Origin of the sequence: Mesorhizobium sp. M0954, assembly GCF_040319155.1 — a bacterium.
Classification (GTDB): domain Bacteria; phylum Pseudomonadota; class Alphaproteobacteria; order Rhizobiales; family Rhizobiaceae; genus Mesorhizobium.
Genome location: NZ_JAMYNR010000037.1, coordinates 1 through 54602, shown reverse-complemented (window position 1 = coordinate 54602; position 54602 = coordinate 1). Strand labels below are relative to the sequence as shown.

The window sequence follows — 54602 nt, the reverse complement described above, 5'->3', positions numbered from 1 at the left end:
ATCGATCCGCGCGGCATGCCGAAAACGCGCGATATCGTCGATCCCTACGAGCACATCGACCGCATCAAGGTGAAGACGCGGGATTTCCGATAAAGCTGCAGCGTTATCATGTGGTAGTCTCGCCCGCATGACGACGCTTTATGTCAATTGGCGCGCAAGACGGTGAGTCCTACAAAGCCGAACAAAACGCATCCGCCGAAATGGATCGAGCCCCAGCTCACGCGCCTCGTCGACGAAGCGCCCGACGGCCCGAACTGGCTTCACGAAATCAAGTACGACGGCTACCGCATGCACGCGCGGATCGACGGCAGCGACATCCGCTTGCTTACCCGCACCGGCCTCGATTGGTCGCATCGCTATCGAGCGACGATAGCGGCCCTGCGCGCGCTCCCGGTGAAAGACGCATATGTCGACGGGGAGCTGTGCGCCGTTCGGGCCGACGGTGTCACCTCCTTCAGCCGTCTGCAGGCCGCTATGGACGAGGGCCGCACGGGCGATCTTGCCTTCTTTGCTTTCGAGGTAGGGCGCGATGTCGGGTCCTGGCTCCATCGTCAGCATGGTGAATGCCTCGCCGACCTCAGGCATTTCACGCCAGATGCCGGCGATGCAGAAGATCGGCTCCTCCTTCTTTGTGAAGAGCCACTTGTCCTTGCGCTTCTTCTTGGGGTCTTCCGGATCGGTGAACTCGTAGAAGCCGTCCGCCACGATCAGGCACCGGTTCGACAAGAACTCTCGGCCCTCTGAACGGAAATTATAAACGGGCCGCTTGTTCGGTCCGGGCCAGCTCCAGCGCCGTTGCACCATATCGCCTTCGCTGAGCACGCCCTCGATCGTCCTGATGATCGGCGCCATGTCCGTGATCTTGATGTCTTCGCGCGCCTCGATGTTCGGCGCGCCTTCGCCGAAACGGATCTTGATCTTGAGGTCGGCGAAATCCTCCACGATCGAAGCGACATCCACCATCAATCGATAGTCATTGCACATCGGCCCTCCGTTCGATCGCCATCGCAGCGCGACCGTGTTCTTGTTATGTTCGAACGACGATGAGTGCAAAGGTTTGGTCCCGCACAGGCTTGGTGAGAAAATCCACCGCGCCGGCCTTCATCGCTTGGACAGTCATCGGAATGTCGCCATGCCCGGTCAGGAATATCAATGGCTTGGGATTGCCGTTTTGGGCCAGATGACGCTGCAGATCGAGACCGCTCGCTCCTGGCATGCGCACGTCGACGATGAGGCAACCTGGACTGTCCAACACATCGGAGTCAAGCAATTCGCGGGTCGAGGCAAAGGAGACTGGCTGGAAACCGCCGACAGGATCAATTCCGACAGGGCCTCCCGAACAGACGTATCGTCATCGACAATAATGACGAGCACCGGGTCCGCTTCACCCTTCCGCTGCTGCGCCGGCGCCGATCTCCATAAGAGCGGCTGGTCAACTCTCATGTCCGTCCTCCGCGTCATGGTTGCGCAAAGTCTCGCCGATGGCCGCAAGTAGGGCGTGGGCATCGAAGGGCTTCCGGAAGAACCCGCTCATCCCCTTCGCTCGGTCCTGATCGACTATCTCGTGACGACCTGTGATCAGGAAGACCGGCAGCTCCGGGCGTGCCCTGTTCACCAGGTCACGAAGTTCAAAGCCATCCATGCCAGGCATTCCGATGTCGGTGATCAGCACATCGAGCCCCGTTAGCCCGCAGATCAACAGTTGTTGCGCCGACGAGAAGCTGCGGGCCACATAGCCAGCGGATTCGAGGAGCTCCTCCATTGACTCGAGAAGTCTTGGATCGTCGTCGACCACCGCCACAATAGGTTTATGCTTACTCACGCTCACTCCCTGCCGCCCGGCGCGAGTGGGTTATCGGTATTTCCAGTCGCTCGGCGATACGCACGAGATCGGCAAGGGACGCTGCCATATCTTCTGCATGACGTTTCTTCTGTGGATTTGCAAAGTGACCTCGCTGATCCCAAGCTCGGCGGCGGCCTGCTTGTTGAGCAGGCCACTCACCACAAGCGGCAGCGCCTCACGCTCGCGTGGCGTGAGTTCCTGATGGCGCTGCTTCAACACGCCAAGTTCAGCGCGCTCCGATCTGATTTCTCGGTCGCGGGCGATCGCCACGCGAATTGCGGCCATGAGATCAGAATCGCTGAAAGGCTTGGTCAGGAAATCTACCGCGCCATCCTTGATAGCCCGGACGGATGACGGGATGTCGCCATGCCCTGTTATGAAGACGATCGGTAGATGATCCCTTCCCGCGATCTGCTTCTGCAAATCGAGCCCGCTGATATCCGGCAACTCGACATCGAGGATTAAGCAGGCTGGAAGGTCTGGCTTGTCCGCGCTGACATAGTGCCCAGCCGATCCAAAGGCGAGGGCACGCAGTCCGTGTGAAGCGAGCAACTCGCTCAGAGCCTCCCGAACGCGCTCGTCATCATCTACCACGAGGACAATATGATCAGTCACGGCGCAGACCTCCCTTCAGGGGATTGTTGGCGCTTCGTGCAGCAACTTGCTCAGCAATTGACTCTGGACTGATGGACTCACCTCAGTAACCTAGTCCCACCATTCCCGACTGCACCCTACGGAAATCCATGCATTGTGCGGCCGGCGGCGTCGGCGATCCTGCGCCGGTGAGGTGGCGGATGAGGTCGGATTTGCTTAGCACGCCTGCAGCCGCTCCATTGTCGTCACACACGACGACGAGGCCAATACCGGGCTTCGAAAGCGAAAGAGCAGCGACTTGCACCGCTGCATTGGGCGTCGAGCACCATCAGGCGAGCCTTCGTCATCGAGTTGAGTTGTTCGATTTGCATCAAAATCCTCCGAGAGATCGCCTGCTGTCGAGCTCATTTTTCGGATGTCGTCAGGTTGGTGTCGTTCGTATCGACAACGAACACGGCAAGCATGCGCGCGCGTTCCGTCTTGCTGGCATTCTCCTCGAAGGTGTGATGATCACCCGGAAACTCAGAAAAGTTTTCGCCGGCCCGATAAGTCTTTATCGGACCGTGATTGACCTGAGTGTTGATTGCTCCTTCGAGGACCGTGGCATAGATGAATGCCGACTTTGCGTGAGTGTGCGCCTGGGAACTGCCGCCGGGCTCATATTCGACAAGCACGCCCTTGATGCTCTTGCCTGGAACGTTGGGTAGCGGCTGGTCGTAGACCAGCGTGGCCCTGGGGCCGTGCGAATCGTCGGCCAGAGCGCCGGTTGCGGAGATGGCTGCGACAGCAGCGATGAGGAGTGTAGTCCTGATCATTGTCTTGGCTCCTAGTTGTGATGGGGGATCGCCGGCCGATGGGAGGGGCGGCCGGGGATCAGGCTCTCGCCGAGGGGACGCGGCGCGAGCAAATGGGGTTGATGATCGCGCTTCTCGCGCAGTACAAGTTTGCCGTTACTTCTGCGGCCTCGCATGACCGTGGTTCTGTCAGCCTTTGCTATATAGCGGCCATCAGTCAGTGTCTCGATGTAGTTCGTAGCCTGACAACCTTCGAACCGCGGGCCGGCGACGTATTTCTCGTCGTTGTAGACATAGAATCCAGAGGAACCATTGCCGTCAGCTTGTTCTCTTACATGGTAAGGCATTTCATCATTTCCTGCATTTATTTCTGCCGGTCTCATAGCTGGACCCGAAGGAGGTTGAGCTTCAGGATTGTCTCGTCCTGCTTGACCTTGAGGCGCGCGGGCCACACATCATCCGTGGAGCGAGGCGTGGCTGAACCAGTCTTCGAAGCGCGTTGTGCCGATGCGCGGATGGTCGCTTGGCACGAGCGAGCGGTCGTCCAGCAGCGTGCCAAAATATCGCGCATGGGGATCCGCGGTAACTTTGCGCGGATCGTTCGTAGCCTTCAAAAATCGCGCGACAAGCTCGCTCATGCGGACCGGCTCCGGACCCGCGATCTCGATCGCGCCGTTGACCGGCGGCGAGAGCGCAACCTCGGTCATGATGTCCGCGACGTTGTTAGACGCGATTGGCTGAAAATAGGCACTCGGGACTGTGGTGATGTCGCCGACCGTTCCTGACTGCGCGATGCCGCCAAGAAACTCGAAAAACTGCGTCGAGTGGACGATGGTGTAGGGGATGCCGGAGCTCCGAATGAGCTTTTCCTGGGCAATCTTGGCGCGCATATAGCCGCTATCGGGCAGACGCTCGGCCCCCACGATCGAAAGTGCGACGTGGTGCGTCACGCCCGCCAGCTTTTCTGCTGCGAGCAAGTTCCGGCCGGAAGTCTCGAAGAACTCCAGAACTGCCTTATCCTCGAAGGAGGGCGAATTTGCCAGGTCGATGACGGTCTGCGCTCCGGCGAGCACTTTCGCGAGGCCTTCGCCGGTAATGGTGTTGACGCCGCCGTTCGGTGACGCGGCGAAGACTTCATGGCCCTTGTTACGCAGCCTCTCGACTGTTTTCGAGCCGATCAGCCCGGTGCCACCAATAACCACGATCTTCATGACGACTTCCTCGTTCGCGTTCGGCGTTGATTGCCTGACCGAGCGGACAACCGCTGGCGCATCAGCTCCCGTCGTTCGGACAATGCATCGGGGCGCAGGCCCAGACTATCGAACGGAAGCATCTGTCATGTCATGCGAAGGTCTAGGATAGATGCATCCGTAGATTGGGGACTCTAGTCAGCAAGGAGACAGTGTCTCATCTGCTAGCCAACCGACATGCGGCGAGGGAGCGATCAGAAGGCCACATTCATCAGCAGCGTGAGGTCGGCGGAGGGCGACTTTCGGCCAAATAGCAAAATCGAACTCTTCGACCGAGATGCGCAGCGCAAAGCTGCGGCTCGCGTCGTGGAAAACGTAGTCGGTCTACGGTCAGACTTTCCCGTTCGCCACTGCTCTTTAGCAGCAGCGAGACAATACATCATGTCCATGGAAAAATCGCAGAGATCCGCGAGTGTGGGGAAGCGGTAACGCTCTATTAATCGAACCCTCGCGCATTTTGCAGCGCGACAGCGTCCGTGCCTCCTTCGTCAACCCGCGACTCCTTGGCGCTCGAGCAGTTGTTCAAACTCGTGTGTTCGTCGTGGTTCGATCTTGACTCAACAAGCGGCCGTCACTCCCAGAAAGCCGGCCTGCGGCAGCCGAGTCACGATTGGGAGGACCGCGCGCAGCCGTTGCAGGATGCCGCGCACGCAACGGCCGCACTTGGGACTGCAGCCGAGACAGCCATAGACCTGACTAATCGAGCGCGTCCGCCCCGCCTCGACGGCGGAGCGGACATCCTGATCGCTCAACACATTGCATGAACAGATGATCATGGCGCGGTGGCTCTCGACGGAGATTGGCTAGGTTGGTCGTCACCCGGCAAGCGGTCAGTAGTCCCAAACCGTCGGTACGCAACGAAAGGCGTCGCCGTCGACCGCCACATGGCAGACCGACGGGAACGGCAGGTGAGTGGCCACCAGCGGCTCGCGGTTCGCCGCGAGTTCCCGCATTAGACTAACGCGGACGCGGGCCGCCTCCTCGGGGTCGTGTTCGAAGCCGTTGTGCCAGTCGGGATGGTCGAATCCGACCTGGAACACGAGGTCCCCGGCGAACGTCAGCCGGTCGCCGCCTGACGCCAGACGGACCACGCTGTGCCCGGGGGTGTGGCCGCCTGTGCGACGGACGACCACCCCCGGCGCCACCTCGTGTTCGTCTTCGAACGGGCGCAGCTGACTGCGGTACTCATTGACGAATCGCTTGGCTGCCCGCCGAAGCGCGTCTGGAAACCCTTGCGGCATGGACACGCGGGAGAAATCGGGCGATTCCCAGAACTTGATCTCAGAGGCTGCAACGTGAATCCGCAGGTGCGGATTCAGCCGCTCCTTCACGCCGTCGATGAGCAGCCCGCCAATGTGGTCCATGTGCATGTGGGTCAGCACCACGTCAGTCAATGATGCCAGATCGATGCCAGCGGCCGTCAGTCGATGGATCAACTGCCCAGCCCGCGGCAAGTGCAACTCCGGGTCCGCCCCCAGCCCAGCGTCGACGAGTATGGTTTGGTCGCCGCTGCGCACCACAGCCACGTTCAGCGGCCACTCGAGCGTCTCCGGCGAGAGGAATTCGTCCTCCAGCCAGGCTGTCCGGACGGCCGGGTCGACGTTGTATGCGATGGTCGGGGCTGGAATTGGTAGGATCCCATCGCTGACCACGAGCACGTCAATCTCGCCGATCTTAAGTGCGTAGCGCGATGGAACCAGCTCGTCGGGCCCCGGTCGAGCGGAAATGTCGTCCACGTTCATGTTTGTGCTCATGTTTGTCTCCTGTTGATCGCCTTTGCCACGGCCATATCGGCCGCCTCCGCCGCTGGCCCCGTGGATCGGCGGACGGCCACACGGCGTCTGCACACGAGATTGCGCCGCCGCGGCCTGCGCGACCATCAAACGGAAGTATCGGTCAGGCAATGCGAAGGTCCATGACCGACCGTTGCAAGGGCGGATGATCTCCCGCAAACGTCGAAGAGACCGCTTCGAGCAGGGAATAGCCGCTGTGAGCAACTTGTAGCAATTGCCGGACGGCTCGTATCGTAAAGCGTGATCATCGGCGGATCCTGCTGCCGGTCTCGCAGCCGCATAAGCGCTCTCGCGGCGGCCGTCCGGCCGCAGGCGGGCTGACTGCTTTAGTGACTGCTTAACGAGAAATCAGACTGGCCGCCGGCAAAGGTTGGATAGCGCTGGCGCTGGCAGTGTTCGCGACATGGCGCCCCGCTGCGCGTCCTGCTCGGCGGCTTGACGATCCTGCAGGGACAGGCGCGGGCCTTCAGGCCCCCTCGGAGCAGCTATCGGGCCCTGCCCTACCTGGCGGCCATCGCGCTAGCGAATGCGTCACCTGTTTTGGCCCAAGAGGAACGGTGCGGCGTCGTTCACAAGCAGACACGTGAACCACTCGATGCGCAGCGGTTCTGGCCGCTGGCCGAGCATGGCGGCAAAGCTTTCCTGGATCTGCGAACTTGTCTGGTCGCCCGCTTGGAAGTCTTCGACGAGCCAGTAACGCTGAGTGATGCCATGGAGCGCTGCGCGACGCTCGGCCAAGGAGGCCCTATCGGTGAAATGGGATGGCAGCTCCCGAGCATGGCCGAGCTTACCAGCCTGGACTCGGACTTGTGGGCAAACGGCGGGTTCGAGCAATACAAGATTCCGCCTCTGAGCAGAACTGAGACGGCGTTTTGGACTAACACCAAGTGGCTCGGCGCAGAGAATTCCTGGGCGACCGTCACATTCAGTGCGCCGACTACTCTCGTGCGTCCTTTGGCTGAAACCGACAAGGCAGGCGTATGGTGTGTTCAAGGGGTACACGCAACCGGTCTGAAATGAGGCGTTAATCTGAGATCCCCTTTGGGAATCAGTGCGAGGTGGCAATGGATATCCCCCCGAACTGCTCGCTGCGCAAAGTGCCTTAATCCCGATGGTTATGGGCATTCCCGGAGTCCGGGGTGTGGATGTCAGCCTGAGAGAACAGGACGGAGTGATAGCCGACGAGGTCGTCCTTCGCGTCCTGGTCTCGGATCTGCAGAATGTCCCACCCGGAATCCCCACCGATATATCGGGAATCCCAATCACGATCGTTCAGCGCGATCCGCAGATCGAAGCAGATCTGGCGCGCTATCCAGTTGTCGTCGGCGGCATTTCTGTCGGCAGACTTACCTCACTTCTTGTTTCCTCCAGCGGAACGATGGGCGGGATAGCGCGGGAAAACAACACCGGACAACTACGCGGCATTAAGCAACGAGCATGTGCTGGGATCGGCTGTAGGGACGGCTGTCTACCAGCCGGAATTTTCAAACCTGCCGCCGTCTTCCGCTGATCTGCTCGGTACCCTTGCACGCTCATCGTTCCCGACCGAGCCAAGCTTTCTGCCGCCGTTCAAGCCGATCGGCTTCACGGATGCGGCCTGCTTCTCGATCGGGCGGGCGGCAGCAGCAGAGGTCGTGCAGATCGGTCCGATCACGGGGTCAGCGGTTCCCCAGCTGAATGACCGGGTGCGGAAACGTGGCAAGACGACATTGTTGACACATGGGGTCATCACGGCGATCGGAGCCTATGAGAACCGCGGGTCAATCCTGAGCAATCAGTTCGAAGTCACAGTCGACTCCAACCTGTCCACCGAATGGAGCAACAGCGGGGATTCCGGCTCGCTCGTGGTCAGAAAACTCAGCGGCGAGGTAGTCGGGCTCCATTGTGGCGGGACGGGAGGCACGTATGGTTATGCGAGCGACATAGAAACGACCGCTGCGGAACTGGGTATCTCACTCTTCTGGCCCATCCCGCAGGTGTCGTCGATATCGCCTTTCCAATGCAATTCACAGGGTGGCGATCAGGTGGACATCGACGGCATTGGCTTTCAGCTCGCCTCAGCCGTGTCGTTTGGTGGCGTGGCCGCCCTGTCGTTCGAGGTCCAGAGTGACCAGCGGATCGTCGCTATTGTGCCGCCTGGAAACGGCGTCGCGACGGCAATCGTGAACGCTCCCGGCGGCAGTTCGGACCCGTTGATCAGCGCGTCCATCGCATATTTTTGACCGGAAATTCATTCGCGGGCGCGCGATGAAGCGACCAAGCGATGGGCGTTTCTGAATTTGCGACGGAAGCTCGTCGAGAGCATAGATTTTTAGGCAATACTTAATGAAACGCGCCAACCGACGAGCCTAAACCTTTGTCTTACTGGTATTGCTTTCGCCCCCAAATCACTAACAAATATTTTCTTGGCGATGGATTGACGATTTGGATTGCTCAAACGCCGGATTCTGTAATACGCTTCCCATGGGGAATGTGGAGGGGCCTTTGTTCTTCGTATTGCGGAGAGGCCCATCATGCACCCGAATCTCACTTTCGGCCCGCTGCTCACGCCGCAAGGCAGGAATCTGGCCTCCAGATCAACAAACCCCACGATGCCTTACACCGGCCAGGATTTTGCCGTCCAGTCGACGGACTGGAACGCTAGCATCCTCGTCGCCGGGCCGTACAGCGAGGCCGGCAAGATCACCGGCGATCGCAACGGCAACGTCACGGTTTGGCAAGGAGAGGAGCAGGTCGACGGGCTTGTGCCAGCGTTGACCCTGGCGCACATCGTCAACATTCCGCCGAACGAGATAGCTCCCGGCACATACACGTTTCACGTCTTCATCAACGCACGGTGGGTGGCGGGAAGTTCAGTGGAGTCGAACTCTTTCAACACCTACACCTTCGACGGCGGCATCGGCCTCGGTTTCTGAACTTCGCGTGGAAGCGGTCGCGACAGGCGTGACCATCGTGCAGAGAGGGACAAGTCGCCGTGGCTTCGCTGGTTCAACTGATTATCGATTTCCTCAAGGAAAGCCTCGAGGGGGACCCGGCGGGAGGCGATCCTGCACCGCCCGGCAAGCTCGGCGACATTGCCGATATCAAGGACAAGCTCACTGCGATCCAGCTCGATCCGAACCACAACGGCATAGCGGACTGGCTTGATACGATCGACGGCGTGCTCAACGACGTAGGGCTCAGGGACACCATCATCGTCCGCGCGCTGCAGATTCGCGCGCCCCGGCTGGCCGAGGCACTGACGTTGGCGGGCCTGATCGAGATCGAGTTTCGCGATCTCGACCCACGCGCCTTCGCGTTTCGCCTCGCCTGGAACCGGCTTGACGCGTTCTTGCGCTCGCCCGGCGATACGAGCCTGGCGGTTCTGCTCTCGCGCATACAGGACCTCGATGACCTGAAAGTCGCCCAGGTACTCACCGGGTTGCTGCTGTTTTCGCCGCGCGAGCTCCTGAAGCTGGAATATGCGCAGCAAGGATATGCTGCGCTGCCCGACCCTCATCCCGCCGGGGCAGTCGATCTGATCCAACTCGTCCAGGATCTCATCAATTCGCCGCTCAAGCTTGGTATGCCGATCACGCCGCCGTTGGACGTGGCCTCGTTCAAGGCCAAGGCGGCCGAAGGCGCGGCGCTCCTAACGGATTACCTGGCAGTAGTCGGGCCGGACGTTCTGGGCGCAAACAGGCTGGACGGCCTCGGCGTCGAGCTCAAATTGAGCAATGCAACGGCCTTCGTGGCAGGTTCGCTCGACCTCGGCAGCGGCGTCCGGCTGGTTGCATCGACGACCGATGCCGGAGCGCAGACCTACCGCCTCGTCATGAAGAACGGATCCTTCGATCCCGCTCTCGCCTCAAGCGGCGTGTTCGAGGCCGGCTTGCGGTTCGATCCACAAGGCGGGGCGGCGATCATTGGACCACCCGGCGACACAAGGCTGGAGGTGGGTCCGGCGCGGCTGCTTCTTCGCTTGCAACCAAATGTGCTGGCAGGCTCGCCGCTCTTCGGCCTGCGGGGGATCGTCGAGCGTGTATCCTTCGTTTTTTCGACGAAGCCTTTGGGTCTGCTTTCCAGCATCGTCTCGCTCCCTGCCGAGGTGCGGTTTCAAACGGAGATCTCGATCGGCTACCTGCAGGGCGTCGGCCTGCAGACGATGGGTGGACAAGCGGGCCTGCCGCCATTGGCCACCGAGTTCACCGTTCCTGTCAATCTCAGCGTAGGCGGAGGCGCCGCCGGCCTGACGATCGAGCGTGTTCTGGTCCGCATCGAGGCAAAGCTTGCCGGCGAAAGCCTGCGTTCGCGCATTGTCCTGCACTTCGGCGCGAATGGCGCATTCGGGCCGGTGCGCATCGTGGCCGACGGGATGGGCGCCTGGTTCGGGCACTGGGACGATGGTTTCCTCGGCATTGAGGGCCCTACCGCGCTCGGCGTTTCGCTGGAGGCCGGCCCGGTGGCCGGGGGCGGCTTCCTCGCCAAGCTCGGCAACGACGAATATGCCGGCGGGCTCGAACTGAAGGTGATCGGCATCGGCGTCGACGCCTTCGCGCTTTTCGGACAGGCGGACGGCGCACCGGCCTTCGTGGGCATCCTCGGAATAAGGCTGCCGCTGCCGGGCGTGCAGATCGGCTTCGGCTTCGCCATCACCGGCGTTGGCGGGCTAGTCGGCATCAACCGGCGTGCTGATACCGACGTGCTGCGCGAACAGCTTGCCTCGGGAACAAGCGGTCAGATCCTGTTCTGCGACAATCCGACCAACAACGCCCTGACTGTCATCGGCCAGCTTCCGCGCCTTTTCCCGGCGGCGCGCGGCGTGTTCCTGGTGGGGCCGACCTTCCAGATCTCATGGCTCGAACTGCTTCGTCTCGATGCTGGAATCTTCATCGAGCTTCCGGGGCCGCGGCAGATTTTCATCGCCGGCTCGGCACGGCTGGTCATCGGCTCGGAAGAGTTCGCCCTCGTCTACCTGCGCATGGACTTCGTCGGCGGCATCGATCTCACCAAGAGCCTGATCTATTTCGACGCAGTGCTCGTCAATTCGCACGTGATGCAAGTGTTCAAGATCACCGGCGGCATCGCATTGCGCATCGCCTATGGCGACAATGGTTATTTCCTGTTCAGCGTCGGCGGCTTCCACCCATCTTTCAATCCGGGTGGGCTCGAACTGCCGCGCCTCGCCCGCGCTGGCACATGTGCCTCGGTGGGCATCGCCTGGTTCAAGCTTGAGAACTATTTCGCGCTGACGTCGAATACGTTCCAGATCGGCGCCGCCGTCGAAGCCGGCATCGAGCTAGGTCCCATCTCCGCGCATGGCTGGCTCCGCTTCGACGCCATGGTCCAGTTCGAGCCGTTCTATTTCGTCGCCACGATCGATGCCGGTTTCGATATCGAGATATTCGGCGAATCGCTTTGCGGCGTGCGCTTGCAGGGCAAACTGAGCGGCCCCGGACCGCTGGTCATCGAGGCAAGAGCCTCGGTGAAAGTGCTGTTCGTGAGAGTTTCCGAGAGCGTCACCATCCAGCTAGGAAGCAGTGGCGGCAGCCAGGTTCCCGCCATCACCAATATTGTCGCGCTGCTGGCGCCCGAGTTCGCTAAGCCCGACAACACGCGCAGCGAGGGCGAGGACCGCAGCGTCGTGCTGCGCCAGGGCGCCCCGACGCTCGTCAACAATATTCCGGTGGTTGGCGCGGTCGGCGCGATCATCTGGGAACAGAGGCGCGTACCCTTCGGTCTTGATCTCCAACGCTTTGAAGGTGCGCCCCTGGCGCCCGGGCAGAATGGCAACCACCACCTTACGCTTGCGACGCCCGACGCATCGGCCGGCATCGAGCAGGACTGGTTCGGGGCCGGCACGTACCTGACACTTGCCGAATCCGAGGTGCTGAACAATGCACGCTTCACGCAGGCGCAGTCCGGCATCCGCATCTCGCTTCTGGAACCGAGCTTCGGCGCCAGCGAGGACTGCACCGTGATGCTCAAGCTTGTGAAGCTGCCGAAACGTTTCCTCTTCCCGTTGCTCATCGAGGCAGCCGGCTACATGCTGGCTTCCCTTGCCAGCATGCAGCGGGAGCGATCCGGCATCGCCACTGTCCAGCCAGGCGCGCCACGCATCACTGCCTCGCAGGAGATTTGGAACGCGCATGATTCTGCCGGCAGCGTGCTGCAGAAAAATCTAAGCTCGACGCAGGCATTCCTGCTGACGCGGAGCGGCAAAGGCGTTGCCCAGCCGGCGACCGCCCAGACCGTCAACGTCGTGGGAGTGATCTAGCCATGGCGACGATGAAATTCCTTGCCTGGCAGCGCTCGAAAATCCTGTCCGAAGCACAGGAGGCGGGCGGCCGCCTCGGGAGATCGCTGACCCTGACGCTGGACGATCTTGGCGATAGCCAGCCAGCGTTGCAAGGCCAAGTGCCCGTCCTGTTTCCGGCGGCAAGCGATGTCGGCGGCCTGAGGTCTGCTGTAGCGATCAGGCATCTGGCGCCGAAGCCATCTACGCCCGACGCCGAGACGACCAAGTTCGTCCATGTCGATTTCCATGAAGCCGACCTGCCGTGGCGCTACACGCCGAACCCGTCGGCCGCGGGATCGATCGGCCTCAAGCCTTGGATGGTGCTGCTAGTCGGCACGACTGACGAGCTCGGCGCGGAGGGCGGATTCGTCACCCGCCTCGAAAACAAGGTGCTGGAGGATCACGATCTGGCGAAATCCCATCTCTGGGCACACGTTCAGACCGAAGGCGCCGTCACTTTCTCGCGGCTTCTCTCGCCGCGCCGGCTGGTACCGTTGCGCGACCACGTCGCCGTCATCGTTCCGACGTTCACCGCCACCGGCGCTGCGATGTGGCAGGGCGCCCAGCGCAATTTCGAGGCGTTGCCGGCCTTTTTCAGCTGGCGCTTTCAGGCGGCGGAAGAAGGGGATTTCGAGACGCTCGCAACCGCGCTGCAGCTGCGGCCATCAGGCGGCCTGGGGATAGCCGACCTTCGCTATCGTCGGCCTGTCACCAATGTCGACGCAAAACTGACGCTGGGCGGCGCCATCACCTCGCTCAAGAACCATCCGAGCGAACCCGTCCAAGTCAAGGCAGCTCGCGACGATCTTGACCGCCTGAACGACGAGCTGGCGGACGTGGAACCGCCCGAGATCGTACCGCCCCCGCCGCTACGCGACATCATGCAACTGCCGAACTATGGCGGCCTATGGAAAGAGGACACATCAACGACTCAATGGACAAAGTCGATGAACGACGATCCGCGTCACCGCGGCGTTGCCGGGCTCGGGCTGTGGATGGGCGTCGTCGAGCAGGAATCGCTGATGGACGCGGCCGTCAAGCAAGCGGGCGCATTGCAGGATGCCGCGCAGCGCGTCGGCCATCTCGCATTCGGCCTGGATGCCGCCAGGAGATTGTGGAGACGCCGGCTGCCGGACGTGGCGGAACTGGAGCTCAGGCTTTTCGGCCCCGCGATGGGCCGGATGTTGACCGACGGTCAAGGAACCCTGCTCGGCTACGTCACGTCCAAAACCAGGACGCTCGACAGTGCGATATTCTCGAGCGCGGCGCAGCGCCTGTTGCGCAACGGCACGGCGCGCTCGCGCTTTTCCAACGGCCGCATCGACCGCGCCGCCTTCCTGGCAGCAGCTAACGAGGCGCCGGAGAGGGCCGAGAAAGCTCCGCCCGGGTTGCCCCACGTCGATGCGGTCGCCAGGGCGCTAGGCGAGCAGCCCTTAGAGGACGCGCTCGGGCTGCCTCCATTCGACGAGCGGCTTGAAGAGATATTGCAGAAGTTCGCCGGCCAGCCTGTCGACGACGAGCGGATCCGCGATTTCGTGGCAGTGGTAAACGACGCCTTCGGTCTTCAGTGCGGCGAGTTAATCGAACACTTCTTCAGCCAATTCCAGCCATTCCTTGATCGATCGGGACGGCCAACACGGTTCTTCGATCGCGAGACGATGCTGGCGGCGATCGAGTCTTGCCTTGCCGGCAATTTGCGCGGGGAGTCGCAGGAAGGCGGACTGGGAGCCGCCTTGCCGCGGCCCGAAGAGCCGGACGGGCGGCGCCCCGCAAAGCTCGGCGACCTAGCCGCGATCGTTGGCGGCGCGATCGACCCGACACAGGCAATGCCGCCCGCCTGGGTGCGCGTAAAAGCCACAATCACCGGATTAGATCTCGCCACGCTGGCGCCGCCCGAAGCGCCGATCGGGCTCGACTATCCGACCTGGACGCTGGTGAACCGACACGAGCGCGAATGGCTGCTGCCGGGCGCCGGGGCCATTCCGCCCAATTCGATAGTTTCGCTGCAGACGAACCCGACCTTCGTCGATGCCTTCATGGTCGGCATCAACACGCAATTCCTGAGCGAAATGCGCTGGCGCAATCTCCCTGCACCCCGCGTCAGCACGCCACTACGGATGTTCTGGGGCTACATCAACCACGAGACCGCCAAGCGCGAGGCCGACATACGGCCGGTCGTCGACTGGCCATCCAAGCCGTTCGGCGAACCCGGCGCAGACGATGTCGGCGACCTTTCGCACCAGGCGATCAAACCCGGTGACACCACCGGCAAGCAGGACCTCGTCATCGCATTTCGTACCGCGCTGTTCCGCCGCTATCCGTCGACACTGGTCTATCTCGTTCGCCCGCTGCCGGGCGATGATCCCGACACGCTGCTCCAGGCTCCGCCCAACTTCGCCGATGCGCCTGCGGACCGCAATCAGCGCCGCTACTTTGGTCCGATCTTCTTCGGCCAGATGGAGCCGGACCTCGTCTTCTTCGCCTTCGACGTGGACCCACAGACGCTCGACCAGTTCTGGCTGGTGCTCGACGAGCCGCCGTCGGAACTGCGCTTCCGCAACGACCAGGGATTGGCGTGGCCGAACAGTGCCAAATTCGCCGAACGAACCATCGACAAGCCCACGCGCGTTGCGATCAGCGGAGCCGAACTCGAACGACAGGCGCAAAACGGATGATGACCTTTGAGCACCGGGATCGGCGCCTCGGCGTAGTCGGGCACGCGATCGACGCACTCGACCAGCAAATCGCAGACCTGCAGTTGGACATCGCAGCAGAAGCCGACCTGGCGCATGGTCTGGTGCTCCAGGGCCGCGTGGCAGGAGCTCAGGCGCTGCACGCGGATCTCGATGGCGAGCGGACCCAACTCACGCAGGATCGTTTCGACGTGAGCGACGAACACGGCGCGGCGCTTGCCAGGGATTTTTTGTGGGAGACAACGGCCGGTCTGCTGCCCCTGGTCGAGGCCGATCCGGCGATTGTCGCGACTGGGCAGCCGCCCTTGCTGACAGGCGACGTGGCGGCGGCGATCGAGGCGCTGCCGCGTGGCGGTCCGGCGCCACGGCCCGGCTTCCTCGACGAGATCGCCACCGCCGGGGCCGATGCGAACTCCGTCGACCAGCTTGTTGGCTTCGCCCTCGGTCACTGGCTGCGCCAGCCCGAGCCCCGCGGGTCGCCCTTCCGGGACATCGGCGTCATGCTGCCCTTGCGCCTGGAGACGCTTTTCGAGGAGCGGCAGGGCGGCTGGACAGTCTTGCTGCGCGTCGTTCCAGACGAGGCCTCGATCCGCCGCGACCAGACCAGCGTGACGCCGATAGAGGCTGAATTCTTAGCCGAGTTCTGGGGGCGGTCGAAGGTGATGGGGGCTGCTCCGGGCACCGACCCGGTCGAATGGCTGCTGCACCCCGAGGGCGTCGTCGCGTGGGAGCAATTGTCAAGTCGCCTCACGCCGCCGCGGGCGGCGTGGCTAGTGACGACCTTCCCTGCCGCGCTTCAGGACGGCGCCTTTGTCGCCGCCATCCCGCAAGATCGGATAGGGCGGCCGCTACCAGAGCGGATCGGCGGGCTGCCGCGCGAACTCGTCGTGACGGTGGTCGACAACAACCAGCAGGCGTTGGACATTGGGGTGTTGCAGCCAAATCTGCCCGTTGATGAATTCAAGGTTCCCGCCGGCGACGACGCGTTCGATAGCTGGCTCATTTCCTGGCCGCGAGCCCAGGCCGTCGGCATGGGTGGCGAATTCACGCTGCCGCCGGGCGTGACGCCGGAGACGATCGCCGCCCTCTATGTCTATGGGATCGGCGATGAGGCGCCAGCCGAGCATTTCCGCGCCCATGTCGATGCCGGACAGATGGCGTTGGTCCGCCTCGGCGCGCCAACGAACACTATCCAGGGCACGCCCGCCGCCGATCTTGCGCTCGACAGCGAGTCCTGGCGGGTCATCGCAGGCAGGCGCCTCGCCGGCGAAACCGGCGCAGGCGTGCGGGAGCTTGCCGAGGCGCTTTGCGGGGACAGCGGCGCCTTGCCCTATCTGGCCGGATCATCTCATGATGTGGAGGACAGCACACTGCTGCTGAGGACGCTGTGGCCGGTGCTTTGGGGGCACTATTTCCGCGATGTCTGGAACGGCGGCAACGAGGCGCTTGTCCTCTGGCGCTGGGCGCTCGAGGTGTTGCACGTAGAAGGCCCATTGCTGCCGCTCCGCATCGGCGCGCAACCATACGGCGTCTTGCCGGTAACCTCGCTGCGCAACTGGCAAGCCTCCGACGGGGGCGACTTCGAACGCATCGAAGAGAAGATCATCAAGGGGCTGTCGACGCTGGTACCCGCCTGGGCGGATGCTGCGACGCGCCGCGGCACCATCGTCGGAGCCGACACCACAGGCCTGCTCGGACATCTTGCCCGGCCGGGCGTTAGCGCCCGCTATTCGTACCGGTCGTTCGTCGCCGCCGAGCAGCTCGCCCACGCTTACCCACCCGTGCCGCACGCCGATTTCATGCAAATGGCGGAGAAATTCTGGGAGCCCGCCAGCGAGGTGCTGCAGCACCGGGCGTCGCGCCCCTATCTCGCGGCAGGGCACCTTGCACAGCTTCGGCTGCCGCTACTTGGCTCAAGGCGGCTTTTGCCGCCGCAGCTCACGCTGACGGACATGGTGAAGGACCTCTACCAGATCGAAGCCGACCAGTTCGCCTCCGTATTCTACGGTCGAACGTTGGGGGGAATCGTTCCGCAGAGCCTGCTGGTGCGTCTGGTGATCCAGTCGGTTCTCTTGGCTAAGGCCTGGTATATGCAGTCGGTCCACCACATAAACGGCCCGTTGCAAAATCCGCTGATCTGGGACGATCCTGAAGTACTCACACCGATCGAGGTCCTTCAGACCAGCTTCTCCGATTCCGAGCAGGCGGGATTGGGCGAGGATTTGATCCGCAAGCTCATGCAGCTTCATCGGGAAGACGTCTTCCGCCTCGTCTCCGAGCTCGATCAGCACTTGGTGAAGGACCGCGATCCGCTCAATCCGGAATCCGGAGAGCCCGTCAACCAACTCAAACTCCCGCCCGAGCGACATGCGGAGCTGGAGCGCATACTGCGGGCCACGCTGGATTCGGCCGGGCATCGAATCGATTCCTTTGCGACCGCGATCGCGTGGCGGCGGCTGCGGCAGCATGCTACCGGCGGCCGCGACCGCCACCGTCTCGGCGCCTATGGCTGGGTCGATGGCCCCTTCCTCGGCAAGCCGGGTCCCACACGGGCGGGCCGCCTGCACGCGCCTTCGCACGCGCAAGCGCTGACCAGCATCATCCTGCGCGACAAGTACCTGTCGTCGAATGACGAGCTGACCGCCGACGGCCGCAACATATGGAAGATGGACCTCTCCTCCATCAGCGTTCGTCTCGCCGTCGAGATGGCCGACGAGGTGCGGATGGGTTTCCACATCTTTGAAGTGGTCGGCCGCCGCGTCGAGGGGGTTGTCGGCCGGCCCGACCGCGTCAGGACCCTGCGCCAAGCCAAGCCGCTGCGTCCCGAAAAGCCCGACACCCGCGATAGTTGCCACGGGATCGATGCTCTTGATGGGCTGCTCGCCGGAGCGATCGCCGGCGTTCTCAGCGACGATGCTGCCGAATACGGGAGGCAACTGGAGCAGCTGCGAAATCTCAAGTCCGCACTGGAAGCCTACAGCGATCTGCTGGTTGCCGAAGGCGTTCATCAGGTCGTGACTGGCCATGCCGACCTCGCCGCGGATGCAATGGACGCAGCGGCGGGTTTCGGCCGCCCGCCAGCGTTTGAGTTCGTGCATACGCCGCCCTCTGGCTATCGTCTCGGCACCAGCGTGTTGGCAGTCTTTCCCCATCGCATACCGGATGCCGGCGGTTCGCCACTCGAGCTTGCGGACGCCTCGCTCGCCGGCTTGCTCGGCAGCCGTTTCGGCGACCCCGCCCAGTGGTCGTGGACGGCGACCCGGGAAGAAAACGGGGTCGAGCAAACGGAAACGGTCGCGCTTGCCGACCTCGGCCTCACCCCACTCGAAACGGTCTTCATATCCGAAGATTTCATGGCCGAGATCGTGCGTAGCAAGGCACATCAGCCCGACGCCAGGATTACCGCCCCACCGGCGCACAGGCTGATCCGGCAGCTTGGCGGAACGCTGGGCGCCAGTCCGGCATCCATCTCGGACGTCGCGCTGCAGCAGGAGGTTCCCAACGATGTCCTGCAGCCATTCGAACAGACGATGCGCACGGAGCTGGCAGATCGATACGAGGCGCTTTGCAATGCGCTTGCTGCATTCATCGCGGAGACCGAGGCGGCTGGCCTCACCGATGTCCAGCGCATCGCGTGGCTTCGCCGGGCGCTCGCATGGGGTATTGTCGGGCCTGCCGGCAGCACGCCCCGCAACATTGTGGCTGCAATACTCTTCGGGGATCTAGTTCCAACGCCCGACGTTCTGGCCGGGCTGGTCACCAGCGCCAAAGACGCTCTCAACGGCAGGCTTTCCCACGCGCCCGACATCGCCGATCCTGAAACGCGCAAGCTCTCACCGGTCAAGCTCGCTCGTGCGATCGGAGACGTCGTGGCGCCCGGCGGCAGGCTGGCGGTGACCGCGAAATGGTCGACCCAGGCACTGCGCGACGCTGCCGCGCTCGATGTGGGTGCCGTCGATGCCAGGCTTGAAGACGAATGGCTTGCGGTGACGGCCGCCGTGCGGCCATCGCTTGCGCGCCTGGAGGCGATCCAGCTTGAGGCGCGCGTTCTTGGTCGCATGCAGCCGCTGGAGGCGTGGTCGAACGCGCCCGACGACCCTTGGCGGAAGCCTGTCGTTGCCGGCAACGCTGCCAAACGCCAGGCGGGCGACGTGACCAAACTTGACCTGAAGCGGTTCGTGGCTGCCTTCGGGTCAAGCGAAGCCTGGCAGGGCTCAAATGTCGCTGTCGCGCTGATCGACCAGTTCACAGAAGCTGTGCCCATGGCTGAACGCAGCACCTACGCCGCTTTTGGTTTCAACGCACCCGCCGCGCGGCCGCCGCAGGCGATCCTGCTCGCGGTGCCGCCTCGATCCGACAGGCGGCTCGATGCGGCCGGGACGCTGGATATCCTGATGGAAACGCGGGAGTTGCTGCGCGCCCGAGCGGCCCGCCCCGAAGATGTGGTCGGGCACCCGGTCGCGCCGAGCATGTGGTTCGATGGGGCGAGCCCCCTGCGCGTACGTCTCGACAATGGCACCCAATACTGGCGGTAACCCGACATGGTTCTTCGCATCGACAGGTATCATCGGCTTGAATCCCGGCCCGGAGACCGCGATCTGCAGAACGGATTTGCGGCCCGCGTCCACGACCCACTGTGGCTGCTCGCCCGCCAATGGCAGATGGGCGAACACCAGGGCGAAAATGCTTCGTCACCGGTGCGGATTGACTGCACGGTGACGAGAACGCCGATCGCCCCGCTGGCTGGCGATCCGGCGTTCGATCCGACCGTCGTGCCGGCGGAGGCCCTTGTCGAATCCGAGCTGGACGATTGGTGGACGATAGGCCGCCGAGTGCGCGTCGGCGAGCGCTTCGCAGCGAACCCAGCCACGGCCGAGGCTAAGGGCGTGCGGTTTCTCGACCCGCCGCCACCTTATGACGCCTTTGCCGGCCGGCTCGATGGTCGCGCGATCTGGCTTGGCCGTGAACGGCTCGGCATAGCTGAAGCGGCTTTTGGCGGCGACGCGCCACCGGCCGACAGTCCCCAGGCTTGGGATTCCTTCCGGCTCAACTATAACACCCAATTCGACACGGCGGAGCGGCCGCTGGCGGTCATCGACCACCATGGCGGTCCGATGGACTGGTACTCGGCCGACGCCGCGACCGAGAGCCCGTTGGCGGAACCGGCGGCGGCCACGGCGATGCGCGCGACAATCCCCATGCCGCTGGAATATCCCGGGGCGCCGCACAGCCGCTTCTGGGAAATCGAGGACGCCAATGTCGATATAGGCGGATACCCGCCCGACACGGCCCATTTTGCGACCATGCTTCTGGTCGATCTGGTTTACTCGCACGGCGACGACTGGTTCCTGTTTCCGGTGGCCGCAAAGGCCGGCCACATCGTCACCATCCGCTCTCTCTCGGTTACCGATTCGTTCGGCAAGACGTATTCGAGCGAAGACCTCGACAACGCCAACATCAAATACCCGGGCCTTCATGCGCCTGGCGATTTCTCGATCTTCAAATGCGATGGGCTCAAAGACGAGTCGCTGGTGCTCTGGCCGGTCGCCGAATCGCCGCTCGAAAGCGCTCCCGTAGAGCGTGTCCAGTTCGGCGTCGACGAGCACAGCAATGTGCTCTGGGCGCTCGAGCGCATCGTCGACACGCGCGAGGTCAACGGGGTTGGCGGTGAACCGGATGATGGGCATCCGCAGTACCCCGCGGCCGTGCCAGTGAGCAACTTGTCGGGAAAGAGGCAATACACCTATGTTCCGGCGGCCGGCGTCGAATCGCGCTGGCATCCCTATATTCTCGACTGGAAAGCCGAGAGCGAGCCGGCCTTCACGCAATGGGGACTGGCCGACTACTCGCTCCAGGTTCCGCGACCAACACCGCACCCGGAGGCGCAGGTGCTTAAGGCCGGAACCGCCGCGGCCCCACAGATACACAGGATTTCCGCAGCGGCCATGGCGCGCGGCGGACTTGAGCTCGAGCGCCGTTGGCAGCTGGCGCGCGACATGACCGGTCGGCCGGTTCTCTGGGTCCAGCGTCAGCGCCGGGTGCTGCGAAATCCGCCGGCGAGAACGATAAGGTTCGACGTGATGGAGGAAAGCGAGCCCGTGCCATGACGCTGGTTGACGAGCGGGCGTAGCTCGAGCGTAGCGCGTGTCGTAGCTGCAGCAAACGCCGACAATGTCCCGGGGGTCCGGCGGTAGATCGAGAGGATGCTTCCCGGGGTCTCGACGGTCACGTGACGCTAACATGTTGGGATGAACGAAATCGACAGCCTGGACGGCTAATGGAGGCGAGCATGGAAATACCCCCCGAAGTGATCGCGGCTAAGAATGAGCTGGAGCGACCACTTTTTGCGGCCGGGCTTATCACGGGCATGGATTTCGGCGTCCGCGACGAGGAGCACCCCGATCCCGAGGACCTGGTGCTGCGTATTTTTGTCGCGGACGCGAATTTCATCGCGCCCGAGATCCTTGCGGCAATCCAGTTCTTTCCGTTTCCGGCAGTGGTGATCCAACGGGTCTTCAAGACGACAGGACTACCCGACAAGTCGCCACACCGGCCGGTCGTGGGCGGCTCGTCTATGGCGTCCTCCAGATTCTTCACGGCCGACGCTACAGTCCATGCCGGCACCTTAGGCGCCATCGTGACAGACACCCTTACTCCCAACATCCGCTATGGGCTGAGCAACTTCCATGTCATGTGCGTCGACAGCAATCGGGCGTCGGGCGATCCAATGGTGCAGCCGGAGCCGGGCCCGCTTGGCATCCTGGCCGGCACGCAGATTGGAACGCTTCGCGACTGGTCCTTCCCTGAAACCTCGGAGGAAGGGTTTGTCGATGCGGCCATCTGCACGCTCACAGAGGCGTCCCAGCTGGAAGTTCTCGAGATCGGCGCGGTATCCGGCACGGTCCCTCCCAAGGTAGCAATGCAAGTTCGCAAGCGTGGCCGGACCACAGGCCTGACATTTGGCTGGATCAGCGGAATTGAAGGGAGCTTCTCACTCGATTTCCCCAATATGCCAGCCGTTACCGCTTCCGATGGAACGCTCACGACCAGGCGGACCTTCATCAATCAGATCCAGATACATGCCGATTTCCCGCAATCGATCGTGTTTGGCGATCACGGCGATTCCGGTTCGGTCGTCGTGGATTTCAACAACCAGGTCGTAGGGCTTTACTGGGGATCAGGCAGCTTTTCGGACGGCGACCCCTTGTCGTTTGGCCTGGTCAATCCCGCAGCCGCCGTCGAGAACGCGTTGGGAATCAAGTTCTAGGCAATCCAGACGCTGATGGCGTGATGCGCGGCCGACTTTGACCTCGTCCGAGTTACCAATGGAGATCCAATATGGCTTCAACCATACGCATCGATGGTTCGCTCCCGGACCCGCGCGACAATTCCACGAGGGGATTGATCTTCTCCAGCGGCTTGGGGGGCTCATACGAATTCGCGGGGGATCCGTCTTGCCGGGCGAATCAGCCGAGGCGGCTCAGCGACATCGGTTTCCTCGCACCGTTCGACAGCGACCTCGAAGGCGCCTTGCCAGGTAGGGGCGCCTTCACGAAGTTCCTGTTGAAGACGGGCCGCGTCCAGCAGCTCATCGCGGCAACATTGCTACCGGACGACGGCACCGTAAAGTTATCGCTTGCAAGGTACAGTGGTGGCGTCCTCATCCAAGTTTCATGCAGCAGTGACGTGAGCGATTTCGCGCCAAGTTTCCATGGCAGCGCTGCGCAGTTCACGATGGTCGGCGGATGAAAGAGCGTGGCGGGGAAAGCGAAACAGGTTGGCAAACGGATGTGGATGGAAACGAACCGCTGAAGTCGGCCTGATGACTTGAAGCGCTCTATTTCGTCGTCGCATCGGCTGGTGCGAGTTCTCCGCTCGGTTGTTCAATCCCTTGTGCCGGCGATGTTCGACCTGCGGCATGATCTCTCGACCAGCCACAGCGTAGGAGCCGAGCTTGTCGGTGATCATCACGCGCGGTGCATGACCCTGCTTTTTCAGCAGTTTGCGCATCAGCCGCTTTGCAGCCTTGGCATTCCTGCGGCTTTGCACCAGAACGTCCAGCACGAAGCCGTTCTGGTCGACGGCCCGCCATAGCCACTGCTTATTGCCGGCAATGGTGACGACCATTTCGTCGAGGTGCCATTTGTCGCCAAGGCGGCCGGCCGATCTTCGCTTGATCTGATTGGCGAAATGGCGACCGAATTTCTCCGCCCATGCCCGCACGGTCTGGTGGGAAACGATGATGCCGCGGACAGCCAGCATGTCCTCGACCATGCGCAGACTGAGCGGAAAGCGGAAATAGGGCCACACAGCATGCGCGATGATCTCGGCAGGAAAGGTGGCGACGGTAGAGCGGATCAGGGAGTGTTTGGGCCATGGAGCGCCCGATCTCACAAAGGTTCGCCTTTTTCCTTAAGTTTAGGATCCCCTTTGGACGATGACCGGGAGCGTTCGCGGCGGTTTTCCAAACGACGGGAGTTGACCCTCCTTTTCGGACCATCCCCGATGGGAGGTCAAGGGAACGTCGTGTCCTTTCGAGACCTTCCGGGGCCGCTATCTCTTCCTAAAAGCGGACGTTGAGCGCAACCGGCCCTCAAGACCCTACCCCTGACCTTCCGGTCTCACGAGAACGTCTGGAGCGAGGGATCAGCCCTAAACTTAAGCTTCACCAGCAGCGCCGGTCAACTCGCACTCGGCCTGCATCAGGAGCCGGACAAGTTCGGCCTGGCGGCGCACGCCGGTCTTTTCGAAGATGTGGCTCAGATGTGCCCTGACCGTCGTGGCCGTGATACCAAGCCGGGCTCCAGCCGCGGCGCGTCCGTCGCCCTTGACAACCTCCAGGGCGACGTCGGCTTCTGCGTTCGTTAGCCCAAACCGGCGGCGCAGATACTCCTTCGTCTCGACGGGCGTCATGTCGCAGGCTGCGGTCATGGACGGACCGATGAATACGGCGGCCACCGCCTCGGGCTGCAACCTCGTACGCAGTTCGCTGCCGTTCATCGGCATTACATGGGCGAGGACGGGCGGAGCCGGCGGTCCGGTGAGGCGGATGGCAAGGCCCGTCTTGCCGAGCATCACCTCGTCCCGGGCCGCAAGGCGGATCGCCCTGCGCAGTTCCCGCGACGCCGCCGGCGCTTTGGCGCTGAGGATGCCGCTCGTACCTTGCACGGCAGTGCCGTCTTGCAGCATACGCTCCGCCGAGCGGTTCGCATGCAGAATACTGCCCTCCCCATTAGTTAGCACCACGCCGATGCGGAGCGCATCGAGGGCATCGGCCATGCGCACGCGCCCGATGGCGTGGGCGTCCAGCACATTGCTGACGGTGACCGCGCGACGGAGATGCGGAAGCAGGAGCGCCACGATCTCGACCTCCCTATCTGTGATGAGGCCATGCCGCTCATGGCGCCCAATCACAAGCTCAGAGAAATGCGAAGGTGTATACACTAGGAATTGATGCATGATGTCCACGATGCCAAGCGGCTTCAGACAACGCTGAACGTAAGGCGATTTCTCCAAATAATCGGGTTGGAGCTGACGCGAGGCGACAAATGGGTCGTCCAGAGAGGGTCCTTTGGCGAGCCATTCGCTCAACCGTGCGTGTATTTCTGGAATATGTTTCTGCCTCTCTTCGAACCCGAGCTGTCCCCAACCCACGCTCTTCTCGATCAAGAGGCGATCATGTCGAAGATCGTTCAGAGAGAGAATGGCGGATTCGCCGGAGATCGCCTGTGTGATCTCCGCCAGCGTCCGCTCCCAGTGCGAAGGATCGAGCGCGCAGTCGTAAATGGACCCGATAAGCTCCGAAAGGGTATGCGGCGACACCGTATGGCTCCGAGCCGGTGCTCCAGAATCCCCGTCGATCATGCCACGCATGACCCACCGCCCAGTTTCTTGAATGTCTGGGAGCGTCCAGCCCTACGATACGCTTTTGTCGCCTGAATTCGATTGGCCGATCCATACACGTGTCGGCGACAACGGTCATCGATGGCGGCGCACGTCCAGTCCTCGGGTGCCGGCGACGCCTCATGGATGCGCTGCACTGCCGCAAGGACCGTCTCTTCTCGTGTCATCAGCGTCCTCCTGCCTGAGTTTCCCAGAACCCCTTCAACACCCTACAACCGAAGCGTGAAAGATATAGGACGAACGTCCGATGCGCCATTGTCCAAGCTGTGCGATGAATTTGTTCGTTACTAGTGGGTTGCTGTGCGCCTCGGCGTTGAACGGGAAATTGTTCCTCAGTGCACCTCGCGTAAGAAATCGGGGGGCATGCCGCAGTCGACATTGATGGCATGAAATTTGGCGTAGGCGTGATCTTGCTGGGCAGATCATCGAAAGGCGCTGTGATTGATCATTCTTTTAAGATGAAATTCGCGACTTCGCAGACGTGCATGGAGACGTATATGCCAAGGGTTCCACAGGTACGCCGCATCATCTAAGCAATAGGGGGTTCACTATGCCGTTTGTCGATAACTTTGTTGCATTGATGAATGAAAGAGGAATCGCCGTCGACTCATCCGTCGTTCCTGATCCTGAGATCATTGAAGGAGCGCTGAACAACGTCCAGCTCTGGTGGGATGAATTGAACGCCGCCGTCCGTGACGGATTTGATGAAGGTAGCGAGGAATTTGCCGTCTGCTTCATACTGGGGGAGCCGGAAATCAACGTTGCTCCAGAACTTCGTGGCATTCTTCAAGCCTTCGACCAGGTCGCCGGTCAGCGCCTGTCACAGCTGCTGCAAACTACGCGAGAGGTCCTTGCGGCGAGCCAAAATATTTGACGTGGGAGGTGAAGATGGCAATTGAAGAGTTCGCCGAATGTTACGCGGAACACGTTGGCACTACTGTGGATGCAGTCATCAACGACCTTCGGCAACTCGGTGCCGACAACATTCGAGCGTTTGTTTCATGGTTTCGGGGTCTCAGCGAAGCTGACCGTGCGCTCGTGGGTATAGTTGCCAGCACGGCTACCGGCGTGCTGCTTAAGATACTCACCAAGGGTGTGGGTGAATTCATCGGTGTCTGTTTGGTCGGACTCCTGGCGGGCGCGTCATGGGCGCTGTTGGTGCGTTCGTGCATCGATTGCGAGGAGAGACTTTAAGAAGATGCCTCATCGAGCTCACTGACCTCTTCCAAGGTGGAACAACTCCGGGTTGGTCATACGAGTTCGTCGCTTCTAAGCTTTGCAAGGGATACGACCGTGCCGCATCCGTCTTTACTGAAACTGGGCCTTATCACCTGTTTGGCGACTGATGATTTTATTGGACCAGATGACCTCGTCGGGGTGCTGGGGACGGATCGTTTCCCGATCGGACAGTTCGAGGCGGGGACCAGCTTCGATGTCGGCATCGAGATGCCCATAGCGCCCGGAGTCACGGAACTCACGATTCTCGAGGCCGACGTCATCGAAGACGACGTGCTCGCGACGATCGACCTGACGCAGGATATGGATGTCGACCGGGTGTTCGGCATACTCACAGGGGATGCCCGCTACGACGTGAATTTCATCGTCATCAGCGAGCCCGATTGACCCCGGCTGGGCTCAACATCTTGAGAGGGAGAACGGGCATATGACGGGAGTCCAGCATAACGCTACGATTAATGTCCTAGTACGGATCATCGCGACAATCTCAGTCTCTGAGACCGACGCCAAACAATGGAAGGGGTTTTGACGATGCCTTTTAATCAACCGACCCTCCAGCTTGGTGACACTGGCCCTGAGGTCACTAGACTTCAAGAGGACCTGACCGCCGTTGGTTGTTTCTCGGATGTCGCGGACGGCTCCTTTGGCCAGTCGACCATGGATGCGGTCGTGCTCTTCCAGTCGACGGTTGGCCTGATCGCAAACGGTGCTCGTCAATGAGGACACCTGGTCGGTTCTCGAAGGCCCGGAGGCCAGTGTGGAGGACTCTATCGACATCTCCGATCTCCCCGGCCTGACTCTCGCGGTGAGCCACGCCTCCGACGAGAATGTCGACGCCTACCTCGTCGACCTGGGGATTGGTTCCAACAATAACGCGTAGACTGAGACGCCGCTCTGTCTCGGGAAGGGAGCTAATATGGCTTGCGAAATTCAGGAAGTCGGTGTCGCCATCGCTTTGGGAAACGCGGTAGCTTCGACGCCAAGTGTTGCCTTCGGGGCCGTAGCTCCGCCACTCGAGCCGGCTTTGGCACTGAAAATGTGGCTCTCCTGGGCGGCTCTGCTCGTGGCGATCGGCTTCCTCGTCAAGTGCTTTGAAGACAACGGCCGGCAGGCGGATGCGGAAGCGTTGAAGCGGGAGCAAGACCGGCTACGTCAGGAGCTTGAGAGCCTGAAGCAGAGAGTGCACTAGAACATCGGGAATCTCGGTGAGGCAGCTATGAGGCGGAAGGGTCCGAGGGGCGCGAGACGCACGCGGGCGAAGAACGGAGGGGTCTTCATGGGTTCGGTGACGATCTCGCTGCGGCGAGGCTGCGGTGAACATGGGAGAGGCGACCAGGTTTAGGGGCTCCGCTGGTCGGACAAACGACAGCAACAGGGGATGACGACGGCTCGATGACAGGTTGATCCAGTCCCTTCGTCTGGGAGTTGCGGCATGGACAAGTCCACCCTCCGCCACCGCGTTTCGGTCGCTATGTGGGACGAGTGGAGGCTGCACGCCTTCGTGCGTGGTGACGACGGCAACGTCGAGCACTTCTGGCCGAGTGATGGGGACCTGATGTTCGGTCCCGAGGATCTGGGGGGTAAATTCGACACCGACCCGATCGCGACGTTCGGGCCGGGCGGTCTCCATCTCGTCGGCCGGGTCGGGTCGCGGCTGGTCGACTGGGTGTGGCCCGCAGCGGGGGAGCCCGCGCTTTTGGGAGCGCCGCAAGAGCTGGTCCTGCCTGGGCTGGCGGTGGCGGATCCTGATGTGCTCGTGTCCGGTGGCGCGCTCCAAGTGTTCGCACCGAGCTTGGACGGCCCGATGCGACGCTGGTTCCTGACCTCGCTGGACGAGGGCTGGCAGGGGCCGCATGTCCTCACCGAGGACATTGCCGATCCTTCGGAGCGACCCTGTGCCGTTCGCCGGCCCGATGGCCTGATCGACGTGTTCTCGGTCGACACCGACAACAACGGCTTGCGACACTGGTTCCAGAGCGGTGGCGGCTGGGCGTCTGAGCACCTGTCGCGCTCCGTCGACGGCCAGAGGCTCGAGGGTCGGCCCACCGCACTATGGAGCGGGGAGCGTCGGCTGGACGTGTTCGCTGTCCGCAACGACGGGGTGCCCATCCACTGGGGGTTCGACGGCCAGACCTGGTTCACCGACGAGGTGCGAGTAGGAAGTCCGGGTGCGAAGCCGGGCGAGCTGACCCTGATCAGCCCGGGGGAGCGCCGGCTAACTTTGATCGCGAGCACGAACGGTGCCGGTGCACCCCAGCTGTCTGGATGGGACCTGCACGACCAGCCGCCCTTCGGATGGCTGGGCCCCCAAGATCTGGAGGGGGGCAGTACGCCGACTACAGTCTGGCTCGCCCTGACCTCGCCGGACGACAGTAGCAGCCCCTCGCAGGGCCAGATGAACACGCTGTCCCGCACCGCTGACGGCTCATTCTCCTACCAGCTGTGGACCCTAACGAACGAGCACTCGATCGATGGCAGCTTCGGCTGGGAGAGTGCGCCCCACTTACTCAAGCTGGCCGAGCCACCATACCCACCGGAGACCTTCACGCCTGCGAACGTCGACCCCAACCTTCTCGCGCGGCGTCCCGATGACCTCGTGCTCATGGGCCTGCGATGGAACGACGCAGTCCAGATCGAGCCCGGGGAGCCGACTGAGCTGGTCGCCAGCGGGGGTGCGCAGCTCAGCGTGACGCTCCCACCACAGCACGTGGCCGAACAGGTGGTCGACGGGAGAGGGCCGGCCACACCGTCGATTGACCCGCAGTTCACAGGCGGAGTCCCGGTCTGGAGTGCGAGCGCGTCCGGTCCGAGCCGCGTCGTGGTGTCTTTGGAAGCCGGCACCCGCGTACCTCTCACAGTCGAGGGGGTATTGGAGGCACTGCTGCACGGTGCGCTTGTTCCTTCGTCCGATGCGACCGACACGGGCACCCAGATTGAGCTACCCTATCGGTTTCTGATGACCCCGTTCCGTGACGGCGAAGTCGCGATTGGTCTCGACCATGCGCCCACGTCGGTCCAAGGCCCAGGCGGCGCGGTCGGGCTCTGGAACACGAGTATCTCGGCATCGGGTGTTGTTTCTGGCCAGCCCGCCGGGCTCACCCTGCGACCGCTAGCCGTCGACAACCGCGATCCGTTCCGCACCAGTCTCTCGGGACCGTCCCGATCAACGATTCTGCGAGAGGAGGCAACGGCGGATATCCACCGGTTGCGCCTCAGTGCGCTAGGCGGCACATTGGCCGTTGCAGGGACGTGGCCGACGTTCGAGTGGGACCACGTCGCAACCCTCGGTCGTGACCAAAAGGTGCGGACGGCGACCCAGGGCGTAATTTACCCCTACGGCAACCGCGCCATGTATGTTGAGACGAGCGAACGCCAGTTAGAGGCGACCGCTGAGGGTTCGGTGGCCCACCTGCGGAAGCGGTCGGTACTGATCATTACCGAACCCGTCCGCGACCTATCCCCTTCGCGCGCCTTCCCGTTCCAGCGGGTGGAGTTCCAACGGACCCTGGTCGACTTCGGCGCAGACCCGGTCTTCGAGGGAAAGAAGACGTTCCCCGTCCCAGGGGTCGACGAGCTCATCGCGACACAGTCTCGATTTAGGTCGTGCGCTAGGGGCCTCAGGGAGACGATCGACGGCGGCGATATGGGTCCCATCGCGGGTCAGTTGCCGGTGGAAGACCTAGCGTTGGGCGGCGGAGGGATCGCGGACGAGGTGGCTCGAGCCGCCTCGCAGTATGTTGATTTCTTCGTCGAAATCGCTCGCATCGAGGAGCAACTGCGGGCGCTGCAGCTCTTCACCAACGTGCCCGTGGACGTGTTCATGGTGCCGGGTGGCGTCGATACCCCCCTGCGCTTCCCGATCCTGCTGTCCGCTGCCTCGGCGCAGGTACAGGTGGACGTGCCGGTCGTCTTCGTCGCCGACATCCGCAGGCCCGACGGCCTGCTCCACCCGTCGTACCGCTCGCTGGAGGATCCGGAGATCCTGACGGGGGTGGAAGCCGCCTACATCAGGGCCGGCGACGGTGAGGTGGCGATCGCCCCTACACGCATCGACATGGTGGGGTCCGGGCTTGGACAGGCGACTGACCGGCCGGAGGTACGTCGCCTTCATATCGTCGGCGAGCCGCGCGACGGCGGCTTCGTTCCGAGACTCGGGATCGCACCCGAGGCCGATGAAGACATCCCTCCTGATCGGCGGTGGGGCTTTGCGATGGCCCTGCCCGAGATCGGGACGCTGTCCGGTCAGGTCGCCGCCTCCACACCCGTCCTGCGCATGGCGCTGAGCACCGAACTGCTTAGCGGCGCTCCCGACCCGAGGCTGCTCTTCCGCACTCCGAAAAACGTCGATGCAGTGACGGCTCGGTTCTCCGGCAATTCGTCGCGCAGCGGAGGCCTGTCGGCCCCGGACTTGAAAATCAACGCAGTCTCCCGGGCGGGCGGGCCGGTGGACGCGGCGACGTTCCTCGCCCAGGTGACCGGCGGCGACCTCAGGCCCGCAAGCTTCCTCGACGAGTCTGCATCACTGCTCGGCTTCTCTCTCATCGACCTGATCAAAGACGCCGCGCTCACTGGCACGCCGGAGATCCTCGCCGACCCGACTCCCGGGCGCCCGCCCAGGGTGACCATGACGTGGCTGCAAGTGCCGTTGCAGACCAAGGACTCCTTCCTGGCAGCCGACGACGCCACCATGGACATCGAGGTCGTGCTGTCGCCGACCGAGCACCGGGTTCGTTGCACCGTGTCCAACGTCGCCCTTGCCTTTCCGACCACCGACGAAGACGACAAGCTGCTTGAGGTCCGCTTTAAAAGGCTCGAGTTCTTACAGGAGGGCAGCAACGTCCCATCAATTGACGTTGATCTGAAGGGAGCCCAGTTCTTCGGCTTCCTCAAGCTGCTTGAGGACCTGCAGAATTCCGTGAAGTTTGCCGGCGGGACTCCCGGCGTGCACGCCTCCGACACGGGGGTCACCGCAACGTTCGACCTGCCGGTGCCCAACGTCACGACCGGTGGCTTCCAACTCACCGGACTGACGTTCCACGGTTTCGTCGACGTGCCGTTCGACGAACGACCGGTCAGCATCGGGCTGGCCTTTGCTAGCCGGCAGGACCCATTTAACGTCAGTGTTCTGGCGCTCGGAGGCGGTGGGTATGTCGACATCGTGCTCGACAAGTCCGGCCTTAGACAGCTGGAGATCGCCCTAGAGTTCGGGGCCAGCCTTGAGATCGACTTCATCGTCGCCTCCGGCGAAGTACACGCTATGGGCGGCATCCGCGTCGTCAAGGACGAGGAATTTGACCTCGAGGCTTACCTGAGGTTCGGCGGGATGGTCGAGGTTTTGGGTCTGGTGTCAGTTTCGATTGAGCTGCTGGTCACCCTCACCTGGAAGGCGGACCGCGAAGCGCTCGTGGGCCAGGCCACACTTGTGCTGGAGATCGATCTGTTCCTGTTCAGCGACAGTGTGGAGATCGACAGCGGCGAGTGGACGATCGGCGGTGACGACCGGCAGGTGAACCAGCCGCTGCCGCCGCCCAACATACCTCCCGGCCCCCGATTCGCGCTCGATCCGGCGCTGGGGCTCGATCTGGGGCTCGGCTTCGCCGCCACCGGTGGCGCGGTGACCCATCTCGATGTCGACGCCTGGCGCGCATATCGCGCTGCCTTCGACGAGGGAGCGCTGCCGTGAGTACACTGACCCTGATCCCCGTGCCCGGTGGCCGGGTACGCAATGGCAAAGCGGTGCTCAGCGTCGTGATAACGCCGCGTCTTACCCAGGCCCTCGCGACAGCGGGCATGGGTGACTGGCCATCGGTCATCAACGCCGCCGCGAACGGATTCGCCGTACACACGAGGGCGACAGGCAGCACCACCGCGGACGCCAGCAGCCCAACGGCGACCCTCCTCTCCGTGGCTCGCACCGACGTCTGGGAGGCGTTTTTCGGCACGATTAGTGTCACCCCGGCCACGGCCTCGCCCCGCGGCTACCACCCACCGGCCGTTCTGGAGACGACCAAGGACGCCGCCGCCGTGCGGCAGACCTACCTCAACACCGCAATGGCCATCGGCAGTCCCGAGGCGGTCGAGCGCGAACTCGACAAGTGGCATGGCGAGGTGGCCCGGCCCACGCAGACCGAGCGGGACACGGCCGTAGGCCGCGTAGGTGCGCCCGACTTCCACCGCGCCGTAGCGATGCTGCGCGAGCATCCGCAGATGCTGAGGCTCCTGGGCCTGATCGTGGACCTTGAGCTGGAGGGTCTCCCGCAGGCGGCCGCGCGTGAGGTGTCGGTGACATGGGACGGCTCGCCGGTGAACGTCGTACCCCGTTGGACGAGGTACGAGTTCGACGGCAATCTGTTCCTCCCGACGGCGTCTGGCGATGTCGGCCGCGGCGTGGTTGACCTGCGCGACGAGGAGCGATGGCGGATCGTCGGCTTCGACGTCGACGGCGCAGTGGGCAAGCTGCGTGGGGCTGCACGGATGCTCGCCACCGACCGGTCGCGCCGGGCGGAGGGCGCACCGGCCGACGGGGGGCGGCCAAGCCTTCCGCCCTTGCGCTCGGCCGGCCTGATGCTCACGCGCGTCGGTCGTAAGGAGCAGCTCGCCCAGCGCAGCGCGCAGAGCCTGGCCGCGTCAGCCGACGAATTGGCCGACAAGGTGCTTACCGCCGAAGATCTGGTGCTAGGCTACCGCATCGACGTGCGCGTGGAGGACACGGACACGTGGTTCTCCTTGCACCGCCGCAACGCCACCTATCGCATCGGAGACCTGCCAGAGATCAAGGTCGTTGACGAGGAGGGCCACGTCAAGGCGCACGCGGCCGTGATCGACGAGAAGGGCCTGCGCACCGACGAGGTCGTCGCTCGATGGGATGGTTGGAGCCTATCAGTGCCGCGTCAGCGTCTGGACGGGGCGCCCAGCCCCAATCGCCGCTCGGCGTTGGAGATGCCTTACGACTTCGAAGTAAAATACCGCGTGGTAGACGCCTCATTGGTGGAGCTGGAGTTCGGACGCAGCTATCAGCTGCGGGCCCGGGTGGCCGACATCGCCGGCGGCGGGCTGGCTCTGCGGGACCCTGCGGTGGGTGACGCAGCTAGCACTACGGCCTATGTGCGCTACGAGCCAGTCCCGCCGCCCCAGGTTGTCGTTCCTCCCGGACTCATGGTCGCGGACGCGTTTCAGCCGGGGAATTTCCGCATCGACGCTGCGGTTCTCGGCCCTGGAGGTTCCTTGGAACGCCTGGTGATCCGGTCGGAGCCCGACGGCGACGCATTCACGACGGTGCCGTTTGCCGACGACCCGGTCTACCCGGTCAACGACCACCGCACCGTCGTGGCGCCGGTGACGACCTTTTCCCTCGCCGAGCAGCACGGCGTGCTGCGCCTGACCGACGAGCAGGGCTTGTCGCTTGCGTCGCTGGCGTTCGCCAACGGTCAAGCGGGGGAGGTATCGCTGAACGGCCAGCCGGTGACGCAGCTGCCCGACCCTGCGGCGCTCGGCGTTGGAGTGGCGATCCTGGCGCAGCCCGGCCTGCTGGCGAAGGACGTGCACGACGAGCGACCGTGGGAGGGCGCCTGGCCGACCCGGGCCAGCAAGGTCGTCGAGGTGACGGCCGGACCGGCGCAGTCGATGCCCAGGGTGCGTTGGGTGACCCAGGACGACCCCGGGTCACCCAACGGGTCGTCGTCGCCGCGCGTACAGATAGAGCTGCCACCCGGCTGCCAGGTCGAGGTCGAGGTGACCTCTACGGTTCTGACGGGCTGGATCGACAACTTTGCCCTCAACCGCTTCCTGTCCGAGGGCCTAGCGTCGAACGCCGACGGAAATGCAGCGCAGACCGCCATGTCGACAGGCCGGCACCCCCTGCTGAGCCCGCCGCGCCGGCTGCTCGCCTCGCACGCCGTCCGCCTCCCTTTGCGCGCCGCGCACGGTACGGCGCAGGTCGACCGCGCCCGCGACGAAACAGTGGCCCGGCTGCTTCCGACCGACGACCCGGTCTGGGGTATACACGTGCCGAGCACCGGCTCTGTGCGGGTTGGCGCGACCTGGCGGGAGTGGGGCGACTCGGCCGAGCCGACGACTGCTTCGGCGTCGGTGGCACAGCTGAACCTGCCCCGGGGCAGCACGGCGCTCCCGCCCGTAAGCCACGACTTTGGCGACACCAAGCACCGGACGGTGGCGTTCGGCCTGACTTCGATCAGCCGCTTCCGCGACTGCTTCGCGGATACCAGGAACGACCTCTTTGAGCTGCCGGGGACCCTGGAAGATGTCTCCGTGCCCAGCACGGCCCGACCACGGGCCCTGGTCCCGCTCTCGGTGGTCCCCGCATTCCGCTGGGAAGAGGACCGAGCCGCCGGCACCGTGACGCGCCGCCGCCGGGGTGGCCGGCTTCGGGTCGAGTTGGCCCGTCCCTGGTTCACGACCGGAGAGGGCGAGGCGGTCGCCGTGATACTGTGGCCGTGGGAGGAGACCGCGCTGCCCGCGGAGTTGCGCGACCAGGTGACCTGGTGCAACCGCGACCCGATCCACGCGACGTCCACGCTGCCCGCGCTCGCGGCCGAAGCGCAGTTCACCGGTGCCCAGCAAGCCGTCGACGTACCGATTGCGCCCGGGGGCCCGGTGGTGCGCGCGCTCGTCTACCCGGTGTTCTTCCACAACGACCACTGGTACGCCGACATCGAGCTGCCCGGCGTCGCGTCTGCGTCGTACGCGCCCTTTGTGCGGCTGGCGCTCGCTCGGTTCCAGGACCAGAGCCTGGTAGGCCCCGACCTCGACCTCCGGATGTCGTCGGTCGTGGCAACCGACCTAGCGCCCGCGCTCCCCGACCGCACCCTCACCGTTGCTCGGGAGGGCGCTGGTTTCACGGTGACCCTCGCCGGGCTGGCCCGCGCCTTTACGGGTCAGCCCAACCGAGTGTTCGCGTCGCTCGAGCGCCTCACAGGTCCGGCCGGCGTCACCGCGGGCGACCTGACCTCACTGACCGCGGGCGACCTGAGCTTCTCCTCCTGGAACCGCGTGTCCGGCAGCACCGCGACGGGCGTCGTCGGTGACGCGCTGGCCGTAGTGGTGCCCTCCGGCGTAGCGGGTGACCTGCGCTTGGTGGTCCGAGAGGTCGAGGAGATGACCGAGAACGTCACCGCCCTCGGCATCGACGCACCGGACGAGCTGGCCGACCGCACCGTGTTCGTCGACGTGGTGGACCTGTCGACCCTGTGACGTCGCGGGCTGAGTGCAAGTCCGAATGTCGGCCATTCTCGCTGTCCGCCTAAGCCTAGCCTAGCCGTCACGGCGGAGGCGCGCGACCGAAGTTTCAGGGACAGGCTGGTGGCGCGGCTTGAGGAAATTATGCCGCGTCCGCGAACGGTCCGATATCCTAGTCTAGTCCAGCCTGCGCCATGTTGATGTTGCACGCGCCGCCTGGATTCGCACGTGTTAAAGATTCGGAGGCTGTCAGGCGGTGAACTTTCGCGCTCGCCTACGAATGTCAGCTGTTGGGTTCCGCAACGCCAATCTGAACGACCGCAATCTGGCGCTGAGCTGTCATCGGCATCGCGCAATTCGAACTTCGCCGCGGTGGATCTTCACCTGTTCCCTGGTGTCGCTTGGCGTTAAGATGAGAATGCGGTCGCTTCGGTTAGGTTTGGCAATTAGTTGCGAGAATGGGGCAGCCCGGATTCTCAATTTAACTGTAATCGCATCAGCGTGAAGATCATGAATTCTTTGAAGTTCATACCCTGTCTTCGGGAAATTCGACCCCGTTACGTTGCCGACGCTGCTTCTCACATTAAATGTGAATGGCCCGGTATGATTATCAAATTAAGTGCACGTTTTCAAATTAAGTGCACAGCTAACCAACTGAAATGATTGACATGCGATTCTCATAATTAACTGCAAAGGGACATCCCCAGAAATGAGTATTGACTTCGTTTCCGATATCAGCGCCGGCAACTGACCAAGGCATAGCGGGCTCGTAACGATAAGGACGGTTCTCGCTATTTGAGGACCGCAACGGGTTGCCGAGTCTAGTCTGAGCGATCAAGCCCGCGCTCTGGACGAGGTCCCATCCTCACAGAATGTTCGCCCACCGGGCCAAACGTGACGCAACGGAACGGATGGTTCACCCGTAAGGTCTTGGGGAGATTGCGAAAGGAGACCAGCATATGACCTGCGAACGAGACGTCGGCACGTTCGAAGAGCCCGTGACCGTTTTGCTGTCCTCGGGCAAAGTCAGTGTTTCGAGCACCCGCGAAGCCGCCGAAATGCTGCTTTACCGCTGGCCCATTGGAGAAACCGGGCGCCGCATCCAGGCTCGCATGGCGTGCATGAAGGTGCTCGGCGGCGGCAGCGCACCGGAGATAGCGCGCGTGGCATTTCTCAGCGCCGCCAAGGAAGCGAAAATCCTGAACGCTTGACATCTCGTCAATGCGTGCCCCACCACTGTCCATCGTGCATCACTCTTGCAGCGGCCATTACTTTTGTGCAAACATCGTGCGTCGATCATGCGGAGACGCCGACGCGAGTTGACTCGCTCTATGGCGAGTTCGACGTAGAGATCTGACGGCCGCGGCAACCATGCCCTGATTGAGGAAAGCAGCTTGACCGGCCGTCTCGGACTAGCCGCGGGCCTGTCCGGATCTGGTGTAGCAAGGCATGGCTGCTGTGCTCGAGGTTTTCGACGCGATCCCGCTCGGCGCATACATGGCAATCGTCAATGAGCTGCGCGGCCGCGTTCATCAGGGGCATGCCCTTGCCGGCATCCTCTATGTGCACCTCCGGCGCCTCACGAGGGATCGCTATCGGCAAATGAGACTATTCGGTCCCGGATGACCAAAGCTGACGCATTTCGTTCCGCCGCCGCTTGGATCGACCAGTCGCTCGCGCATGTCGCCGAGGCAGTGGAGCGCATGCCCGATGACAGGTTCCTCGCGAGCACCAGGCCGCGCACGATGAGCCGCGCTCGCCGTCTGTCGACCTGGTTGCCGCCGTGCTTGAGCGCGAGCGGTGGCGCCGGGTGGCCTGAAGGTCGCGACGAATGAAACACCGGCCCAGTTCAATCCGCGCGACGTCCTTCAAAGCTGGGGGATCGATCTTCACCAAGCGGTCTGCGGCCTCGACCGCAGTTCGTATCCTGCCGCACAGCGCGAGATTTTCGGCCAGCATTTCTTCAGTGCGTTGAAGCGCGAGCTCGGTCCGGTGGATGCGCTGCCTGGCATTGGCAACTTCCGATGTCAAAAGATCGGCTGCCATCCCGTGGCCGTGGGGTTCCATAGTGTCCATGGGTTTCTAATACATGGGGGAAGATATCGTTCCCTGATGTCGGGCGAAACGGCGGGCCGCAGAAAAGCGCGATGGGCCGAATGACCAATACGCGCCCTGTCAAAACAGCGCCGAAAACAGGCGAACGGCTTCGGCCGCTCTACATCCCACGGGCAGAGGAGATCACGGTCCAGAGGGCCATTGATCTGTTCAGGTACGACTACAACGTAAGCGAAGACACACTCAGGCGGCTGGTGATCAAGCACCGTCTTCACAACCAGACAATGCCCGGTGTTCCGTGGAGAATAAGCGCTCCCGGTTTGGCTATGGCGCTCGCCGGCGATGATGACGCGCTTGCGCGGTTGAGGCAGGACGTCGCGAGCACCCGGACGCCGTCAGTGCCTCATCGCGAGTTCGGACCATGGCTGCGCGACCAGCCTATCACCTACGATTTGGCTTTGAAGGCGATCGTTGCGCGTACGGGCCTCTTCAATCAGGGCTGGAAGGACAGTGCCGATGCGATCTTCCATACCGACGGCACTGTTCCCAAAGGACCGATCGCCTTGGTCGAGGTGCAAGGTTACGTCTTCGCAGCATACCAACCGCGCTGAACGCTCGCACCTACCAAGCCGGACAGCGTTACTGGTCGCTGCACGTTGCTGCCATCGCGCGCGCGGCGCTAGCGCCAACATAAGGAAGACGTGGGGCTTGAGGCCCCACACCCCCACTCCGTTCCGCTTCGCGGACGGATATGCTTGCTCCCTCGGTCGTGCGGCGCTATCCGGTGTTGAGCCATATTGCTTTTGAGAATGAAGGATGCGGCTGATCGCCGTCGCATAGCGGCTGATCTCGGCGTCGATCTGGCTGGGGTAAAGCCTCGGCGTTCGAGCTTCTTCCGCTCCTGTGACTTGTCGATGCCCGGATTAGAACCGACAACATCGCGACAGGCTATGAGGGCAGGCCGCATGACGGCCGGTAGAGGACGAATCGAAGCACTTCGTCTACTGCCCAGTCTGCGGCCAAACGTTCGACGCGCGCGATCTTGGACAGGTCTTCCACCACGCTGAGCCGCAGCACCAGCCGCTTCCGGTCGAGCAATAGTCCAGCTAGTTGAGCTCCGGCGGCAGACCGACGTTGAGACCCTTCAGCGCGCCACCGACGTACGTTGGATGAGAAAAGGGTGCTGCGTGCACCGCGCCTTCCCCGCGCGCCGATGCTCCACCTGGACCGCAAAAAAGTCCCGCCGCACTGCCAGAACGGCGGGAGCGATCAAACGCTTTGCACCAGGCGGGGGGATGCGGGGGGTGGGCTTGCCAAGTGAGCGCGGACCGTAACCAACCCTAAGCGCCACAGCGGCAACGCGTCCACCAACCGCCGGTTGGAGCGACAGGACGATTGAGCCGCCGGCAGGTCAGGTCATCCCGGGTCGCTATCGCTCGCAACCAGACGGTAGCGGAAATTGTTGCGGATGTGGTCGTTGAAATAGCGGCCCTTGGCGAACGCGGCCCGGAACGCGGCAAAGGTTTCCGGCGGTACCCCCTCAAACTCGTACCGCTTCCCGCTGGCGACGAACCACACCGAGAGGGTCCTTCTATCCAGATCATATTCCATCTTGCGGATCGAAGTAGATGGCATGAGCACCACAGGCCGAGGCCCGCGCCCTTGCGGGGAGCGCGGGCCGATCGGGATACCGATCTGCAGCAATACCTGGAGGGGGAGGATTCGCTGCGTGCACCGAACTTTCGCGGCGGTCCCGTGTTCCCAATCGAGATACACAAAAAGCTAGCTGCACCTTTCGGCATCACGCGGACGTTGGATTTTTGAGAAAGCGCGAGCGTCAATTTTCCCATGAGATAGGCACGCTCCACGGCGAAAGGAGTGCCCCGCCATGACCGTCCTCGCCTACAACCTTGCCATGACATCAAAGGATCGTGGAGGGTCGTCTTCGTGCCGGACGAACTGCATCTGTACGTGGAATTCAGCCAGCGAGACGCCGACACAAACCCGGTTGATTGGATGAGCGTTGATGATTTCCTTGCATGGCGGCCGAAAGGCGCACTCCACAAGCGAGCGCGCGACAGCTTGGTTTCGCTCATTTGCAAGGCGTTGACAGGGCGATGAGACAAGGGAGAACCCGCGCCGAGATCAAGTGCGAGCGCCGCGGGTGGGATTCGACGTTCCGAAGGCACCGCGACGATGCCGCCAACGCGATAGCTAAAGCTCTTATCGGTGAGGCGCGCGGGCTTGGCTTTGAAGCGTCAGCGGAGCGACATTTGCACCTTTCGCTCGGTGATCGCATCTTGATCCTGACGTGATGAACGCACTGGCTGATTACGCTGGGCGGCGCGAGGTGGCCCGTCTTGCGGTTATGCTCGATCTGGGCAAGTTGCTGCGCTGGATATTCAAAACCGTTGCTCCTGAACTCAGCGCAGATAGCGAATCGTCCAGGTTTCCTGGGAATCGACGACCATGTTTGAGCATGAATCCGCCAACCTGCTGACGATGCATGACCAGTGTATCGACCGCCGCTGAGCAGGCGCACACCAGATCCCGCATGGGCACCGCGAGGCGAGAGGATAAAAGCCAAGGCGCCGAACGACCATTGGAAGATCGTGACCTTCCTGGCGGCGCTGCGCCACGACCGTGTCGATGCACCATCGCTCATCCACGGACCGATCAACGGCGAGAGGTTCAAAAATCTATGACGACAAAGTTCTCGTCCCACCCTCAAGCCCGGCGACATTGTCGTCATGGATCATGCCTCGGCAGGCGAAAAGTTCAGCGGGTTAACGCTGGGATAAAGAGGATGGTGCGCCGCACAAAAATATTGCAATGCACTACAAATGCCGTAACGTCAGTTTCGTAGATGAATGAGACGGCTTTTGTGAAGGGCCGCCCGCTGAAAAGGATGGAAACTATGGCCAAGACCGCTGACACCGTTGAAAATTCCGAATTCCCGACCTTCGACCCGTCGATGGCTACCGACCAGATCCGCGCTGTCGCCGAAAAGGGCCTCGAGCAGTCGAAAGAAGCCTATGCGAAATTTGCCTCAGGCACCGAGACGACCCAGAAGGCGCTGCAGTCGAGCCTCCAAACCTCCAAGACCGTCGGCAACGAGCTGTCGCTGAAGACAATTGCTGCTCTGCGCGCCAATGCCGAAGCCGGTTTCTCGCACCTCGAAGCCCTGGTTGCCGTGAGGGCGCCCTCCGAGTTCCTCGAGCTGCAGGCTGCCTTCTTGCGCAAGCAGGTCGAACTGACCGTAGAGCAGGCCAAGGAATTTCAGGCCGTGACGACCAAGGCTGCCGAAGATATATCCAAGCCAATCAAGGATGTCTTTCAAAAGGCGATGAAGGATCTCAAGGTCGCCTGATTGAGTCTAGGCGATCGGAGATACCCGCAAAACGACGCCCTTCTCCAGCCGCCTTTTTCTTTTGGGCTGACCGGCTATGTGTCTCTTACGTCAGCTTTGGAAGGCGGGCCTCGGTTTTTGATCGCTGGTCGTCTAGCGACGCGTTCATGTCTCTGATGGCATCGATAATTTGCTCCAAGGCTATTCCGAGCTGACTTTGAGCGCGGACTGGCTCGCGCGGCGGAGCTTGCCGTCCAGGGCAACACCTATATGCGAGGTAGCCGAGAACGATCCGGAGCTTAAGCGCGCTATCGAGGCGGCAGAGCAGACCCGAGAGGGGCCGGCAGAAGTGCAGGGCAAAACCCCTGCAAATGTCGATGCCGTGACCGAACAGCAGCGAGATCGTCGCCCCGAGGAGGCCGAGCGCCGGCCGGACGAACCGTCCGACCTGGGTCGACCGTAGATGCTACAAATCGGCTGCAGGATAAGTTAGACAGCGACAAGGAGGCCGCACAACGCGGCAGCGAAACGACGCGGACCGATCCGGCGCAACAGCATATCCCTCGCCTCGAGGAGTTGGGCGCGACGAACTATAAAGAAGGGAACGCGACCGCGACGACCGGGTCCGTTAGAGGACCACGTTCAATCGACAGGTTTACGTTTACCAGAGCAACGACCCGAAAGGTGACGAGGGGTTTGGCAAGCTATCTGTTTCGTTTTCTTCTTGGGCGCACTGCAGGTTGCTTAGGAAACGGTGTCTGGCTGGTACCAAAATTTCATGCAGTGGAGCAGCGAAATGAGTGCGCCCCTGAAGGTGGACAGATATCAGGCTGCTGATTTGCCAGTCTGCCGGATGGGTTGATTCTCGAACTGCTGCGGGCTCAGATATTCGAGCGCCGAATGGAGCCTGCGTTTGTTGTAGACCTCCTCGATGAAGCGGGGACGGTGATCAATGACGTCGTCGAAGGTTTCGAAGGCCATCGGGTAGACCGCCTCGACCTTCAGCGTCTTCATGAAGCTCTCCGCCTTGGCGTTGTCGTAAGGATTGCCTCTGCGGCCCATCGAGCCCGTCAGGCCGTTTGTTTCCAGCGCTTCGCGGTAAATCTGCGCAGCGTATTGGGAGCCCCGATCGGAATGATGAATGCAGCCGGACGGCGGCTGGCGCCGTTCAATGGCCGCCTTCAAGGCTGCCATCGTCAGCCGCGCATCGATCGATCGGCCAATGGCGTAACCGGCGATCATGGCGACCAGGCGTCGAGAATGACTGCGACGTAGACGAAGCGGGTCGGCAGCGCGGCATAGGTTATGTCGGAGACCCAGATCTGGTTCGGGCCGGTTGCAACGATGTCCCTGGCCAGGTTGGGGAAGATCGGGCCATCATGATCGCTGTCGGTGCTGGCCACGAAGCGCCGCCTGATCCTGGGCTGCAGATCATGCTCGTGCATCAGGCGCCGGATCTTCTTGTGGTTCACGACGAGGCCTTGCTGACGCAGCGCAGCACCGACACGGCGATAACCGTAGAACTCGAACTCGTCGCTGATCGAGAACGTTGCCTCGACGATCGCGGTGTCGTCGGCCGGGTTCTCCAGGGGATCGTAGTAGGTGGAGCGCGCGATTCCCATCAACCGGCATCCTTCGGCAACGCTGATGCCGCAGGGCCGGTGATGACGGATGTAATCCCGCTTCTCGGCCGCGGTGCGTTTCTCAGAGTCCCCTTTAGAAACTCAGTTCCAGAGCCTGCTTACCGACCAACCGTTCGAGCGCTGCGATCCGGGCTTCGTATTCCTGGATCAGGTCAGCGGCCTGCGCATCATCGTCGAACGCTCCTTGCTCATATTTGCGCACCCAGATGCGGATCAGGTTGCGCGAGACATCGTGATGCTTAGCCAAGCCGTGCAGCGTCTCGCCGGCGATGAACTCCTGCGCGACCTGGCGTTTGAACTCGATGCTGTGACTGCGGTGCTTTGCCATGGGTTCTCTCTCCGAAAACCCGGAAGGCTGGTCAATCCACACATCCCGATCTGTCCACCCTCAGGGGCGCACTCCAAAATGCCGGCTTTTTTGGCCGGCTTTTGGCCGTTCTGATAGTTGCGGGCCTGCGCCACTCAAGTCTTATCCAAGGATAAGAAAATGGCAGACGAACCGAACCGGAATCCGACCGCTGATGAAATAGCCGGCATGCAGTGGTGGAATTCACTTACCGAGACTGAGCGCGCGGACTGGCTGGCCCGGGCGGATTCGGCAGTGCCTGCCGAGGCTTGGGCAGCATATAAACGTCAAGGAACGCTCGATCTACAACCTCCTGGCGGGATCCACTAGAGCGGCTGACAGTCGCTCGCGGGAAGGTGGCCGGCGCCGTTTGGGGGCGTTGGGGTAGATTTGCCTGTTAGGCGCCGGCCAGGCGGGATTGGGGTCTCCCGCCGCAGGAAGAAGCTAACAGAGGCAAGTGAAGTGGGTATGGCGTGATCGCGGAAGGTGGCCCGGAGCACGGCACCGGCCTCTCCGGAAATCGCTTGCTAGTAGCGCCAACCTTGCTTGAATTCGTCGATGAACCATCGCTCGACGTCGTCCCGCACCGAAGTGCTGCTTCGGAATTTCAAGTGGCCCGGCGACTTCTGCTCAAGCCAAGAAAAGAAATCGGAAAATCTTGGATTCTCTGGCTGATGAGGAAGCCCGCGCTCTTCAGCCCATTTTGTGCAAAAGTAGCGAACACCCTGTTCTGCTTCATCCCTAGTCATGACGGGTGATCACCCAAAGGCAAGTCTTCTGTTCCGACACAAAAGCAAGGCGCCGACGACGCTGGTGCGTTCGAACGGCAGCGTGCTAGCCATCCGCGTCCCGCCGATCAATTTGAGACGGCAATTGAGACCGACAACCCGCCGAGCTTTACGGCCAAAGGAAAGTCGGCGGCCCATCTTTCAATGAGCATTGCCTGAACCCACCGACCTGCGGATTGCCAGTGGCCCCGCGATTCGCAGCTTTGCCGGAACAGAGGCGTGCCGTCTAGCAATGTAGGCGTGTACCGTTCCAGGTGCGGAAGTTTTCGAGACTTCTGCCTTAAACCCTCTCAGCCATTGCTCCAGATGTGATGTTTTCATGCCATCCTGCGTCACACGCCAGCGCTCGCGTTGCGCAGCACGAGTGATCTAGGTTAGAGATAGCCCGACGGCTCCTTACGAAAGGTCGCCGCGGATAACCCGAACGTTCAGCTGCCTCAACGCGGGCACGAGTTCGGCATGCCGTTCGAGCGCCGTGGCCCGTCGGGCCTTGAGCCTGCCCTCAACGGCGCGGTCGTAGACCGCCACGCATTCCGCTCCGGTCAGCCGCGAATAGTAAAGGATCCCGTCAACTGCGAACCCGTTAAAGAGAGCCTGGCTCAGCTTCCGGCCTTCCTCCTGTTGTTTGGCACGTGCAGCGTCGGTGCTGATCCCAAGCCGCAGCAGGCCGGTGGTCCGGACGTCGATCGCCGTCAGGGGCGACGTAGCAGAGACTTCGGACACGGCCCAGCCAGCGATTTCCGAGAGATGCAGCATGCGGTAAGATTTTCCCTCGAACCTGTCGCGAATAATCGTCTCGGCGATCGCCGTCGCCAGGTCGCGAGCAATGTAGAGGACCATGAAGGACCGGTCGGGGCTTGCGAAGCGCGATTGTCCGAACCCCATGCCCAATGGAGTAGCTGCGTACTCCTGTCGCATTGCCCGCAGGTAGTGTTGCGGCTGGAACCTAATTGCCAGGTCCGCGACGACTTCGGCGTCAAGCTCCACGATCAGCCGAAATCGAACTCGGCGTCAGCGACGACCTCATCGATGCGCCCAGCCTTGAGTCGGTCGAGCGGAGTTTCGCCGGTGTCGCTCACATGCTGCTGGGTCAGCCACAGCCACGTCGCACGAGGATTCCCGATGATCTTCGTGATCCGGGCCATGTCCTCAACAGGACGACCGTCGACGAATTGGGCGAGCGGAAATACGTGCTTCCGCTCGCCCTTGAGCAGTCCGATCACGGCTCCCCGCCTTTGCCAATCGTGCAGGGTCGAACGCTTCGTCCCGAACATCTTTTCGATCTCGCCGGGACCGGCGACAGGACCAGCCCAATCCTCAAGGCGTGTCGGCGTTGCATATCCAGCGAGGCGCAGCCGGCCCTCTTCAAGATCAAAGACCTTCCCGCGGCCTGCGCCTTGGCTGACCTCCAGGGGCTTTTCGACCTCTACTGGAGCAAGTATCTTACTGGGTCGGGCGAGCTCCGTAACCACATTCTCCACTGCTCTCGCCAGTGCCTGTTCGTGCGCAGCGATCTGGCGCTGCTCGGCAGGGGACAGACGAGACGTTACCGCCGTCAGCGCGGCGACCGCCTTGCCGGCGGCTTTCAGAGCGGACTTGGATATTCCTGGATGCCGTCGCGATAACACATCGAGAATGTCAGCGACCGTCTCACGATCGACCTTTGCATCTGCGCGAACTGCCGAGTTGCGAGCGTTCATAACGACCACCATTGGTACCATATTTCTCGCCCTAGATAGTACGGATTGTGCGAAATGTCCAGATTGTAGTCTGGCAAATTTGCACCTTTGGCTGGTGATCTGGACCCATTCCGGACCTTCCTGACGCCGGATCCCTTTCCCGAAAGGCGGCGTCCACAGAACCAACGCTCATGACCCGAAAAGGACCTCTGACCATCGCATGGCGAATGACCGCTTCGCGCCCGATTTCGGTCATTGACGTAATCTCTGCCGCGGCCTCAGAGCTGACATCTCGCGCGATATCGCTGGCAATCATATTTTCTGGCGAACGACAGCGAACCAAATGGAGGACGGATGCCCAAGGTCAAAGGTCAGAACGCTCTCAACAAGGAGCGCGCCAAAACAGAGAAGCTACTCAAAAAGTGGAATACACGGCCTTGAAGGAGACCGGGGTGGAATCCAAGCGACCCGACCTCCCAAACCTAAAGATCGAAAAGCGAGGGAAGTAGCGCGGCCACTCGCGTACTGCTCCCCCCGCAAAACTATGGAAGCAGTGCGATTGCGGCGGCTACGGCGTAGCAGTCGAGATAGCGTCACCGGCCATGGACTTTGGGCGACATCAGCTTGGACAATCACCAAGGTCGCTTTCGACGGGAAGGAAGAAGCGACGCCGTTCGCACGCGGTCAGTTCGCGTGGAACAGTTTGCTTCGCGAAATCGATGAGATCTTGGGATGTCTGAAAAACCCGTATGAGGCGAACGTCTTCATCATAGGGCACGATCACGACCCTCGTTCCATCTGAATTGAAGGCCGCGCGTATCGGTGCCGGCCGCTTGTGCTCATCCTTCGAACTGGCAAGCACTGCCATCTCGCGTCCTGTCCGCGCGTCCCAGAGCCGGGCCGTGCCGTCCTGAGTTGAGGCTGTCAGGACATAGTGCCCGTTAGGACTGAATTGCGCACTGGTCGCTGCGCCGGTGTGCCCCCTGAGAACGACCCTTTCCTTTCCGTCCAGGACGCTCCAGATTCGTGCGGTGCCGTCGCGTGAGGCAGTCAGAAGCGACTGACCATCCGAGCTGAACTCGACTTCGGTGAGCTCATCGCGGTGACCACTCAGGATGGCGAGGGTGCTCCCGTCCTTGACTGTCCAGATCCGCGCGCTGTGGTCGAGCGAGGCCGTGGCGACCAGTTGGCCGTCCGGACTGAACGTTGCCCCGGTTATTCGACCCTCATGCCCGACCAGTTTCTTCAGTTCGGTCCCGTCCGTTTTCAACAGGTGCGCGGCATTGTCGCTGGTCGCGGCGAGGACGAGATCACCGTCCGGGTCGAAAACAACCTGCGCACTGGTTTGGATAGTGGAGACCTCGGCGCCAGTCGCCGCGTTCCACAACCGCGCGGTGCCGTCGGTCGAACTCGCCTCCAGGAGGTCTCCTTTCGGACTGAACTGAATTTGAAACAGCCCGCCTGGAAATTTGAGCCGTGCGATCTCGCTCCTGCTCGCGACGTCCAAGATGAGGACTCGGCCCGCGAGGGATGCAGTTGCAATGCGACTTCCATCGGGGCTGAACATTGCGTTCTGGACGATTTCGTGCGTATCGAGGTCGGCCAGCTTGCGACCGGTTACCACATCCCAAAGGTGCACAGCGCTGTCCCCGCCTCCAGTCAGAAGATGCATATTGTCGGGACTGAACACCGCGAAGGTGGGACGATTTGCGTTGGACAGGGTAGTCGTCAGAATTCCGTCGACGTCCCAGAGGCGAGCGGTGCCATCATGTGAAGCCGTGAGAAGAATATTGCTACCGACTGGGTCGAACTCAAGGTGCTCGATCAAGGCACGATGGCCAGCGATGGTGGCGAACAGCGACGCTCGACCGACGTCCCAAATGCGTAACGGACCGTTTATGGAAGCGGTGGCCAGGAGGCGATCGTCGGGGCTGAAAGCGCTGTTCATTTCCTGATCACGGTCGTCCCCGGCGTCACTCTGTTTCAAGTTCGGGGACTCTTGGCCGAGCACGTCAATTAGCCCTCCAGAGTTTCCGTCCCAGAGACGCGCGCTACCATCGAGTGATACCGTTGCAATTCGGCGGCCGTCGTGACTGAACGTTGCGCCTTGTAATTGGGTGTCGCTCTTGTGGCCAAGGAGCCTTGCGATTTCGGTTCCGTTCGATGGGTCCCAAAGCGCGGGGACACTGTCAAATGAAACTGTGTACCACGTGCCTACCAACAGCCGACTTCCATCCGGGCTGAATGTGAGCTTGGATGCAAAACTGCCAATAAAACATTGATGGATCAGCGCGCCATCTTTCGCATTCCAGATGAAAACGGTCTGTCCTTCTGAGGTCGCAAAGCTGCGACCATCCGGGCTGAAGCCAGCCAATCCGTCTCCACGGCTGTCTACGCTCAGGATCTTCGTTCCAGTTCGCGGGTCCCAAAGCGAAGCCTGATTGTTTCCGGCCGCGGTCAGCACGCGCTCGCCGCTTGGGTCAAAGACTGCTGTAGGAAAGGAGCCGCCTACCGGCTGAAGAACAAAAAGCTGCGCTCCAGTGTCGGCATCCCAGATGCGCGCGGTCCCGTCCCTTGCCGCTGTAATGACCCGGCGTCCGTCCGGACTGAATCCGGCTCTCTCCACAGGTCCCTTGTGGCCCTTCAGGATTGCAATCTCTTTACCATTCGCGACATCCCAAATGCGCGCGGTCTTATCGTAGGATGCAGTGACGATGCGATCGCCGGTTCGATTGAAGGCTGCCTGCGTCACTCCGGCGTCGTGTTTGAACACCGCCGTTTGGCGGTGTGCCAACAGAGCGTTGAAAAGTGCGGCCTCTGCTTCAAAGAGATTTGGCCGCGCGGCTCCCGATCCGCTCTTCGGCAGCGCCTCCAGCGCCAACAGGATCGCGGCCTCCGTATCGCCGCTCGCCGCGATCTGCTGCGAAAGAAACGAAAGCGAAAGAGACTGATTGCGCAGCGCCTGATCGCGCGCCTCAAGGGCCCCCTTTTTGGCGGCCATCGCCAACTCGGCTTGCCGTGTTGCTGCCTGTTGTGCTCTGAACCCGAAGAACGCGCCTGCGCTGGCCATAAGGGCCAACGCCGTGGCGACGATGGCCGCATAGCGCGTGCGTCGCGCGAGCCGGCTCGCAGCCGCGGCCGCAAGACTGCGGCGCTCGGCCTCGCGCTCCAGGCGCTCCCGCTTTGCTGCTTCAGCCGCCTCGATGAGTGCCCGCTCTGCCTGCCTGTCCTTCTCCTCTCTATCCGCCTCAGCACGCGAAGACGTCTCAATGTAGTCGACGATCTGATCGTCGACTTCTACCCGTCTCGACTGCAGCAATTCCTCGCCCTCGGCGAGCCGCTTGCCGGACGGCAGGAGAAGCTCCCGGTTCCGGTTGTCGGCATGCCAGCGGTTGGCGTCAGCCGCGACCCGAGCGCGGGTCTCGAGGAAGCTCCGGTTCGCATTGACAATGTCGCTGGCGCGCGGCCAGCGGCTCAACAAAGCTTCGTGTGCCACGCGCACGTAGACGTGGCCTGCGGCATCCTCATCACTGACGAGAAGGCGAGCGGCGACCAACGCCTCAACGAGAGCCAATCGTTGAGGCGTGCCCGTGACTTCCGCGCGCAAGGCCGGACGCGCCGCAACTGCCTCATCGCTTGGGCGCACCGTGGTGAGGGCACGCAATACGACTGGTAGCTCCTCCTGGATGTCCGGCGGGAGAGCGTCTACGACTTCGTCAGCGCGGCGCGCGATCGCCCCTTCCAAGCCGCCAAGTGCCTGATACGCAGCAAAGGTGAGGATCCGGCGCTCTCGCCCCGCATCGTACAGAGCGTCGAGCACAAATTCGAGAAGCGGCAAAGATCTAGGATCAGCAGCTGCTGCCTCCTGCAGGACATCATCCAGCCGGCCCCGTTCGGCTGTCTCCTCGTAGCGCAGCCTGGCGGTGCGTGCCGGCTCGCGGATGATCTGGGCGATCTCAGCGCCGGTCGGCGGCAGGAGTTCATAGCTGCCGAGGCCATCCTTGAGTGCCCAGAAACCCGGGACCTCGCCGCAACGATGAAAGAAATCCGATCGGATCGTCGCGATCACCCAGACCAGTCCGCTGCTGGCGAGTGCCGCGAGGAGCCGTACTAGCACTTCGCGCGATGCCGGCTCCGTCGTGAACAGCTCCTCCATCTGATCGATCGCCACTACCAATCGCACTTGTGAGGAGGCTGAACCTGCGGCGGCCGCCGCTTTGGCGTGAGCCTGGCGGACGAGCGCCAGAGCTCGATCAGGCGAACTCCAACAGAGTTGAGCCAGCGCTGCCGGTTCGCAAGCCAGCTCCGGCAGGGCGCCTTCGCGAAGCAGCCCAGCGGCCAGCGAGGCGACCGCATCAGGGGCGTCGGAAGGGCGGATTAGGCAGCGGCGCCAAAACTTGATGCCAGCCGCTGCACCGGTTCGAGTGATGGAAGGCAGCAGCCCTGCTCGAAGGAGAGAAGACTTGCCGGAACCGCTCATACCATAGATGAGCAGGAATGCCTTGCCGTTGGCGGCCTGCTGCTCCAGGCGTTCGATGCAGGCAGCAGTCGCCCGAGCTCGGCCAAAGAAGAGGTCGGCGTTTTCGAACTCGAAGGGGTTGAGACCTCGAAAAGGCGACGTGACCTGCTCCTCTGAAGCGAGAGGCACGCGGTACGCGTGCACAGGCCGGGCGATGTTCTTCAACCTTTGTTCGCCAAGATCGACGAATTCGAGCGAGAGCCGATCGCGGGCCTGCGTGTAGACCGCTTCCGAAATGCATATTCCACCTGGAGGTGACAGCGCCTCCAGACGGGCGGCGACGTTCACACCGTCGCCCATGAGATTGTCGCCCTCTACGACAACATCGCCGAGATTGATGCCGATGCGAAAGCGCAGGCGGCTCGACTCGGGCAGCTCAGCATTTTGTCTGCCGACTTGGAACTGGATTTCAGTGGCGCATCGAAGCGCCTCGACGGGGCTTGCGAACTCGGCGATGACGCTGTCCCCAGCGCTCCCGAACACCCGTCCCTGATGTTCCTCTATCAGTCGGTCAATGATCTGACGATGCGTCCGCAGGGTGGCAAGTGTCCCTTCCTCGTCTCTGCCAATCAGCCGGCTGTAGCCAACTGCGTCGGCAGCAAGGATGGTAGCCATTCTACGGTGAACGCGATCCAGGTCATACCTCCCGCCATCTCGGAGCATCCTAACGGAAATGGCGCCCTGTGGGGAGAGGCACCGAATTGGCCTCAAGGGAGCTCTGGCTTACCAACTTCCTTGCCGCATTTGCCGCAGCGCCGCTGACGCTTGTGGTCGACTAGCACTCGTCCGTCCCATAGGCGCTCGACTTCGAGCCGGCTGCGTCCGTTTCTGGTGTGCAAAGTGTGGCCGCAATAGCCGCGTTCGGTCAGTCCGCGTGCAGTTCAGATCCTGCTCGGCCACATCAAGATCGAGAATACAGTGCGGTATCTCGGTGTAGATGTAGAAGATGCCTTAGAGCTAGCCGAGGCGACCGAGGTATGACCAAAAGCGGCTCCCACGATCCCGGTGGGGCCGCGAACTGAAATGCGCCTCATGTCGGTCGTTGAGCAGACCATAGCCCTAATCTCAAAAACGGCCTTCGAGCGAACAGGCGAGATGACACGTTTGCGCCCGAAGTTTGCCGTAGGGGACCGCATTTGGGCATCCTGAGAGCAGACGTCGTCTGCAACTTCACTGGAGGTCAAGCAGGCAACTATTGGCAATAATGCGGGGAGAGCGCAGGATTGTCCAAAGGGCCTTCGCCGGCGACAGGACATTTGCGCGATGAGTCAATTTGGTAGCGAACCAGTTCGTGATCCTGCGGACCTCGGCTTCGACAAGGCGCGGCTGGCGCGACTGAAGCGGTGGATGCAGCGATATGCCGACACCGGGCGCTGGCCGGGTGGTGCGGTGCTCATCGCGCGTCATGGAGAACTCGCCTTTTTCGACTGCGCCGGGCACGCCGACGTCGAAGCCAAGCGGCCTTGGCAGCGCGACCTCATCGCCCGCATCTACTCGATGACCAAGCCTGTCACCGCGGTCGCGCTGATGATGCTGTACGAGGAGGCGCGCCTGCATCTCGACGATCCGGTCGAAGCTTACCTGCCGGAATTCAAAAACAGGCAACTTCTGATACCGGGCGCAACGTCGCTGGACCAAACAGTGCCCATCAAAACGAAGATAACGATCCACCATCTGCTGACCCACACATCCGGCCTAAGCCTTTTTACGAACCCCCGATTGCTCGGTGAAGCTTATGCCAAGGAAAAACTCGGCCTCGCCCTTGCTTACGGTGGGCTCGACAAGATGGTGCGCAGGATCGCCGAGTTGCCATTGGAATGGGAGCCGGGCACGAAATGGCAATACAGCACCGGGTCCGATGTCATCGGCCGCATCGTGGAAGTCGTTTCCGGAATGACGCTCGACAAGTACTTCGCGACTCGCATCTTCGAGCCCCTCGGCATGACCGACACCGGGTTCTCTGTGCCGGGGTCTGAGATCAGCCGTTTTCCCCCGCTCTATGAGGCTATGGCTGGCGGAATGGCATTGCACGAAGCGCCGGAGGTTTCGGAGTGGCGGCAAGGCAAGGTTGATACGTTCTGCGGCGGAGGCGGGCTCGTCGGAACCATCGACGACTATTGGCGGTTCACCGAAATGCTGCGGGCTGGAGGTGAACTCAACGGCGAACGCATCCTCAGTCCCCGCACTTTGAGATTGGCGGCGTGCAATCACCTACCGGGAGATCTTGCCTCGATGGCAACCGAAGTTTGGGCCGAAACCCAGTTTGACGGCGTCGGGTTCGGTCTGTTGGGCTCCGTCGTCCTCGATCCGGCTAAGGCACAAATTTCGGCGCAAGTGGGCGACTATGGCTGGGGCGGGGCGGCAGGCACCTTCTTCTGGGTAAGCCCGGTCGACGACATGGTTGTCATTCTCTTCACGCAACTGCTGCCTTCAAGCGCCATTCCGGTGCGCAAAGAGCTGCGCGCACTCGTCCATGGTGCGTTGACAGGGGCCTGAGACTCGTCAACAGAAACTGCGCGGAGCAACCTTGCGCTTAGCAAGCTGGGCCGGCTCGGCTTCGTCGTGCTCGATGAGCTCTTCGCCCAAGCCGGCGGGCAGTTGCTCTTCCATCTCATCAGCCGGCTTTACGAGCGGACCTCGCTTCCGGCATCGGTCATCTCACGACGATGCCCGCGCAACCTGAATGTCCGCTCTTGAGGAACCGCAGCCTGAAGCTGCCTATCCCCTTGCGGCCCGCAAACGGAACATTCTGTTTCTCGCAGGATAGCACAACCAGGGTTGGGATTTTTCCCTAGGCATTAACGGCAGGCGGGGCTAGCGTAGAGCCACTGGGAGGTGGGCGATGACAGACGTCTCGATCCGCCGGGCGGATTTCATGATGGTCCTCGCTTATGCTTCGGACCTTGCCACCGGCCATTCTCGCGACTTCGCACTGAAATCCTGCGTGCTTGCGATGCGGATTGCCGATCTTGCGGGCGTTTCCGAGCAGGATCGGCGCAATGCCTACCACCAGTCTATGCTCCGCTATGTCGGTTGCAACGCGGACACGGACCTCCTGTCGGCCACCTTCGGCGACGAAATTGCGCTCCGCCAGGATCTTGTCGGTCTCGATATGGGTAACCGGTCGGAGCTGGGCAGAGTCTTCGTCCAGGCTTTCAAGCGGCTCTACTACGATCTTGAGCCCGACGCGCAGGCCAAGGCGATCGAGGCTGGGCTATCGCAGGCGATCGCCGTGGCCCGCCCGGTCCTGACCGCGCATTGCGAGGTCGCGCAACGGATCGGCGAGCGGCTGGGCCTGTCGGAGGAGATGCGACGCAATCTTGGACAGATCTACGAACGCTGGGACGGCAAGGGCCTGCCGCGCGGGCTGAGCGGCGAGGATGTCCTGCCAGCCGTGCGCCTGATCACATTGGCACAGGATGCCATTGCGCTCTGCGATGCCGTCGGTATCGAAGGGATGGCCGAAACCATCGCCAGTCGCGGCGATGGCCCATATGAAGCGGAACTGGCCCGGCTCGTCTCGGCCAACGCGCCGACGCTGATGGAGGGCATCGGCGCGACGGTCGACCGCGCGACCATTTTGGCGCTTGAGCCCAATCCGCCGGTGACGCTGGATGAGGAGGCTTGCGATGAGGCGTTCCTCGCCATCGCCGACATGATCGACATGCGCATGCCGTTTACGCAGGGCCATTCGAGGATGGTGTCGGAACTGGCCACGGGTGCGGGGAAACGGATCGGGCTGCCCGACCCTGACGTCCGCGCGCTGCGCTGGTCGGGCTGCATCCATGACATAGGCGAACTCGTGGTGCCGGTGGCGACCTGGATGCGCAACGGTCCGCTGTCGGTGCGCGAGCGCGACGCGGCGCAGTTGCACGCCTATTATGGCGAGCGGGCGCTGGCCTCGTTCGGCCGCGAGGGCGAGGCGATGGCCGCCCTCGTGCTTCGCCATCACGAACGCCTGGACGGTTCGGGCTATCACCGCAAGGTCCACGGCTCCGACCTGTCCCCGGCGGCAAGAATCCTGGCCGCCGCCGAAGCCTTCCAGACGTCGCGAGAGGAACGTCCGCACCGCAAGGCGTTGTCCAGCGAGGCGGCGGCCACGCAGTTGCGCGCCGCCGTTCGCGAGGGCTGTATCTGCCCCGATGCCGCCGAGGCCGTGCTGTCCTTCGCCGGACAGCCGTCGCGCCGGGCGCCGCCCCGGCCGCTGGCCGGAATGACGCCGCGTGAGATCGAGGTGCTGCGCCTGATCGCCGCCGGCCTTACCGCGAAGGAAGCGGCGCGCAAGCTGGATATCTCGCCCAAGACGGCGGACCACCATATCCAGAGCGTCTATGCCAAGATCGGCGTGACCACCCGCGCCGCCGCGGCACTCTACGCGGTCGAGCATGGCCTTGTCCGGCCGGGCGAGACGCAGGCATAGGGAATACACCCCATGTGCGCCCGCTCCGGGGCGCGCATCGTGATCCTGTCGACGGACCGATGGTGGCCGCGACCGACAGGAGGAAATCAGATGCTTCTCGCAACGACCAAGGTGGCGGACGTCGACCGCTTCATCCGCATCTTTTCGACCAAGGGCGCCGACAAGCGCCGGCTGCACGGCTCGAACGGCGCAACCGTCTTCCGCGACCCCAGCGAGCCCGACCGC

General features: G+C 62.4%; 38 protein-coding genes and 9 pseudogenes. 29 read left to right on the top strand and 18 right to left on the bottom strand.

What is annotated here, in order from left to right; all coding sequences use genetic code 11:
* Positions 1-288 precede the first annotated feature (288 nt).
* A pseudogene (locus NKH93_RS30450) lies at positions 289-402 on the top strand (hypothetical protein); the annotation flags it as partial.
* A gap of 117 nt (positions 403-519) precedes the next feature.
* On the opposite strand, the pseudogene NKH93_RS30445 reads toward NKH93_RS30450, so the two are convergent.
* The 9 genes and pseudogenes from NKH93_RS30445 to NKH93_RS30405 form a co-directional block, all read right to left on the bottom strand.
* Positions 520-984 (bottom strand): annotated as a pseudogene (locus NKH93_RS30445) (SOS response-associated peptidase family protein); the annotation flags it as partial.
* A 70-nt stretch (positions 985-1054) separates the two neighbouring features.
* Positions 1055-1443 (bottom strand): annotated as a pseudogene (locus NKH93_RS30440) (response regulator transcription factor); the annotation flags it as partial.
* The gene (locus tag NKH93_RS30435) at positions 1433-1828 is read right to left on the bottom strand and encodes a response regulator (protein WP_502896522.1); all 396 of its coding nucleotides are present in this window, start codon (positions 1826-1828) and stop codon (positions 1433-1435) included. The pseudogene NKH93_RS30440 and the gene NKH93_RS30435, both read right to left, overlap by 11 nt.
* Positions 1815-2458: pseudogene (locus tag NKH93_RS30430) on the bottom strand (response regulator transcription factor). Before NKH93_RS30430 ends, NKH93_RS30435 begins: the two are co-directional and overlap by 14 nt.
* Before the next feature lie 383 nt (positions 2459-2841).
* Positions 2842-3252: a cupin domain-containing protein gene (locus tag NKH93_RS30425; RefSeq protein ID WP_352718760.1), complete on the bottom strand. Its 411-nt coding sequence runs from the start codon at positions 3250-3252 to the stop codon at positions 2842-2844.
* Between the two features lie 11 nt (positions 3253-3263).
* Positions 3264-3578, bottom strand: coding sequence for a hypothetical protein (locus NKH93_RS30420; protein WP_352974843.1), 315 nt, complete (start codon positions 3576-3578; stop codon positions 3264-3266).
* 108 nt (positions 3579-3686) lie between these two features.
* Positions 3687-4442 (bottom strand): SDR family oxidoreductase, encoded by a 756-nt coding sequence (locus NKH93_RS30415; RefSeq protein WP_352974841.1) that lies wholly within the window; start codon positions 4440-4442, stop codon positions 3687-3689.
* Between the two features lie 596 nt (positions 4443-5038).
* A complete protein-coding gene (locus NKH93_RS34405) occupies positions 5039-5257 on the bottom strand; it encodes a (2Fe-2S)-binding protein (RefSeq protein ID WP_502895853.1) in 219 nt (72 codons plus the stop codon).
* 54 nt (positions 5258-5311) lie between these two features.
* Positions 5312-6235 carry an MBL fold metallo-hydrolase gene (locus NKH93_RS30405; protein WP_352974838.1) on the bottom strand — a complete coding sequence of 308 codons (924 nt, stop codon included), beginning with the start codon at positions 6233-6235 and terminating at the stop codon, positions 5312-5314.
* Positions 6236-6627: 392 nt separating this feature from the next.
* On the opposite strand from NKH93_RS30405, the pseudogene NKH93_RS30400 reads away from it, so the two are divergent.
* From NKH93_RS30400 to NKH93_RS30355, 9 genes and pseudogenes are all read left to right on the top strand, one after another.
* Positions 6628-6790: pseudogene (locus NKH93_RS30400) on the top strand (ABC transporter permease); the annotation flags it as partial.
* 625 nt (positions 6791-7415) lie between these two features.
* On the top strand, positions 7416-7784 hold the full coding sequence (locus NKH93_RS30390; protein WP_352974836.1) for a hypothetical protein: 369 nt from the start codon (positions 7416-7418) through the stop codon (positions 7782-7784).
* Positions 7714-8496 (top strand): IPT/TIG domain-containing protein, encoded by a 783-nt coding sequence (locus tag NKH93_RS30385; RefSeq protein WP_352974832.1) that lies wholly within the window; start codon positions 7714-7716, stop codon positions 8494-8496. Before NKH93_RS30390 ends, NKH93_RS30385 begins: the two co-directional genes overlap by 71 nt.
* 291 nt (positions 8497-8787) lie before the next feature.
* On the top strand, positions 8788-9189 hold the full coding sequence (locus tag NKH93_RS30380; RefSeq protein WP_352718641.1) for a hypothetical protein: 402 nt from the start codon (positions 8788-8790) through the stop codon (positions 9187-9189).
* A gap of 59 nt (positions 9190-9248) precedes the next feature.
* The gene (locus NKH93_RS30375) at positions 9249-12530 is read left to right on the top strand and encodes a DUF6603 domain-containing protein (RefSeq protein WP_352974826.1); all 3282 of its coding nucleotides are present in this window, start codon (positions 9249-9251) and stop codon (positions 12528-12530) included.
* A gap of 2 nt (positions 12531-12532) precedes the next feature.
* Entirely contained in the window at positions 12533-15226 is a 2694-nt protein-coding gene (locus NKH93_RS30370) for a hypothetical protein (protein ID WP_352974816.1), read from the top strand.
* Positions 15223-19779 (top strand): hypothetical protein, encoded by a 4557-nt coding sequence (locus tag NKH93_RS30365; protein WP_352974814.1) that lies wholly within the window; start codon positions 15223-15225, stop codon positions 19777-19779. Before NKH93_RS30370 ends, NKH93_RS30365 begins: the two co-directional genes overlap by 4 nt.
* Before the next feature lie 6 nt (positions 19780-19785).
* Entirely contained in the window at positions 19786-21351 is a 1566-nt protein-coding gene (locus tag NKH93_RS30360) for a hypothetical protein (RefSeq protein WP_352974811.1), read from the top strand.
* 182 nt (positions 21352-21533) lie between these two features.
* On the top strand, positions 21534-22511 hold the full coding sequence (locus tag NKH93_RS30355) for a chymotrypsin family serine protease (RefSeq protein ID WP_352834404.1): 978 nt from the start codon (positions 21534-21536) through the stop codon (positions 22509-22511).
* Between the two features lie 404 nt (positions 22512-22915).
* On the opposite strand, the pseudogene NKH93_RS30350 reads toward NKH93_RS30355, so the two are convergent.
* Positions 22916-23621, bottom strand: a pseudogene (locus tag NKH93_RS30350) (IS6 family transposase).
* A gap of 281 nt (positions 23622-23902) precedes the next feature.
* Positions 23903-25117: a helix-turn-helix transcriptional regulator gene (locus tag NKH93_RS30345; RefSeq protein ID WP_352974806.1), complete on the bottom strand. Its 1215-nt coding sequence runs from the start codon at positions 25115-25117 to the stop codon at positions 23903-23905.
* A gap of 580 nt (positions 25118-25697) precedes the next feature.
* Between NKH93_RS30345 and NKH93_RS30340 the strand changes: the two genes are divergently transcribed.
* The 12 genes from NKH93_RS30340 (at position 25698) to NKH93_RS30280 (ending at position 38244) form a co-directional block, all read left to right on the top strand.
* Complete coding sequence (locus tag NKH93_RS30340) at positions 25698-26021, top strand: hypothetical protein (protein ID WP_352718624.1); 324 nt, start codon at positions 25698-25700, stop codon at positions 26019-26021.
* A gap of 14 nt (positions 26022-26035) precedes the next feature.
* Positions 26036-26341: a hypothetical protein gene (locus NKH93_RS30335; protein ID WP_352974803.1), complete on the top strand. Its 306-nt coding sequence runs from the start codon at positions 26036-26038 to the stop codon at positions 26339-26341.
* Between the two features lie 99 nt (positions 26342-26440).
* Positions 26441-26770 (top strand): hypothetical protein, encoded by a 330-nt coding sequence (locus tag NKH93_RS30330; RefSeq protein WP_352974800.1) that lies wholly within the window; start codon positions 26441-26443, stop codon positions 26768-26770.
* A gap of 126 nt (positions 26771-26896) precedes the next feature.
* Positions 26897-27103, top strand: coding sequence for a peptidoglycan-binding domain-containing protein (locus NKH93_RS30325; RefSeq protein ID WP_502896521.1), 207 nt, complete (start codon positions 26897-26899; stop codon positions 27101-27103).
* Positions 27090-27263, top strand: coding sequence for a hypothetical protein (locus NKH93_RS30315; protein ID WP_352974798.1), 174 nt, complete (start codon positions 27090-27092; stop codon positions 27261-27263). Before NKH93_RS30325 ends, NKH93_RS30315 begins: the two co-directional genes overlap by 14 nt.
* Before the next feature lie 144 nt (positions 27264-27407).
* Positions 27408-27572: a hypothetical protein gene (locus NKH93_RS30310; protein ID WP_352974794.1), complete on the top strand. Its 165-nt coding sequence runs from the start codon at positions 27408-27410 to the stop codon at positions 27570-27572.
* 243 nt (positions 27573-27815) lie between these two features.
* Positions 27816-32066: a PLL family lectin gene (locus NKH93_RS30305; protein WP_352974791.1), complete on the top strand. Its 4251-nt coding sequence runs from the start codon at positions 27816-27818 to the stop codon at positions 32064-32066.
* Positions 32063-35593, top strand: coding sequence for a hypothetical protein (locus NKH93_RS30300; RefSeq protein WP_352974789.1), 3531 nt, complete (start codon positions 32063-32065; stop codon positions 35591-35593). Before NKH93_RS30305 ends, NKH93_RS30300 begins: the two co-directional genes overlap by 4 nt.
* A 983-nt stretch (positions 35594-36576) precedes the next feature.
* On the top strand, positions 36577-36789 hold the full coding sequence (locus tag NKH93_RS30295; protein ID WP_352517489.1) for a DUF982 domain-containing protein: 213 nt from the start codon (positions 36577-36579) through the stop codon (positions 36787-36789).
* A 238-nt stretch (positions 36790-37027) separates the two neighbouring features.
* Positions 37028-37204: a hypothetical protein gene (locus NKH93_RS30290; RefSeq protein ID WP_352528379.1), complete on the top strand. Its 177-nt coding sequence runs from the start codon at positions 37028-37030 to the stop codon at positions 37202-37204.
* 174 nt (positions 37205-37378) lie between these two features.
* Positions 37379-37738, top strand: a complete 360-nt coding sequence (locus tag NKH93_RS30285) for a hypothetical protein (protein ID WP_352974786.1) — start codon at positions 37379-37381, stop codon at positions 37736-37738.
* Positions 37735-38244, top strand: coding sequence for a hypothetical protein (locus NKH93_RS30280; protein ID WP_352974853.1), 510 nt, complete (start codon positions 37735-37737; stop codon positions 38242-38244). Before NKH93_RS30285 ends, NKH93_RS30280 begins: the two co-directional genes overlap by 4 nt.
* Before the next feature lie 805 nt (positions 38245-39049).
* Here the strand turns inward: NKH93_RS30280 and NKH93_RS30275 are convergent.
* Positions 39050-39268 carry a KTSC domain-containing protein gene (locus NKH93_RS30275; RefSeq protein WP_023722567.1) on the bottom strand — a complete coding sequence of 73 codons (219 nt, stop codon included), beginning with the start codon at positions 39266-39268 and terminating at the stop codon, positions 39050-39052.
* Between the two features lie 905 nt (positions 39269-40173).
* Here NKH93_RS30275 and NKH93_RS34400 point away from each other — a divergent pair.
* Positions 40174-40439 (top strand): annotated as a pseudogene (locus NKH93_RS34400) (IS630 family transposase); the annotation flags it as partial.
* Positions 40440-40541: 102 nt separating this feature from the next.
* Positions 40542-41003 carry a phasin gene (locus NKH93_RS30260; protein WP_352974851.1) on the top strand — a complete coding sequence of 154 codons (462 nt, stop codon included), beginning with the start codon at positions 40542-40544 and terminating at the stop codon, positions 41001-41003.
* A gap of 804 nt (positions 41004-41807) precedes the next feature.
* Here NKH93_RS30260 and NKH93_RS30255 read toward each other — a convergent pair.
* From NKH93_RS30255 to NKH93_RS30245, 3 genes are all read right to left on the bottom strand, one after another.
* Positions 41808-42224: an integrase core domain-containing protein gene (locus tag NKH93_RS30255; protein ID WP_352509699.1), complete on the bottom strand. Its 417-nt coding sequence runs from the start codon at positions 42222-42224 to the stop codon at positions 41808-41810.
* A complete protein-coding gene (locus NKH93_RS30250) occupies positions 42221-42604 on the bottom strand; it encodes an IS3 family transposase (RefSeq protein WP_352509700.1) in 384 nt (127 codons plus the stop codon). The genes NKH93_RS30255 and NKH93_RS30250 overlap by 4 nt, the downstream gene beginning before the upstream one ends.
* Positions 42605-42698: 94 nt before the next feature.
* Complete coding sequence (locus tag NKH93_RS30245; RefSeq protein WP_352509701.1) at positions 42699-42953, bottom strand: transposase; 255 nt, start codon at positions 42951-42953, stop codon at positions 42699-42701.
* 491 nt (positions 42954-43444) lie between these two features.
* Between NKH93_RS30245 and NKH93_RS30240 the strand changes: the two genes are divergently transcribed.
* On the top strand, positions 43445-43729 hold the full coding sequence (locus tag NKH93_RS30240) for a hypothetical protein (protein ID WP_352453834.1): 285 nt from the start codon (positions 43445-43447) through the stop codon (positions 43727-43729).
* Positions 43730-44155: 426 nt separating this feature from the next.
* Here the strand turns inward: NKH93_RS30240 and NKH93_RS30235 are convergent, their stop codons facing one another.
* From NKH93_RS30235 to NKH93_RS30225, 3 genes are all read right to left on the bottom strand, one after another.
* The gene (locus tag NKH93_RS30235; protein ID WP_352974849.1) at positions 44156-44644 is read right to left on the bottom strand and encodes an RES family NAD+ phosphorylase; all 489 of its coding nucleotides are present in this window, start codon (positions 44642-44644) and stop codon (positions 44156-44158) included.
* Positions 44645-44748: 104 nt separating this feature from the next.
* Positions 44749-45459, bottom strand: a complete 711-nt coding sequence (locus NKH93_RS30230; protein ID WP_352974777.1) for an antitoxin Xre/MbcA/ParS-like domain-containing protein — start codon at positions 45457-45459, stop codon at positions 44749-44751.
* Positions 45460-46057: 598 nt separating this feature from the next.
* A complete protein-coding gene (locus tag NKH93_RS30225) occupies positions 46058-50572 on the bottom strand; it encodes an nSTAND1 domain-containing NTPase (protein ID WP_352974775.1) in 4515 nt (1504 codons plus the stop codon).
* Positions 50573-50815: 243 nt separating this feature from the next.
* On the opposite strand from NKH93_RS30225, the pseudogene NKH93_RS30220 reads away from it, so the two are divergent.
* The 4 genes and pseudogenes from NKH93_RS30220 to NKH93_RS30205 all read left to right on the top strand — a co-directional run.
* Positions 50816-50938: pseudogene (locus NKH93_RS30220) on the top strand (tyrosine-type recombinase/integrase); the annotation flags it as partial.
* Between the two features lie 282 nt (positions 50939-51220).
* A complete protein-coding gene (locus NKH93_RS30215) occupies positions 51221-52453 on the top strand; it encodes a serine hydrolase domain-containing protein (protein ID WP_352509706.1) in 1233 nt (410 codons plus the stop codon).
* 45 nt (positions 52454-52498) lie between these two features.
* Positions 52499-52600 (top strand): annotated as a pseudogene (locus NKH93_RS30210) (IS21-like element helper ATPase IstB); the annotation flags it as partial.
* 199 nt (positions 52601-52799) lie between these two features.
* Positions 52800-54377 carry an HD domain-containing phosphohydrolase gene (locus NKH93_RS30205; RefSeq protein WP_352509707.1) on the top strand — a complete coding sequence of 526 codons (1578 nt, stop codon included), beginning with the start codon at positions 52800-52802 and terminating at the stop codon, positions 54375-54377.
* Positions 54378-54602 lie beyond the last annotated feature (225 nt).

Excerpts from the sequence above, each read along its gene's own strand:
- NKH93_RS30425 (WP_352718760.1), bottom strand. The coding sequence starts at position 3,252 with ATGATCAGGACTACACTCCTCATCGCTGCTGTCGCAGCCATCTCCGCA.
- NKH93_RS30420 (WP_352974843.1), bottom strand. The coding sequence starts at position 3,578 with ATGCCTTACCATGTAAGAGAACAAGCTGACGGCAATGGTTCCTCTGGA.
- NKH93_RS30415 (WP_352974841.1), bottom strand. The coding sequence starts at position 4,442 with ATGAAGATCGTGGTTATTGGTGGCACCGGGCTGATCGGCTCGAAAACA.
- NKH93_RS34405 (WP_502895853.1), bottom strand. The coding sequence starts at position 5,257 with ATGATCATCTGTTCATGCAATGTGTTGAGCGATCAGGATGTCCGCTCC.
- NKH93_RS30405 (WP_352974838.1), bottom strand. The coding sequence starts at position 6,235 with ATGAGCACAAACATGAACGTGGACGACATTTCCGCTCGACCGGGGCCC.
- NKH93_RS30380 (WP_352718641.1), top strand. The coding sequence starts at position 8,788 with ATGCACCCGAATCTCACTTTCGGCCCGCTGCTCACGCCGCAAGGCAGG.
- NKH93_RS30370 (WP_352974816.1), top strand. The coding sequence starts at position 12,533 with ATGGCGACGATGAAATTCCTTGCCTGGCAGCGCTCGAAAATCCTGTCC.
- NKH93_RS30365 (WP_352974814.1), top strand. The coding sequence starts at position 15,223 with ATGATGACCTTTGAGCACCGGGATCGGCGCCTCGGCGTAGTCGGGCAC.
- NKH93_RS30360 (WP_352974811.1), top strand. The coding sequence starts at position 19,786 with ATGGTTCTTCGCATCGACAGGTATCATCGGCTTGAATCCCGGCCCGGA.
- NKH93_RS30355 (WP_352834404.1), top strand. The coding sequence starts at position 21,534 with ATGGAAATACCCCCCGAAGTGATCGCGGCTAAGAATGAGCTGGAGCGA.
- NKH93_RS30345 (WP_352974806.1), bottom strand. The coding sequence starts at position 25,117 with ATGCGTGGCATGATCGACGGGGATTCTGGAGCACCGGCTCGGAGCCAT.
- NKH93_RS30340 (WP_352718624.1), top strand. The coding sequence starts at position 25,698 with ATGCCGTTTGTCGATAACTTTGTTGCATTGATGAATGAAAGAGGAATC.
- NKH93_RS30335 (WP_352974803.1), top strand. The coding sequence starts at position 26,036 with ATGGCAATTGAAGAGTTCGCCGAATGTTACGCGGAACACGTTGGCACT.
- NKH93_RS30325 (WP_502896521.1), top strand. The coding sequence starts at position 26,897 with ATGGAAGGGGTTTTGACGATGCCTTTTAATCAACCGACCCTCCAGCTT.
- NKH93_RS30305 (WP_352974791.1), top strand. The coding sequence starts at position 27,816 with ATGGACAAGTCCACCCTCCGCCACCGCGTTTCGGTCGCTATGTGGGAC.
- NKH93_RS30290 (WP_352528379.1), top strand. The coding sequence starts at position 37,028 with ATGGCTGCTGTGCTCGAGGTTTTCGACGCGATCCCGCTCGGCGCATAC.
- NKH93_RS30280 (WP_352974853.1), top strand. The coding sequence starts at position 37,735 with ATGACCAATACGCGCCCTGTCAAAACAGCGCCGAAAACAGGCGAACGG.
- NKH93_RS30275 (WP_023722567.1), bottom strand. The coding sequence starts at position 39,268 with ATGCCATCTACTTCGATCCGCAAGATGGAATATGATCTGGATAGAAGG.
- NKH93_RS30260 (WP_352974851.1), top strand. The coding sequence starts at position 40,542 with ATGGAAACTATGGCCAAGACCGCTGACACCGTTGAAAATTCCGAATTC.
- NKH93_RS30255 (WP_352509699.1), bottom strand. The coding sequence starts at position 42,224 with ATGATCGCCGGTTACGCCATTGGCCGATCGATCGATGCGCGGCTGACG.
- NKH93_RS30250 (WP_352509700.1), bottom strand. The coding sequence starts at position 42,604 with ATGGGAATCGCGCGCTCCACCTACTACGATCCCCTGGAGAACCCGGCC.
- NKH93_RS30245 (WP_352509701.1), bottom strand. The coding sequence starts at position 42,953 with ATGGCAAAGCACCGCAGTCACAGCATCGAGTTCAAACGCCAGGTCGCG.
- NKH93_RS30235 (WP_352974849.1), bottom strand. The coding sequence starts at position 44,644 with ATGGGGTTCGGACAATCGCGCTTCGCAAGCCCCGACCGGTCCTTCATG.
- NKH93_RS30230 (WP_352974777.1), bottom strand. The coding sequence starts at position 45,459 with ATGAACGCTCGCAACTCGGCAGTTCGCGCAGATGCAAAGGTCGATCGT.
- NKH93_RS30225 (WP_352974775.1), bottom strand. The coding sequence starts at position 50,572 with ATGGCTACCATCCTTGCTGCCGACGCAGTTGGCTACAGCCGGCTGATT.
- NKH93_RS30215 (WP_352509706.1), top strand. The coding sequence starts at position 51,221 with ATGAGTCAATTTGGTAGCGAACCAGTTCGTGATCCTGCGGACCTCGGC.
- NKH93_RS30205 (WP_352509707.1), top strand. The coding sequence starts at position 52,800 with ATGACAGACGTCTCGATCCGCCGGGCGGATTTCATGATGGTCCTCGCT.